This is a genomic window from Acidovorax sp. (assembly GCF_034519795.1).
In the GTDB taxonomy this organism is placed as follows: Bacteria; Pseudomonadota; Gammaproteobacteria; order Burkholderiales; family Burkholderiaceae_C; genus Acidovorax.
In genome coordinates this window covers 112902-168162 of sequence record NZ_JAXHOB010000027.1, presented here as the reverse complement: position 1 = coordinate 168162, position 55261 = coordinate 112902, and the positions used below count along the sequence as shown (strand labels likewise).

Sequence of the window (55261 nt, the reverse complement as noted above, 5' to 3'; positions counted from 1 at the left end):
GTTCATGCTCTTGATCTTGATGCGGCTTCGGATCAGTTCGTTGGTGGCGGCACGCCCCCACTCGCCGGCATTGCCGCCGTCGCCCTTGGCCAGGAACTCGAGGTTGTCGTCCAGCGCGCCCATCCAGGGGCCCATCTTCTCTTCTTCCGTGCCGGGCAGAAAGCCGATGTCCTCGCCCACGCTCACCGTGGCGCGGGTCATGATGATCTCGGTGTAGCGGCGGTCGTCCAGCACCTGGGTCAGGCCTGCGGCCAGGGCCAGCAGGGTCTTGCCGGTGCCGGCCGTGCCGGTCAGCGTCACGAAGTCGATCTCGGGGTCCATGAGCAGGTTCATGGCGTAGTTCTGCTCGCGGTTGCGCGTGGTCACGCCCCAGACGGCATGCTTGGCCGAGCCGTAGTCCTTGAGCGTCTGCAGCACCGCGGTCTTTTCGCGGATCTCGCTCACGCGCGCGAACAGGCTGGGCTCGCCGGGGGCCTCGAAGTACGCGAACTGGTTGATCATCAGCTGCGGCACGATGGGGCCGCCGATGCGGTAGTAAGTGTGTACTCCGCTCTGCCAGCTTTCCACGTTCTTGCCGCTCTTGACCCAGAAGTCCGGCGGCAGGGCCAGCACGCCCGAGTACAGCAGGTCGCCGTCTTCCAGCGTCTTGTCGTTCTGGTAGTCCTCGGCGTTCAGGCCCAGGGCGCGCGCCTTGACGCGCATGTTGATGTCCTTGGACACCAGCACCACCTCGCGCGGGGCGTGCAGCTTGCGCAGGGCTTCCACCACGCCCAGGATCTGGTTGTCCGCCTTGCCCTGGGGCAGGCTGGTGGGCAGGCTGTAGTCCAGCGGCGCGGTCTGGAAGAACAGGTGGCCGCCGGCGGCGCGCTGGCCCGTGGAGTCGAGCTTCAGGCCGTGGGCGATGTCGGCGCCGTGCACGCCGGCCAGGGCGTCCAGGGTGCGGCTGGTCTGGCGGCCGTTGCGGGCCACTTCGGTCATGCCCTTCTTGTGGCCGTCGAGCTCCTCCAGCACGATCATCGGCAGGAAGATGTCGTGCTCTTCGAAGCGGAACAGGCTGGTCGGGTCGTGCAGCAGCACGTTGGTGTCCAGCACGAACAGCTTGGACGGGCCGCTCGGGCGTGCGCGCTTGGTGCTGCCGCTGGTGCGGCTGGCGGGCGCCGCTGCAGGAGCGGGGGCGGCCGCCGTGCGGGCGGTCTTGCGGCCGGGCGTGGTGCTGCGGGCGGTGGCGGGGGCTGTGGGTGCAGGGGCTGCGGCCGGTTCGCTGCGGCTGCGGCCTGCAGGGCGTTGCTCGGCCGCCTGCAGCGTGGTGCTCGGCACGGCCTGCAGTGCAGCGCGGGGCGCGGTCTTGCGGGCGGGGGCGCGCGGGGCGGCGGATTCCACGGCTTCGGGGGCGTCGGGCTGCTGGGTGCGGCCGGGTCGGGCTACCACGTCATAGGCTTCGGGGGAGAGCAGGGCGGCGCGTCGGGCGGGAGCGGGAGGAAGGGGCATGGTAAGCAGGGCCTCGGGCAGTGGGGTATTCAGAAAACAAAAAGCCGCCTGGAGGCCAAGGCGGCTTTTTTGGGGGAGGGAAGCGTTGCAGTTTCCAGGGGCATTGAACCATTATGCCTATTCCCCGTGGCGCATCCCCGCAGCGCGGGGGTGGGGCCCGGGTGGCCGGGAATCAGGCGGCCTTCTTCAGGGCCTTGATGCCCTTGACGGCCTTGAGCACTTCGTCCACATGGCCGGGGACCTTCAGGCCGCGCCATTCCTGCACCAGCAGGCCGTCGGGGCCGATCAGGAAGGTGCTGCGCTCGATGCCCTTGACCTTCTTGCCGTACATGATCTTGTTCTTGACCACGCCGAACATGTGGCACATCTTCTCTTCGGTATCGGCGATCAGCTCGAACGGCAGTTCCAGCTTTTCCTTGAAGTCGTCGTGCGACTTCATGTTGTCGCGCGACACGCCGAACACGGCGGCGCCGGCCTTCACGAAGTCCTTGTACTTGTCGCGGAACTGCATGGCCTCCGTCGTGCAGCCCGGGGTGTTGTCCTTGGGATAGAAGTACAGAACCAGAATCTGGCCAAGGTGGGAGGTGTTGGAGACCTTGATTCCACCGGTTGCGTTGGCTTCAAATTCAGGGAGGGGTTTGTTGACAACGATCGCCATATCACTTCAATCTCTCAGGATGTAGTCGTTGATAAGCCAGGGGAGTGGGGGTGTTATTGCTTTTGGAAGGCCCCTGACCGCAACCGGAGATTTTACCCTGAAACGGACTCTTTCGCGAATCGCATTCTGTAACCAAAGTACACAGGCCGGAACCTGTTCGGTACCTGCGGGCCCTGTGGCGCGTGTATCCGGGCCCCGGCGTCAGGGCGTCGGCTCCAGCAGCAGCGCCGCAACCACGTTGCGCCCCTCGCCCGCCAGGATGTTGTAGGTGCGGCAGGCGGCAGCCGTGTCCATGGTTTCCAGGCCCAGGCGGCGCGCCATCAGCGGCTGCAGCCAGGCCGGCGGTGGAAAGCGGTTGCGCTGGCCGCTGCCGAAGATGACCAGCTCGGTCTCGAGCTTCGCCAGTTCGGCAAAGTGTTCGGCCGTGAGGTCCTCGAAGCGCGTGCAGGGCCAGGCCTGGCGCAGCCCGTCCGAGCCGACGATCACGCTGTGGGTGATCTTTTCGCCATCCACCCCGATCCAGCCCGGGCCGTAGCCCGTGACGGTTTGTGCGTTGGCTTTGTCCGGCTGGAATTTCATGGTGTGCGGTGGGTGCGCGCGCTGCGGGCCCCGGGCCCGCCTCGCTGGTGATCTGTGGTCAAATTATAGGTTTCGCCCACCGGACGGCCCCTTTGGCTGACCCTGGTGCGAACCGCACTTTTTCTCCACCGCACCCTCCAGCGCATGAAAACCGTCCAGAAATCCGCCAAGCTTGCCAACGTCTGCTACGACATCCGGGGCCCGATCATGGACGCGGCCAAGCAGATGGAGGAGGAGGGCCACAAGATCATCAAGCTGAACATCGGCAATCTCGCGGTGTTCGGCTTCGATGCGCCCGAAGAGATCCAGCAGGACATGATCCGCAACCTGCCCAATTCGGCCGGCTACTCGGACAGCAAGGGCATCTTCGCGGCGCGCAAGGCGGTGATGCACGAGACGCAAAAGCAGGGCATCAAGGGCGTGGCCCTGGACGACATCTACCTGGGCAACGGCGCCAGCGAGCTGATCGTGATGGCCACCAACGCCCTGCTGGACAATGGCGACGAGCTGCTGCTGCCCTCGCCCGACTACCCGCTGTGGACGGCGGCGGCCAGCCTCTCGGGCGGCACGCCCGTGCACTACCTGTGCGAAGAGGCCAATGGCTGGATGCCCGACCTGGACGACATCCGCGCCAAGATCACGCCGCGCACCAAGGGCATCGTGGTCATCAACCCGAACAACCCCACAGGCGCGCTGTACTCGGACGAACTGCTCAAGGGCATCGTGGCCATTGCGCGCGAGCATGGCCTGGTGATCTTTGCCGACGAGGTCTACGACAAGGTGCTGTACGACGGCGCCACGCACACCGCCATCGGTTCGCTCAGCGAGGATGTGCTCACGCTCACCTTCAACTCGCTGTCCAAGAGCTACCGCTCCTGCGGCTACCGTGCGGGCTGGCTGGTGGTCTCGGGCGACAAGAAACCGGCGCGCGATTACATCGAGGGCCTGAACATGCTCTCCAACATGCGCCTGTGCGCCAATGTGCCGGGGCAGTGGGCCATCCAGACCGCACTGGGCGGCCACCAGAGCATCAACGAGCTGGTGTGCGAGGGCGGGCGCCTGCGCAAGCAGCGCGACCTGGCCTACGAGCTGATCACGGCCATCCCGGGCGTCACCTGCGTGAAACCGCGCGCGGCGCTCTACATGTTCCCGCGCCTGGACCCGGCCATCTACCCCATCCAGGACGACCAGCAGTTCTTCCTGGAGCTGCTTCAGGAAACCAGGGTCATGCTGGTGCAGGGCACGGGCTTCAACTGGGCCGCGCCCGACCATTTCCGCATCGTGTTCCTGCCCCACGAGGACGACCTGCGCGACGCCATCGGCCGCGTGGCCCGCTTCCTGGAGCAGTACCGCAAGCGCCAGCAGACTGCGGCGGCCTGAGGCGGCCGGGCCCGCTGACCGACAGGAGACCTGCCCCATGCGCCACCGCCTTGCCGCCCGTGTCCTGGCAATGCTCGCCAGCCTGGCCGCGCCGGTGCTGCCGGTGCAGGCCGCCGACAAGGCGCCCGTAGGTTTCACGCACAAGGACTGGGGCCTGCAGTGCGACAACACCCGTGCCTGCCGGGCCGTGGGCTACCAGGCGGAAGCCGGGGATTCCGAACCCGTCTCCATCCGCCTGACGCGCGCAGCCGGGCCCGGCACGCCGGTGCTGGTGGATTTACAGGTGTCGACTGAGAAGGCCACACCGGCATCGCTGAACCTCCAGGTGGGCAAGCTCTCGCTGGCCGGCCTCGCGGGCGACATTCCCCGCGTTCCCGCAGGCCAGGTGGCGGCATTGCTGCAGGAGCTGCAGAAGAACGACGAGGCCATCGTCACGGCGGGCAAGGACCGGTGGGTGCTGTCGCTCGCCGGTGCCAACGCGGTGCTGCTCAAGATGGACGAGGCCCAGGGCCGCGTCGGCACGCCAGGCGCCCTGGTGCGGCGCGGTACCCAGGCCGAGTCGTCGGTGCCGGCCCCGGTGCCCGCGCCGACGGTCAACGCCGTGCGCCCCTTGCCCGCGCGCAAGGGCGATGCTGCACTCGCCAGGCCGCTGCTGGGCGCCATCGACGCCAAGCAAGTGGCCGGGCGCTGCAATGGCGACGCGCCCCAACCGGCCGACGTGCAGGTGCATCGCCTCACGGATGGCAAGGTACTGCTGTCCATCCCCTGTGCCATGGGCGCCTACAATTTCGGTGGACTGAACTGGCTGGCCAACGACCGCCCGCCCTACCAGCCGCAGCAACTCGACGCCGAAGGCGAATTCGATGCGGCAGACGGCTCGATCCGCTCCTCCATGAAGGGACGCGGCATCGGTGACTGCTGGTCCATCGAGGAATGGCATTTCGACGGCCGCAGCTTCGTGCGCACCGGCGAATCGGGCGACAGCATGTGCCGAGGCTTTGCCGGCGGCGCCTGGCAACTGCCCGCCTATACCGCCATGGTGGTCCTGCCCACCAACCCTGTTTCCAAGAAACCCTGATTTTTATGACCATGAAACCCATCCAAGTAGGCCTGCTGGGCATCGGCACCGTCGGCAGCGGCGTGTTCAACGTGCTGCAGCGCAACCAGGAAGAAATCCGCCGCCGCGCGGGCCGCGGCATCGAGATCACCATGGTGGCCGATCTGGACGTGGAGCGTGCCCGGGCCGCCGTGGGCGCTGGCATCCAGGTCGTCAACGATGCGCGCGCCATCATCGCCAACCCCGACATCGACATCGTCATCGAGCTCATCGGCGGCTACGGCATTGCGCGTGCGCTGGTGCTCGAAGCCATCGCTGCCGGCAAGCACGTGGTCACCGCCAACAAGGCGCTCTTGGCCGTGCACGGCACCGAGATCTTCGCGGCCGCATCGGCCAAGGGCGTGATGGTGGCCTTCGAGGCGGCCGTGGCTGGTGGCATCCCCATCATCAAGGCGCTGCGCGAAGGCCTCACGGCCAACCGCATCCAGTGGATCGCCGGCATCATCAACGGCACCACCAACTTCATCCTGTCCGAAATGCGCAGCAAGGGCCTGGATTTCGACGTGGTGCTCAAGGAAGCGCAGCGCCTGGGCTATGCCGAGGCCGACCCCACCTTCGACATCGAAGGCGTGGACGCCGCGCACAAGGTCACGCTGATGAGCGCGATTGCCTTCGGCATCCCGGTGCAGTTCGACAAGGCCTACGTCGAAGGCATCACCAAGCTCGGTGCGGCCGACATCAAGTACGCCGAGCAGCTGGGCTACCGGATCAAGCTGCTGGGTATCACCAAGCGCGCGGACAAGGGGATCGAGCTGCGCGTGCACCCGAGCCTGGTGCCTTCCAAGCGCCTGATCGCCAACGTCGAGGGCGCCATGAACGCCGTGGTGGTGCAGGGCGATGCCGTGGGCACCACGCTGTACTACGGCAAGGGCGCGGGCAGCGAGCCCACCGCCAGCGCCGTGATCGCCGATCTGGTGGATATCGCCCGCCTGCACACGGCCGACCCCGAGCACCGCGTGCCGCACCTGGCCTTCCAGGCCAACACGCTGACCGATGCCATGGGCACGCTGCCGCTCTTGCCCATGAGCGAAGTGGTCACCAGCTACTACCTGCGCCTGCGCGTGGCCGACCAGGCCGGCGTGCTGGCCAAGGTCACGGGCCTGCTGGCCGAAGCCGGCATCAGCATCGACGCCATGCTGCAGCGCGAAGCCGACGAGGTGGGTGGGGAAGGTTCCACGCAGACCGACCTCATCATCCTCACGCACGAGACGCGCGAAGGCACCATGGACACCGTGCTGGCCCAGATGCAAGCCCTGCCCACCGTGCTGGCGCCGATCACGCGCATCCGCAAGGAAGAGCTCAACTGAGGCCGGCACCCGCGCCCTGAACGCAGACTGAAATCCCCATGAAATACCTCAGCACCCGCGGCCATGCAGACCGCAAGCAGTTCTGCGACATCCTGCTCGAAGGCCTGGCCCCCGATGGCGGCCTGTACCTGCCCGAGCACTACCCGCAGGTCGACGACGCCATGCTCACGCGCCTGCGCAAGGCCTACCACGAGCAGGGCTATGCCGAGCTGGCCTTCCAGATCCTGTCGCTCTACATCGACGACATCCCAGCCGCCGACCTCAAGGCCCTGTGCGAGAAGACGTACACCGCCGAGGTCTTCGGCACCGGTGAGATCGTGCCCCTGCGCCACCTGGAAAACAGCCTGTGGCTCGAAGGCCTGTCCAACGGCCCCACGCTGGCCTTCAAGGACATGGCCATGCAGCTCCTGGGCAACCTGTTCGAATACGAACTGGGCCGGCGCGGCGAAGAGCTCAACATCCTCGGGGCCACCAGCGGCGACACCGGCAGCGCGGCCGAGTACGCCATGCGCGGCAAGAAGGGTGTGCGCGTCTTCATGACCAGCCCGCACGGCCGCATGAGCGCCTTCCAGCAGGCGCAGATGTTCAGCCTGCAGGACGAGAACATCCACAACATCGCCATTGAAGGCGTGTTCGACGACTGCCAGGACATCGTCAAGGCCGTGAGCAACGACCTGCCCTTCAAGCGCAAGTACAAGATTGGCACCGTCAACTCCATCAACTGGGCGCGCCTGCTGGCCCAGGTGGTCTACTACTTCGCCGGCTACGTGCAGGCCACCGAGCGCAACGACCAGCAGGTCAGCTTCACGGTACCGAGCGGCAACTTCGGCAACATCTGCGCGGGCCATGTGGCACGCTCCATGGGCCTACCGATTGCCAAGCTGGTGCTGGCCACCAACGAGAACGACGTGCTCGACGAGTTCTTCCGCACCGGCGTGTACCGCGTGCGCAGCAGTGCCGACACGCACGAAACCTCGAGCCCCTCGATGGACATCAGCAAGGCCAGCAACTTCGAGCGATTCGTTTTCGACCTGCTCGGCCGCGATGGTGCGCGCACCAAGGCCCTGTTCGGCGATGCGCTGGCCAAGGAGGGCCAATTCGACCTGAGCGCTGACCCGCATTTTGCCGAGGCGGCCACCCGCTACGGCTTCGCGAGCGGCAAGAGCACCCATGCCGACCGCCTGGCCACCATCCGCGACAACTTCCAGCGCCATGGCGTGACCATCGACACCCACACCGCCGACGGCGTGAAGGTGGCGCTGGAACACCACAGCGACCCGGTGGTGCCCATGATCGTGCTGGAGACGGCCCTGCCGATCAAGTTCGCCGAGACCATCGTCGAGGCCCTGGGCCAGGCGCCGGACCGGCCCGCGAAGTTCGCCGGCATCGAAGACCTGCCCAAGCGCGTGCAGGTGATGCCGGCCGACGTGCGCCAGGTGCAGGCCTACATCGAGCGCCACTGCCAGTGAGGTGCCGCCGGGCAGTGAGTGCCCGTCGTTCGGGATGCCCTGAGGCGTCCCTGTCGCTCTGTGACGGAGCTTGGTGGGCCATGCAAGCCATGGCCTTGTGCAGGAGCATGGAATGAAGGTGGTAGGTTTTGCAGGGTTCTCCGGCAGCGGCAAGACCACGCTGGTCGAGCAGCTCATTCCCGAGATGCGGCTGCGCGGACTTCGGGTCTCGGTGGTCAAGCACGCGCACCACAGTTTCGACATCGACCACGTGGGCAAGGACACCTGGCGCCACCGCGAGGCCGGTGCCTTCGAGGTGGTGGCCGCTTCCGACCGGCGCCTGGCACTGGTGCGCGAGTTCGAGCGGCCGGCCGAGCTCACCGTGCACCACCTGCTCGCCGAGCTCTACCAGGGCGTGGACTGGGTGCTGGTGGAAGGCTTCAAGGACAGCGACCTGCTCAAGGTCGAGGTCTGGCGCGCCCCCGAGGCCGGCCAGGACCCCAAACCCGTGCGCTACGCCGACGACGATTTCGTGGCCGCGGTGGCCACCGATGCCCCGCAGCAACTGCCGGTGCCCACAGGCCTGCCCCTGCTCGACCTGAACGACCCGGCCCAGGTCGTGGACTGGCTGCTGCTGTATGCAGATCGCTTCGAGTACGACTGGGATCTGCACCAATGAGACCTCTCACCGCTTTCAAACCCCTCAAGTCCCTGGCCGAGGCCCTGGCCGAGCTGCTGGAGCGTGCCACCCCGCTGGCAGGCACCGATACGGTCACCACCTTCGATGCCGACGGCCGCGTGCTGGCCCAGGACGCTGTTTCGTCGCTGCAGGTGCCGCCCAATGACAACAGCTCCATGGACGGCTACGCCGTGCGCCGCGCCGACGTGGCAGCGGCAGGCAGGGTGCTGCCCGTGTCGCAGCGCATTGCCGCCGGCAGCGCGGGGGATCCCCTGCAGCCGGGCACGGCCGCGCGCATCTTCACCGGGGCGCCCGTGCCTGAAGGGGCCGACGCGGTACTGATGCAGGAAGACTGCGAAGCCCTGGACGATGGCAGCAGCGTGCGCATCCACACCGTGCCAGCCGCCGGCCAATGGATACGCCGGGCTGGCGAAGACATCACGCGTGGCGCGGTGGTGCTGTCCGCCGGCACCCGCCTCACGCCCGCTGAGCTGGGCCTGGCGGCGAGCATCGGCCTGCACCAACTGCAGGTGGCGCGCCGCCCGCGCGTGGCGCTGTTTTCCACCGGCGATGAACTGGTCATGCCGGGGGATGTGCCACCCGAGCAGATGCGCCCGGGCGCCATCTACAACAGCAACCGCTTCTTCCTGCGCGCCATGCTGCTGCGCCTGGGCTGCGAGGTGACCGACCTGGGCATCGTGCCCGACCGGCGCGATGCGACCGTGCAGGCCCTGCAAAAGGCGAGCGAAGCCCACGACCTGATCCTCACCAGCGGCGGCGTATCGGTGGGTGAAGAAGACCACATCAAGCCCGCCGTGGAATCGCTGGGAACGCTGGACCTCTGGCAGATCGCCATGAAGCCGGGCAAACCGTTCGCCTACGGGCGCATCGGCAGCGCCCACTTCATGGGGCTGCCCGGCAACCCGGTGTCCAGCTTTCTGACCTTTGCGCTGCTGGTGCGGCCCTTCTTGTTGCGCCTGCAGGGCGTGCAGGCCGTGGCCCCGCGCGCGCTGCCGGGCACGGCGCATTTCGCCTGGCCCCGGGCCGACAAGCGCCGGGAGTTCCTGCGCGTGCGGCACAACGCGGCGGGTGGCCTCGATCTGTTTTCCAACCAGAGTTCGGGTGTGCTCACCTCGGCCGCCTGGGGTGATGGCGTGGTGGACAACCCTGCCGGCCAGACCATTGCGCCGGGCGATACGGTGCAGTTCATTGCTTTCGCGGAGCTGCTGGCATGAAGATCACCGTGCGCTATTTCGCCTCCATCCGCGAGGCCATCGGCCAGGGCAGCGAGGTGGTGGACACCGCTGCCGCGACCTTGGGCGAACTGCGCGATGAGTTGATCGCGCGCGGCGGCGCCCATGCCGGCAGCCTGGCAAGGGGCCGGGCCGTGCGCATGGCGCTGGGCCAGGTGATGAGCGGCGAGACCGCCGCCCTGCACGAGGGCGCCGAGGTGGCGTTCTTCCCGCCGGTCACGGGCGGCTGAACCACGCCGCAGCCCTTACACGGTCTGCAAGCGCTGCTCCAGGGCCGGTGATGCCGGCATCATCGGCGCGCGCAGTTCGTTGCGCATCCATCCCGCGCGGGCCAGCAAGGCCTTGAGCGGGGCCGGGTTGGGCTCGGCAAAGCACAGTGCGATCCAGGGCTGCAGCTCCTGCCAGGCCGCGCGTGCCTGGGCGAGCTGGCCGGCCTGCACCTGGGCGATCAATGCCGCGAAGCGGCCGGCCTGCCAGTGCGCGCTGGCGGCAATGGCGCCAGCGCCGCCCAGGGCCAGGGTGGTGAACATCTGCGCATCCTCTCCCGCGAGCACGGCCAGGCGACCATCGGCGATCAGCGCCTGGGTCTTGGCCGGGTCGCCACCGCAGTCCTTGATGGCCCGGATGTTCGGGTGCTGCGCCAGGGCCAGCAGGGTCTCGGTGTGCAGCCTGGCGCCCGTGCGGTAGGGTATGTCGTAGACGATGAGGGGCACATGGCTGGCGTCGGCGATGGCGCGGAACCAGTGCAGCAGGCCCTCCTGCGAGGGGCGGATGTAGTGCGGCGCAGGCACCAGCAGGCCCGCCAGCGGAAGCTGTGCCCATTGCTGCACCTGGGCCGTCACCTGGCCCAGGTGGTAGCCCGACAGGCCCATCACCACGGGCAGGCCGGCGGCGGCCTCCAGTACCGTCTGCAGCACCTGCAGCTGCTCCTCCTTGTCCAGGGCTGCGGCCTCGCCGGTGGAGCCGCAAGCCACGAAGCCTGCCACGCCGTCGGCGCGCAGGCGGGTGGTCAGCGCGTGCAGCGCGGCGTGGTCCACGTCGCCGTCCTTGAACGGCGTGACCAGCGGGATCCAGAGCCCGTGGAAGGGGCTGGCAAAAGAGGTGGGCGATGGCATGCGAAAACATCCTTTCAGGTTCGACCAGGGGAAGAACCGCCAGGCTGCGCGCGCGGAATACCGGGAGAGAAAGGAAAAAGGGGAAAAGGAGCTGTCTTTCTGCCAGGGGTTCCGTCGCTCATCCGGACGGAACCACAGCTCCGGTCAGATGAGCTCTGGTTTTTTGGCTTTGACCACGCATTGCACGGCTACCGCAGGTGCGGTGTTCATTGCCAGGGTGCAGCGGGTGGTCATGGCCGAAGTATAGCGGGGAGTGCGTCAGCCCTGCTCAGGGGCCGGTTCCACGGGGGCGATCAGCTCGGGGCACTGCCAGACCAGCAGCTCGGCCAGGCGCGTCACGATCCAGGTGGCCTCGGGCACGGAGACGCCGGACTCGCCCGTGCACAGCCCGGCATGGATGCGCCGCAGGATCTCGGTCTCGGAAGGGGCCTGCACATGGTAGAGGGTCTGCGCATGCTCCACCAGGTGCCCGGCCAGGTCCTCGCACAGTTCGTAGCGCGTGCGCACCACACTGGCCGGCTCGCGCAGGCGCTGGCGGGCGTCGCTGTACACGGCCATGAAGGACGGGGGAACGTGGATCTGGTTGTCGTCGTCGTGCATGGCGCAGGCAGTTCGAAATGGCAGTGGAAAGGTCAGGCCGTGGCGCTGTTTGGCACGCTGCTGCGGTTCTTGCTGCGAAAGCGCTTGCCGTATTCGATCATCGGCTGCTCCACGGTGTAGTACAGCCCGGTGGCCAGCAGCAGGGTGGCCGCCACGACAGCGAGGTGGGCGCCCACGCCCGACCACTGCAGCTGGACATAGACCACGAGCATCACCTTGGCGTGGACCAGGTACAGGGAGTACGAGATCTTGCCGATGTAGCGCACCAGCATGTCCTGGATCGGCGGCAGCTTGAGGAACAGGATGAACACGCAGGCCAGCCCCACGGCGGCCAGCGGCTGCGGCGCCATGCCCACGAGCACCTGCCACTGCGACCACAGCAGGATCAGCAGCAGCGCCACGGGCCACAGGACGCTGCTGGGAATGCGCGTGAGCACCTTCTCATAGCGGTAGATCACCGTGCCCAGCACGAAGAAGTACAGGTAGCCCACGATGTTGGACTTGATCAGCGCATGCTGCAGCACCGGCGAGAACTCGACGCCTGCGTTGCGTGCCTGGGTCAGGTACAGGAAGTCGAGCGCACCGGTGTTGGCCGTCTTGATCCAGGCGATGGACAGCAGCGTGGACAGGAGCAGCACCAGCAGCCAGAAATGCCGCCAGCGCACGCGGTGCGCCACCAGGGCCAGCACCAGCACGATGGCATACCAGAAGAGCTCCACCGTGAGCGTCCAGCCCACGTGCACGCGGTCGAAGAACAGGCTGCTGCGCACCGACAGCTGCTGCAGGTTGAGCAGGTTGAGCAGGAAATGCGGGTAGTCGTTGGCCACCAGTTGCCGGAACCCGGGAACCAGCGCCATCTCGACCAGCACGATGCCCACCAGGGCCACCCAGTACACCGGGAAGATGCGAAAGAAGCGCGCCTTGGCATAGTCGCCCAGGGTGTTGCGCTCGGCGCTCTGGATGATGAGGTAGCCCGAGATCAGGAAGAACAGCTGCACGCCGATGCCGCCGCCATCGGGGCCGAACAGCGGCACCGGAATGCCGGCGTAGACCGAGAGGTGGTGCAGGGCCACCGAGAGGATGGCGCAGGCGCGCAGGACGTCGATGTTGTTGTCGTGTTCTACCGAGCGCAGGCGCTGCGTGATGTCAGAAAATTTCATGGACAGGAGGTCGGTCCGCCCGGCATGGGCGGGTTGGTGTCCCTGGGGACGCCGTTGGCATCAAGTATTGGCGAAGGGCCTGGCGGCTCAGCCTCTCAGTCAGGGGTGAACAGCCGCTCGAACTTCACCCGGTCCGCGTCCAGCTCGAAGGTCACCACCTGGCCCATTTTCATGTCCGACAGCCGGCAGGCGGCAAACAGCGTGGTCTTGCCGGCCAGCTCCATGCTGTCGAGGTCCACAAGGGCATAGGGGTAGGGCACGAACACCTCGTGCGCGAAAATGTCCTTGCTGCGGTTGCGCGGCGACGGGTAGAGCTTGTATTTTTCGGTGGTGATGGTTTGTGTGGCCATGGGGGGTACAGTTCTGCCGGATGCTACAGACAATCGACTTCTTTTTTCAGAAAAAACAATTCCATGGCAAAACCCAAGAGTGAATGGCCCGCCAAGGTACTGGCGTTGATCCAATCAGGCAACCACCCTGCGGCCATCGCGCAGGTCAAAGTCGCCCCTACGGTGACGGACGTCACGCGTTTGCAGGCCCTGGTGGCCAAGCTGCCGCGCACGCCTGCGCTGGTGCAGCTGGAAAAGGTGCTGGAAGAGGAGCGGGCGCTTCTGGCGGCACCCCGCCTGCACCGCTCGCCTTGAACCAGCGGCCGTGAAGACAGAGGAATCCGCAGCCATGAGCACCCCCCCCGCATCCTGCATTTCCATCCAGACCGGCGACTTCGACCTGTCGGCCGAAGTCGCCGCGCTGCGCCACGGAGACCGCCGTGTGGGCGCGGTGTGCGCCTTCGTGGGCACGGTGCGCGACCGCAACGACGGAGACGACGTCGCTTCCCTGGAGCTGGAGCATTATCCGGGCATGACCGAAAAGTCCATCGCCGCGATGGTGGATGCGGCCTTCGAGCGCTTTGCGCTCTTTGGCGTGCGCGTGATCCACCGGGTGGGGCTGCTGCAGCCGCTCGACCAGATCGTGTTGGTGGCGGTGACCAGCGCCCACCGGGGCCAGAGTTTCGAGGCCTGCGAATTCCTGATGGACTACCTCAAGACCCAGGCGCCCTTCTGGAAGAAGGAGGTCACGCCTGCCGGCGCGCGCTGGGTCGATGCGCGCGTGAGCGACGACGCAGCGCTGACCCGCTGGGGCATCGCTGCGTCCAATGTCGATATGTAAGTGTTGGTAATTGCGCGCGCTGGGCCTCCAAAGCGGGCGCGCAAGAGCAGGGCTTGGCACTGTCCACCGGCCTGGCTGGGCCCGGGATGCTTGAAATGCGTGCCGAAAGTCCCCATGTGTGACGCAATTCGGAAGGACATTCACCCATGCGTCTCGACAAATTCACCACCAAGTTCCAGGAAGCCCTGAGCGACGCCCAGACCCTCGCGCTGGGCAATGACAACGCCTACATCGAGCCTGTGCACATGCTCGTGGCCATGCTGCGCCAGGAGGACGGTCCGCGCGCGCTGCTGCAGCGTGCCGGTGTCAACGTGCAGGGCCTGCTGGCCGCAGCGGAAAGCGCCGTCAAGCGCCTGCCGGCCGTGCACGGCCAGGACCAGGTGCAGGGCGGGCCCGAGCTGGGCCGCGTGCTGCAGGCCACCGAGAAGGAGGCCATCAAGCGCGGCGACCAGTTCATCGCCAGCGAGCTGTTCCTGCTCGCCTTGATCGACAGCAAGGGCGAGGCCGCCACCATCGCCAAGGACAACGGCCTCACGCGCAAGAGCCTGGAGGCGGCCATCGAGGCCGTGCGCGGCGGCCAGAAGATGGACAGCCCCGACGCCGAAGGACAGCGCGGCGCCTTGGCCAAGTACTGCATGGACCTGACCGAGCGCGCGCGCATGGGCAAGCTCGACCCGGTGATCGGCCGCGACGACGAGATCCGCCGCGCCATCCAGGTGCTGCAGCGGCGCACCAAGAACAACCCGGTGCTCATCGGCGAGCCCGGCGTGGGCAAGACCGCCATCGTGGAAGGCCTGGCCCAGCGCATCGTGGCCGGCGAGGTGCCCGAGTCGCTCAAGGGCAAGCGCGTGCTCAGCCTGGACATGGCGGCCCTCTTGGCCGGTGCCAAGTACCGCGGCGAGTTCGAGGAACGGCTGAAGGCCGTGCTCAACGAACTGGCCAAGGACGAGGGCCAGACCATCGTCTTCATCGACGAGCTGCACACCATGGTGGGTGCCGGCAAGGGCGAGGGCGCGATGGACGCGGGCAACATGCTCAAGCCGGCCCTGGCGCGCGGCGAGCTGCACTGCGTGGGCGCCACCACGCTCGACGAGTACCGCAAGTACATCGAGAAGGATGCGGCGCTGGAGCGCCGCTTCCAGAAGATCCTGGTGGGCGAGCCCACGGTGGAGGCGACCATTGCCATCCTGCGCGGCCTGCAGGAGAAGTACGAGGTGCACCATGGCGTGGACATCACCGACCCGGCCATCGTGGCCGCAGCCGAGCTGTCGCACCGCTACATCACCGACCGCTTTCTGCCCGACAAGGCGATCGACCTGATCGACGAGGCGGCGTCGAAGATCAAGATCGAGATGGACTCCAAGCCCGAGGTGATGGACAAGCTCGACCGCCGGCTGATCCAGCTGCAGATCGAGCGCGAAGCCGTGCGCCGCGAGAAGGACGAATCCTCGGTCAAGCGCTTCGGCCTGATCGAGGAGGAGATCGTGCGCCTGCAAAAGGAGATCGCCGACTACGACGAGATCTGGCAGTCCGAGAAGGCCCAGGCCCAGGGCAGCGCGCACGTGCGCGAAGCCATCGACAAGCTCAAGTTCCAGATCGAGGAGTTCACGCGCAAGGGCGACTTCAACAAGGTGGCCGAGCTGCAGTACGGCAAGCTGCCGGACCTGGAGCGCCAGCTCAAGGAAGCCCAGGCCAAGGAGGCCGGCAAGGATGGCGTGGCCAGCGCGCCGCGCCTGTTGCGCACGCAAGTGGGTGCCGAGGAGATCGCCGAGGTGGTGAGCCGTGCCACGGGCATCCCCGTGGCCAAGATGATGCAGGGCGAAAAGGACAAGCTCTTGCAGATGGAAGGCAAGCTGCACGAGCGCGTGGTCGGCCAGGAGGAAGCAATCACCGCCGTGGCCAATGCCATCCGCCGCTCGCGCTCGGGCCTGTCCGACCCGAACCGCCCCACGGGCTCCTTCCTGTTCCTGGGCCCCACCGGGGTGGGCAAAACCGAGCTGTGCAAGGCGCTGGCGGGCTTCCTGTTCGACAGCGAGGACCACCTGATCCGCATCGACATGAGCGAGTTCATGGAAAAGCATTCGGTGGCCCGCCTGATCGGCGCGCCCCCGGGCTACGTGGGCTACGAGGAGGGCGGCTACCTGACCGAGGCCGTGCGCCGCAAGCCCTACAGCGTGCTGCTGCTCGACGAGGTGGAAAAAGCCCACCCCGACGTGTTCAACGTGCTGCTGCAGGTGCTCGACGATGGCCGCCTGACCGATGGCCAGGGCCGTACCGTGGACTTCAAGAACACGGTGATCGTGATGACCAGCAACATCGGCTCGCACCTGATCCAGGCCATGGTCGGGCAGGACTCGGAGGACATCAAGGAAGCGGTGTGGGGGGAACTCAAGAACCATTTCCGACCCGAATTCCTCAACCGGATCGACGAGACGGTGGTGTTCCACGCGCTCGATGCGAAGAACATCGAGGCGATTGCACGCATCCAGCTGCAACTGCTCGAAGCGCGCCTGGCCAAGATGGACCTGCAGCTGCAGATCTCCGGCCCGGCGCTCGAAGAGCTGGCCAAGGTGGGGTTCGATCCGGTGTTCGGTGCCCGTCCGCTCAAGAGGGCCATCCAGCAGCGCATCGAAAATCCGCTGTCGAAGTTGTTGCTGGAGGGCCGGTTCCCGCCCAAGAGCGTGATCCCGGTGACGGTGGATCCGGTGCTGGATCCGGGTGTTTTCCAGTTCGGCGGGGCTTCCGAGTCCGCTTGAGGGGAAAGGGGCGGCTGTTTGAGGCTGCCCGTTGAAAGGAAAGGTGTCGTTTGAATAAACTTGTTTCGGGTCTGGTGCGTTTTGCCGTGCGTGCCCTTGTGCTGGCCATGGGGCTGGTGGTGTTCCTGAGCCTGCTGGCTGCAGCACTGGTGCTGGGCCTGGCGTGGGCAGCACGCGCGACCTGGGCCCGGCTCACGGGCCGGCCCATGACCCCCTGGGTCATGCGGGTCGACCCGCGCACCGGTTTCAGCGCTGCCATGCGCTCCAGGGCGCAATGGGGCGCTGCGCGCCAGCCCGATGCAGCCGCTGAACCGGCAGCGCCCTCGCGCCGCGGCGGGGTGCTGCCCGGGGCCGTGGAGGTGACCGACGTGGAGCCGCGCGAGCTGCGCTGAGGGCGGTCGCAATGCCGCAGAAAAGGGGCTCGAAGCGGTGCTCGGCATGCCCCTGTGGGCGCCCCGGCATGGTCCGGTGGCAGGGGCCGGGCGCTCTATCATGCGTTCCATGACTCCAGCCGATATCCACGCCCTTTTTGAAACCCAGCGGCAGGCCAGCCGCACGCAGGTCGAGGTGCCTTTGCTCGTGCGCCGCGAGCGCCTGCTGCGCATGCGCAAGCTGCTCGATGAAAATGGGCCCGTGCTGGCGGCGGCCGTGCAGGCCGATTTCGGCATGCGCTCGCCCCGGCTCACCGAGGTGGCGGATTTCTTCGTGCTGCGCACCCTGCTGTCGCACACCTTGAAGCACCTGGCGCGCTGGATGAAGCCGCAGAAGGTGCGCACCCCCCTGTACCTGCAACCTGCCAGCGCCCATGTGCAGCGCCAGCCGCTGGGCGTGGTGGGGGTGATATCGCCCTGGAACTACCCGGTCCAGCTGGCCCTGGGGCCGGCCATCACGGCCCTGGCTGCGGGCAACCGCGTGATGCTCAAGCCCAGCGAGCTCACGCCCCACACCTCGGCCCAGATGGCGCTGCTGGTGGCACAGTTCTTTGCGCCCGAGGAATTCTGCGTGGTGCAGGGCGATGCCAACCTGGCGGCCCTGTTTGCCTCGCTGCCGTTCGACCATCTGGTGTTCACCGGCTCGACGCCCGTGGGCCGCAAGGTGGCGCTGGCGGCCGCCCAGAACCTCACGCCCACCACGCTGGAGCTCGGTGGCAAGTCGCCCTGCATCATCGACGGCCACTGCGACATGCAGGATGCGGCGCTCAAGATCGCCCATGGCAAGCTGCTCAATGCCGGGCAGACCTGCATCGCGCCCGATTACGTGCTGGTGCCGCGCGGGCGCGAGACCGAGTTTGCCAACGCCTACCGGGCCGCCGTGGCGCGCCTGTTCCCGACCATCGAGGGCAATCCGGACTACGCGTCGATCATCACGCCGCGCCACCACGCGCGCCTGCGCACCATGCTGCAGCAGGCGCAGACGCAGGGCGCGCAGGTGCAGCCCATCGACCCTACTGCGGGCAAGCCGGTGGTGAACACGGTGGGCACGCTGGGCGATGGCGCCAGCCGCCAGATGCTGCCCACCCTGGTGTTCGGCGTCACCTCGGACATGCAGATCATGCAGGAGGAGATCTTCGGACCGGTCCTGCCCGTGATCTCGTACGAGCGCCTGGACGACGCCGTGGCGCACATCAATGCCGGCCCGCGGCCGCTGGCGCTGTACTGGTTCGGCCAGAGCGAGGCGGTGCGTGACGATGTGCTGCGCCGCACCGTCAGCGGTGGCGTGACCGTGAACGACACGCTGATGCACATCGCGCACGACAACCTGCCTTTTGGCGGGGTGGGCGACAGCGGCTGGGGTGCCTACCACGGGGAAGCGGGCTTTCTGCGCTTTTGCCACCAGAAGTCGGTGCTGGTGCAGTCGCGCTGGGCGATGGGCTCGCTGTTCTACCCGCCCTATGGCGCGCGCTTCGACCAGGTCATGGGGCTTCTTCGCCGCTGGCTGTAGCCAGGGCATCGGGCGACGGGGTCACGGGCACGGCGCCGCTGATCAGCTGCACGATGGCATCGCGCAGTTGCCCCGTGGACACCGGCTTGTGCAGCAGCAGGGCCGACGTGGTCTGCGCGTCGCGCAGGCGCTGGGGCGAGGTGTCGCCGGTCATGATGATGGCCGGCACCGCGACGCCCAGGTAGGCGCGCAGGGCCTGCAGCACCTGCTTGCCGGTTTCTTCGTGGCGCAGGCGGAAGTCGGTGATGATCAGGTCGGGCGTGCTGTCCTCGATGTGATCGAGGGCATCGGCGCTGGATTCGGCCGTGGTGCAGTGGCAGCCCCAGCTTTGCAGCAGGGCCTGCATGCCCAGGCGCACCGATTCGTCATCGTCGATGGCCAGCACCTGCAGGCCCGTGAGATCGAAGTGGTTGAACGAGGGCGGGGCTTCGTCCTCCAGAGCACCCTGCCAGGCGTCCAGCCAGAGCCGGAACACCGAGCCGCGCCCGGGGCGCGAACTCAGCTCCACCGAGGTGCCCATTTCGCGCACCAGGCGTTTCACGATGGCCAGGCCCAGCCCCAGGCCCTTGCGGCGGTCGCGCTCGGGGTTGCCCAGCTGGTGGAATTCCTGAAAGATGTTGTCCCACTGGCTTTGCGGTATGCCGGCCCCGGTGTCCCACACCTCCAGCGCGATGCGCCGCCCGCGGCGGCGGCAGGCGATGAGCACGCCGCCGCGTGCGGTGTAGCGCAGCGCGTTGGAGATGAAGTTGTGCATGACCAGCATGACCAGCGAGCGGTCGGCATAGGCTGCGGTGGAGGTCTCGTGCGTGCGGTACACCAGCCCTGCATTGTCGGCCTGCACGCCGAACTCCTGCTCCAGCGCGGTCAGCAGGGGTTGCACGGCGAAGGCGGCCGGCCGCATCTTGACGACGCCGGCCTCCAGCCGCGAGTAGTCGAGCAAGGTGGTGAGCATTTCCACGGCCGCGCTGGACGCGGCCTGCGCATGGCCCAGCACGGTCAGCTGGTGCGGGCTCATGGGGCTGCGCTGCAGGGTTTCCAGGAACAGGCCCATGGCATGCAGCGGCTGGCGAAGGTCGTGGCTGGCGGCCGCGAGAAAGCGCGATTTGTCGCGGTCGGCGCGCTCGGCTTCTTCCTGCGCGGCCAGGGCGCGCTGCGATTCGGCGCGCAGCTCGGCCACCAGCCGCTCATTGTCGAGCTTGAGGGCGATGCTGCGGCGGGTGGCCGTATCGCCCGTGCTGGCCTGCAGGCCGGCGAGCGCGTAGTACACCAGCACCAGGAACAGGGCAGGCCACATCGCGGGGCCACCGCTCAGGGCCACGGCGGCGAAGATGCCCCCGACAGCACAGCTGAGGTAGGTGATGTAGGCGCGGTACAGGGGCGCCCCCAGGCCCAGCGCGCCGGAGGAGACGGTGCTGACGATGCCGATGGCGTAGATGACGCTCTCGGCAGAACCCCAGTACAGCACCACGAAGCCCAGGCTGCCCCAGCTCAAGCCCATGGCGGCCATGCAGGCCATGAGCTTGCGTGCCGAGCGCAGCACCGGGTCGCTCTGCGGCGCCATGCCGCGCAGCGTGGCGTACACCCCGATGACCACGAGCGCATGCGAGACCAGCCAGATGCTGACCACCTGGGTGTCGGCCACGCGCGCCATCACCCACAGGGTGCCCAGGGCAGTGGCCAGGGAGGCCAGCAAGGTCATGGGAAAGTTCTGGCGCAGCAGCGTGACCTGCTCGCGCAGGACTTCATCGCGCTCCCAGCGTCGGCGTACCCAGGGCCAGCGCGGGATCAGCGGCAGGGCTTCAGACAACGTCATGGAGCGGCGGCATGGACAGGCCCAGGCGCTGCGCCGCCAGCAGCGCAGCGCTGCGGCTGTTGACGCCCAACTGCGCAAAAATGGCTGCCACGTGCACACGCACGGTGTTTTCGCTCAGGCCCAGGTGGCGCGCGATGACCTTGTTGGGCTTGCCTGTGCACAGCAGCGACAGCACTTCGAGCTGGCGCGCCGTGAGGCTGGGCGCGGTGGCTGCGCGCAGGGAGGCGGTATTTCCGCTGTTCGCGGGAAAGCAGGGCTGGCCGGAGAGCGCCACGCTGATCGCCTCCAGGATGTCCTCGCCGCTGGCCGATTTGGGCAGGAAGCCATCGGCGCCGCGCGAGCGGGCCTCGTACACTGCATCGGGTGCGATGCTGGCAGATACGAGCACGATGCGGGCGTTTGGGTGCGATTGCCGCAATAACCGCAGGCCATCGAGCCCGCTCATGCCCGGCAGCTGGATGTCCAGCAGCACCAGGTCCACCGGGGCTGGGGCCTGGGGCAGGGCACAGGCTTCGGCAATCGAGCCGGCTTCGGCAATCGAGCCGACGGAGGGGTGGTCCTGCACGATCAGGCGCAAGCCGGTTCGGAACAAGGTGTGGTCGTCAATGAGCAACAGGCTGGCGGGCATGCCATGAGTATTGCGCACAACACCGCACGAGGGAACGGGTACGAACTAGTCCATTTGTGCGATGGACGCGGGAGCAGGCGGTTTTTAGACTTTCCCCCATGCAGTGACCCTGGTACCGTAGGGACCAGCGAACTGTGGCGGTTGGCACGGCCCAACCTTCTTCCAACCACCAGGGGAATACAACATGGCTGCCAGCGCTCTTTCGAACCCAACGCCTTCATCGCCCGAGCACAAACCTTCCGCAGGCGTGGGGGTGGGCGGCAATTGCATCGCCCAGATCGTGCACGACAACTGCCCGGACCTGCTGGCCTCGGCGGGCGTGATCATCGAGCACCTGGATGCACAGGCCGGCAACTGGCAGTTTTCGATCGACAATGGCCTGACCTGGCGCAGCGCCCGCACCGACCTCATCAACCGCCCGGGCTGCATGGGACTGGCGCTGGACCGCGATGCCCGCCTGCGCGTGCTGCCGTTCAGCGGTCACCGGGTGAGCGGCGTGCGCATCGTGTTCCATACGGTGCAGCGCAGCCACGGCCAGGGCAGCGGCAGCTACCGCGCCTATGCCCCGGATGAGCGCGACGGGGGCTCGCGCAGCGTGACCCTGGTGGTGGGGCTGAACGCGGTCAACGGCATGCCGCCCGAGGTGAAAGTGCCTCGGCCCCGCAACAAGCGCGCACTCGCCCAGTCGGCCCGCGAACGTGCCGGCGATGGGCTCGCGGGCTCGCTGGCCCTGGCCTGACAAGGCGTTTGGGGCCGCTTTCGGGGGCAGGATCTGCAAGGGGCTGCAGGCCCGGGTACCCTACCGGCGAGGGGTGAAAAACCGTTTGCGGCGACAATGCCGGTCCTTTCGTTTTTTCACACCCTGTTTTCGTTCGGTTTTTTCATGTCCAGTATCCAGGTTCGTCCCGCTACGCTTCGCGATGCCAAAGCCATCGCCCAGATCCACACCGTCTCCGCCCAAGAGGCTTACAAAGGGCTGGTGCCAGACGAGCAATTGAAGTCCATGTCCTCCGTCGACAAGCGCCAGGCCTACTGGCGCGAAGCCATCGAGTATTGCGAGCCCCAGGTGCAGGTGGCCATCGATGGCGAGAAGATCGTCGGTTTTGTCGGCTATGACCGCTCGCGCGATGAGAAGTCCCGCCCCACCACAGGCGAAATCTGGGCCATCTACGCCGCTCCCACCCACTGGAACCAAGGCGTCGGCCTGGCCCTGTGGGATGCCGCCCGCGATGGTCTGCAGGAAGAAGGCTGCACCAATGTCACGGCCTGGGTGCCGCTGCGCAACGAGCGCGCCATCCGTTTCCACGAAATGGCCGGCTTCAAGCAAGAGCTCTCCACCGCCAAGACCAATGTCATCGGCGGCGTCAAGATCGAAGAAGTGCGCCTGAAGCGCCCCATCAACTAAGGCTTCGATGATCGAGTGGAACCACCTGGGCCAGGCCCACAGTGCCCAGTGGCGCTCCGAAAGCAGCGCCCCGGCCCCCCGCCGGGTGGTGACCGCCGACGACACCCTGCCTGCCGATACCGCCTACCGCCTGGCCTGCGAGGGCACGGGCCTGCTGTGGCAGGGCGACTTTCAGAACGCGCGCATGCTGCTGCAGGCGCTGATGCGCCGGGTGGACCGCAAGCCGGCCAAGGCGGCGGCCAAGGCCGCTGAGAAAGCCGCGGCCGCCACCCCAGCCCAGGCCTTTCACCTGCATCGCCAGGCGCAAGCCCAGCGCGCGCGGGTGCTCTCGTCGATCCTGATCCCCCTCGCGCCCGACTATGGCATCGACCTGCGCCGGGCGCCCGACTGGCGCCAGGCCTGCACCGAGGCCTGGGGCCCGGCCAGCGGCGAAAGCTCGGTGGCCACGCTGCGCGAGCTGCTCGGCCTGGTCGGTGCCTTCGAATGGCGCAAGAAGGGCGTGGACGTGCCTGCGCTGGGCGAAGGCCCGCACAACCGCATCCATCCCCACTATGGTGTGTTCTCGCCGGTGCGCGGCGAGTATGTGGACCTGGTGGCCAACACCTCGCTGCCCGCCACTGCGCTGGCGTTCGACATCGGCGTGGGCACGGGCGTGCTGTCGGCCGTGCTGGTGCGCCGCGGTGTGCAGCGCGTGGTGGCCACCGACCAGGATCCGCGCGCCATGGCTTGCGCGCGCGACAACCTCAAGCGCCTGGGTGTGCTCGACCGGGTGGAGCTGCTGCAGGCGGACCTGTTTCCGCCCGGGCAGGCGCCGCTGGTGGTGTGCAACCCTCCGTGGGTGCCTGCGCGCCCGAGTTCACCCATCGAGCATGCCGTGTACGACGAAGGCAGCCGCATGCTGCGCGGCTTCCTGGCGGGCCTGGCAGCCCACCTGGAGCCGGGTGGCGAAGGCTGGCTGATCCTGTCGGACCTGGCCGAGCACCTGGAACTGCGCCCGCGCGAGCAATTGCTGGGCTGGATCGCCGAGGGCGGGCTGCGTGTGCTGGGCCGCCATGACGTGCAGCCCCGGCACGCCAAGGTGGCCGACGCCGGAGACGCCCTGCACGCCGCCCGTGCTGCCGAGGTGACGTCTCTTTGGCGGTTGGCGGCCATCCACTGAGCCCTTGCCCCGCGAGCGCGGGGAAATTACGCGGGAGACGCCGTGCTGGCGGGTTCCTGGGGCAGCAACTGCTCCATGCGGTCGCGGATGGTCTGTGCGCGCTCGGGCCCTGCCATCTGCGCCACTTCCTCCAGCAGGGCTTCGCCCACATCGAGCATGCTGGCGCGGTCGCGTGCACCGCGCAGCGCCTCGTGGAACTGCCGCGCCAGTGCGGGGTCGCGGCGCGCGAACATGCGCTCGCAGATGTCGAACAGGTACATGCGCGTGCCGGCCAGCGAGCGCAGCGCGTCGCTGGGGTTTGCCGCTGTCGATGCCGTGGGGGGCTCGGAAACCACCAACGGGGCCGTGGCCGCCGCTGGTGTGGGCGCCGGCGCATCTGGCAGGGCGGCGGGGCCGGTGAGGTAGCCCTGGCGCATGAGGTTGTCCACGATCTGCGCGCCGATGCCGTTGTACATGGCCTGCAGGTCCGACAGCGACTTGCCATCGGCCAGCAGCAGCAAGGACCGTTCGCGCAGGCTCAGCGTACGGACGCCGGGCGACAGTTCCAGGCGGGCTTTTTCGGTTTTTTGGAGCAGCATGGTGGGGGCGCAGGCAGGCATGGGACGGGGTGCCTGCGATTGCAGCACCCTGGCATGACGCTGTGATGACCTGCCTGCCGCACAATGGCGGGTTGCCCGCTCCCCTGCGGGGCGGTTTTCCTCTGTGATTTTTTCTGTGCGATGACCCTGCTGCTGGCCCCGATGGAGGGGCTTCTCGATTTTGTGCTGCGTGACGTGCTCACCCGCGTGGGCGGCGTGGACCGCTGTGTGTCCGAGTTCATCCGCATCACGGGTACGCTGCTGCCGGACAAGGTGTTCCTGCGCTACCTGCCCGAACTGCGCAATGGCAGCCGCACGCTGGCCGGGGTGCCGGTGCGCGCCCAGTTGCTGGGCTCCGACCCGGTGAGCATGGCCGAGAATGCGGCGCGCCTGGCGGCGCTGGGCCCCGAGGGCATCGACCTGAACTTCGGCTGCCCGGCCAAGGTGGTGAACCGCCATGGCGGCGGTGCCGCCCTGCTGCAGGAGCCCGAGCGCATCGCCGTGGTGGTGGCCGCGGTGCGCCGCGCCGTGCCGGCGCACTTGCCGGTCTCAGCCAAGATGCGCCTGGGCTTCAACGACGCGGGCTTGATGCGCGAGTGCGCGCAGGCCATGGAGGCCGGTGGTGCCTGTGAGCTGGTGGTGCATGCCCGCACCAAGGCCGATGGCTACCGGCCCCCGGCGTATTGGGAGCAGATACCGGCCATCCGTGCTGCGGTGGGTCTGCCCGTGGTGGCCAATGGCGAGATCTGGACGGTGGACGATGCCCTGCGCTGCCGCGCGGTGTCGGGCTGCGATGCCTTGATGCTGGGGCGGGGCATGGTGGCCGACCCGGGGCTGGCACGGGCCATCCGCGCCACCGATGCAGGCGCACCGGGGACCGACACCGTGGAATGGGGCGACCTGCTGCCGCACATTGCCGCATTCTGGCAACTGGTGTGCAACGACCTGGAGCCGCGCCAGCGCGCGGGCCGCCTCAAGCAGTGGCTGAACCTGATGCGCCGGCGCTTCCCCGAAGGCGAGGTGGCGTACCAGCATGTGCGGACGATGACGGACCAGCGTGCCATCACGGCATGGGTGGACGCGTTGCAGGACCGCGTTGCCGCCTGAGTCAGAGCAGGTGGTCCGGGGCGAGCGGGCCGAGCAGTTGCAGCAGCAACCGCAACGGGGCGCTGGCATCGGGTTCCGTGGTGCTGTTTTGCAGGCCGCTGCCCTGTGGCGCATGCCACAGCAACTGGCCGCCCGGCTGCTGCAGTTCCACACGCCAGGCCAGTTCGCCCAGGGCTGGTTCCAACTGCGTGGTGATGCGCCGGGACAGTTCGGTGCTGCGGATCAGCAGTGCGATCTCGGTGTTCTGTTTTTGCGAGCGCATATCCAGGTTCATCGAGCCGATGGCGACCAGGCGGCCATCCATCACCAGCAGCTTGGAGTGCAGCATGGCGCGCGAGCTGCCCACCGAGCCGGTGGGCGAACCGCTGCGGCCCGAGGAGCCGCCCGGGCTGCCGAAGGCACTGCCCAGGCCGGTGAGCTCGCTGCGCATTTCGTACAGTTCCACCCCCATCGCCAGCAGCTCCGGCCGGTGCCGGGCATAGCCGGCGTGGGCGATGGGTGCATCGTTGGATGCCAGCGAGTTGGTGAGCACCCGCACCCGCACGCCGCGTTGCCGCGCCTGGGCAAAGGCCTGTTTCATGTCCGGCCCGGGCACGAAGTAGGGCGAGACGATGAGCAATTCGCGCCGGGCCTGGCCCATCAGGTGCAGCAGGCCGTCCACCACGGTGTCGCCTTCGCCGGCATCGTTGGGGTCCATGGAGGGGAGTGCCGCCGAGCCGCTGGCGGTTGCCGGGGCACTGGCCCCCGCGGAGGGCGCGATGCGCGCGGCTTGCCGGGTATTGGATCCGGTGGCAGGTGCCGAGGTCGGCGACGCTGTGCTGGCTGGGCCTTCGGCCGGGATCTTGGCGGGCTGGTCGACCAGCACCACAGCGGGCGCCCAGACGAAGGCGGCGCTGCCCAGGTCCATGGGATGGTAGTCCCAGATGCGGTTGTGCGAGGCTCCCGGGTGGGCGGGGTCATCCTGACCCTGGACTGGCACCTTGGCAGGCGGCTGCGATGCCTGGGGGTTGCTGTCCAGCGCCACCTGGCGCTCCCGCTCGGCAGCATCGGCCGCTTCGTACTGTTTGCGCATGGCGTCCAGCTCTTCGCGCGTGACCAGCGACTGCACGGGGTAGGCGCGTTGGTTGTTCCAGTAGTGGTCGAAGCTGCGCGAGAGGTCCTGCACGATGGGGCCGGCGGCCAGCACGTCCAGGTCCACGAAGTTGCCGGCATCGGCCGTGCCGAAGTAGGCGTCGCCCAGGTTGCGCCCGCCGGTGACGCCCATGGCGTTGTCTGCAATGAACAGCTTGTTGTGCATGCGCTGCTGGGCGCGCGAGAAATCCGTGGCGGCACCGAACAGGCGACCCAGCGTGGAGCCGCGCGCGCCGGTGAGCGGGTTGAACATGCGCATCTCGATGTTGGGCACGAAGGCCAGGCGCATGACCTGCGCATCGCGTCCCGCGCTGTGGAAGTCGTCGAGCAGAACCCTGACCCTCACCCCGCGCCTGGCGGCCGACACCACGCTTCGGAGCAGGCGCTCCGTGCTGGCGTCGGCGTGGATGGCGTAGTACTGCAGGTCCAGCGTCTTCGTTGCTGCGTCCACCAGTGCCAGGCGGCTGCTGTAGGCCGCCTGGGGGCCACCCAGCAGCAGAAAGCCCGAAGGGTAGCGCCCTGCCGCCTGGCGGTTGGCCTCTACCAATTGCCCCAGCGGCGTGCCGGCAGGGGAGGCGAGGGCGGTGGATTCGGGGCGGTCCACATCCTGGGGCAGCCCTGCGCAACCGGTGGCCACTGCCACGGTGAGCGTGGCGACCAGGGCCATCCAGCCATGGCGGGCGGTGGCTGCAAGGTCTTTGAGGGCGGCGATGGGGGTGGGCATGGAGGAGCGGGCCTTCTGGATACTACCGAAGGTATAGCCTGAGGCCCGGGTGCCCGCTGTCGGACGGCGCGCCGAAACGTAACGCCATGTGAACGGCGCTATCGCGCGGCAGCGCTTTACCAGCTCACTTCGCGGTCCGGCGTGGCGCTGATCTTGTGGATGGAGAGGTCGGCGCCGTCGAACTCCTCTTCCTGCGACAGCCGAAGGCCCACGGTGGCCTTGAGGGCGCCGTACACCACCAGCCCACCCAGGAGGGCCCAGAGCACGCCCAGGGTGGTGCCGATCAACTGGGCGCTGAAGGCCACCCCGCCCAGGCCGCCCAGGGCCTTGCTGCCGAAGATGCCGGCGGCCAGGCCGCCCCAGGTGCCGCACAGGCCGTGCAGGGGCCAGACGCCGAGCACATCATCGATCTTCCACCGGTTCTGCGTCAGCGTGAACAGCACGACGAAGATGGTGCCCGCCACCGCGCCCGTGACCAGGGCGCCCAGCGGGTGCATCAGGTCGGAGCCCGCGCACACGGCCACCAGGCCGGCCAGAGGGCCGTTGTGCACGAAGCCGGGGTCGTTCTTGCCCAGCACCAGGGCGGCCAGCGTGCCACCCACCATCGCCATCAGCGAGTTGACCGCGACCAGCCCCGAGAGCTTGTCCACGGTCTGCGCGCTCATCACGTTGAAGCCGAACCAGCCCACCACCAGGATCCAGGCCCCGAGGGCCAGGAAGGGGATGTTCGAAGGCGGATGGGCCGAGATGGCGCCATCCTTGCGGTAGCGGTTGGCGCGCGAGCCGAGCAGCACCACGGCAGGCAGGGCGATCCACCCGCCCACGGCATGCACCACGACCGAGCCGGCGAAGTCATGGAACTCTTCGCCGGTGAGCGACTTGATCCAGGCCTGCACGCCGAATTGCTGGTTCCAGGCGATGCCTTCGAAGAACGGGTAGACGAAGCCGACGATGATGGCGGTGGCGATCAGCTGAGGCCAGAATTTGGCGCGCTCGGCGATGCCGCCCGAGACGATGGCCGGAATGGCCGCCGCGAAGGTCAGGAGGAAGAAGAACTTGACCAGCGAATAGCCGCTCTGCTGGACCAGGGTCTCGGCCCCCACGAAGAAGTGGGTGCCATAGGCCACGCTGTAGCCCACCGCAAAGTACACCACCGTGGACACGGAGAAGTCCACGAGGATCTTGACCAGGGCATTCACCTGGTTCTTCTTGCGGACCGTGCCCAACTCCAGAAAGGCAAAGCCGGCATGCATGGCCAGCACCATGATTGCCCCGAGCAGAATGAACAAGGCATCCGTGCCCTGTTTGAGTGCTTCCATACCATCTCCACGCGTTTGTTTGGTCTGTTTTGGTGCGTTTCACTGCATCATGCAATGAGTGCACCAATTTCAAGCAAAAAATGCGCCAGCATGTGGCATGGTTCACCGCGGTGGTGCTGTGCTGTTTTGGTGCGTTTGTGTGCTGGTAGCGGGGTCAGAAGCGGTCACGCCCCTGTACCCGGGCGACGACGCGCAGATCGGGCCCGATCCGGTCCACGGAGACATACTCGAGCGCGGTCCCGTCCGCGAGCGCTTGCAGGGCCGCTGTCTGGGCCATGCCCAGGCCCGGCCCGAGCAGCCGGGGCGCCAGGTACAGCAGCAACTCGTCTACCACCCCTTCGCGCAGGAAGGAGCCATTGAGCTTGTGGCCCGCCTCCACGTGCAATTCGTTGATGGCGCGCCGGCCCAGGTCCTGGAGCATGGCGCCCAGGTCCACCTTGCCCTGGGGGTTGGGCAGATGGACCACGGTGGCGCCGCGGCCCTCCAGTGCCGCCGTCTTTTCCGGGTCGCCGCTGGCGGTATAGACCAGACAGGTGCGGTTCGGGATGGAGAACAGGCGTGCCTGCAGCGGGGTCTGCAACTGGCTGTCGACGATCACCAGGTGGGGCTGGCGCTGCGTGGCGACCTCGCGCACGTCCAGGCGCGGGTCGTCATCGAGCACCGTGCCGATGCCCGTGAGCACGGCGCAGGCGCGGGCGCGCCAGGCATGGCCATCGGCGCGGGCTGCGGGCGAGGTGATCCACTGGCTCTGCCCGTTGGACAGGGCGGTGGTGCCATCGAGGGAGGCGGCGGTCTTCAGGCGCACCCAGGGCGTGCCGCGCAGCATGCGGCTGAAGAAGCCGATATTGAGCTCGCGCGACTCCTCGGCCCCGGGCCCTACGACCACCTCGACGCCCGCTGCACGCAGGCGCGCAAAGCCCTGGCCCGAAACCAGGGGGTTGGGGTCGGCCAGAGAAGCCACCACCTTGCCGATCCCGGCACCGATCAGCGCATCGCAGCAGGGCCCCGTGCGGCCCTGGTGGGAGCAGGGCTCCAGCGTGACGAAGGCGGTCGCGCCATGCACCTCGTTGCCCCGGGCGGCCGCGTCGCGCAGTGCCATGACCTCGGCATGCGGGCCGCCGGCCTGCTGGGTGAAGCCCTGGCCGAGGAAGCGGCCATCTGGCGTAGTGATCACGCAGCCCACGCGGGGATTGGGGTTGGAAAGACAAAGCGCCTGAGTGGCTAGCTCAAGCGCTTGGGTGGTGTGTTGTTGTTCCGAAGAGGTCGCCATGGTGGCGTGCATGCTAGCGCATGCGGGGTCTGTCGGATGGGGGCGGGGTCACTTGTTCCAGCAGTCGGCCTGGGTGAGGGTGGCTGGGGTGTAGGTTCCCGCCGCCATGCCTCGCGTGCCGGTATTGGTCAACGTTAGATTGCCGCACTTGTCGGTCGCCTGCGCTGTCCCCGCCTTGCGTGTAGCCGTCAACGTGAAGGTGCTTGCCGTGCCGACAACCGCAATATCGTAGCGTTTGGTGGCATCTCCGGACCAGCTCAAGTTCGTTGGAAGCGTGTATCCCGCAACAGAAGTTGGGTACACGCCCGTCGCAGTGGCTGCCCGCTCAAAGTACTGTGCGGCCTGCAGCAAGCCAGCCCGGGCATCGGCACGGTGCCCGCGCCGGATGTACTCGCTGTAGCTGGGCAGGGCGATCGCCGTGAGAATCCCGACGATGGCCACCACCGTCATGAGCTCGATGAGTGTGAAGCCCCGTTGTCGCATGGATGTGTTGTGGTTCATTGTGTGCATCGTACAGTCCTCGGGCCCGATTAACGGATCTGGCGCCAGCTCGGACGCATGGATTCCTCCGGTGCAGCTGCATCGATTCTGGTGTTGCCTTTGGCATCGATGTCCAGGTTCAGCGACTTGTTCTTCTTGATGATGCTGTGCGGGCCCTTGGTCACCTGGATCCGGGAGACACCCTGGTCGGCCGCATCGTACTTCTTGTCGCCGTTCACATCCACGATCTGGAACGTGGGGCGCTTGCCGTCCATGATGTTCACGAAGGTACGGTACTGGCGCTCTCCATCCACCGAGGTCGATTCGCAGCTTTCGACATTGGGGTCCACGTTGGAGCCCTTGGCCGGCACTTGCGACCACACCGTCAGCAGGTTGGTGGCGTCGTAGAACTCCAGGGGCTTGAGCAGGCGCTCGCCCACGGCTGGCAGGTCCAGGTACCACCCGTTGTAGTTGCCCCAGGTTTCCAGCTTCAGTTCGTCCACGACATCGACCGTGGCGTTGTCACCGCTCACATCGGTGAATTTCTGCTGACCCAGCTTGGCCGTCGCGACGCCGGTGCCCAGGGCTGCGGGGGCGGGTACGCAATCGGCACCATTGGGGCAACTGCCGCCGCCGGGATGGACCTCCAGGCGCCTGCTTGCCCCGGTGCCCACGAAGCGGTAACGGGTGTTGTCCAGCACCGAGTACAGCGACTGCACATCCACACTCGCTGGGTCGTTGACATCCACATTGCGGCCTGTACCGAAGGCGACCATCATGCCGCCCACGCGCGAGGTTGTCGCCGTGGGCCCACTGCCGCTCTGCTTGTTGCGGTCGTTGGCGCGCACGGTGGGGGCCGTGGAAATCGGCTGGATCTTGGTGCGCGACGCGTTGCCCAGTGCGGCCGGCCCCTGGGCTGTGAAGAGCGGGCTGCCGTTGAAGGCGACCTTCCAGTCGCCAGGGGTGGCGCTGGTCAGGTCAAACTTCCACATGTTGCCCAGGTTGTCCCCGGCGTAGACCACATCGATGCGGGCATCGCCATCCAGGTCCACCACGCGTGGGGCACCCAGGCCGTTGTCGTTGGCATTGCCCGTGCCAGCCGCCTGGTTGGTGGTGGGGATGCGCAGCAGCTCACGCTGACCGTCCAAGTACTGGATCAGCAGCACCGGGCGCTGGTTGGTGCTGTTGTAGCCATTGCCCAGCACCACGGCCCAGCGGTTGTTGTTCATGCGCGTGATCTGCGTGGTGCGCATGGCGTCGTTGGCGTCGCGCACCGGCCGGGACGTGATGTGGCCGATGTCCTTGTCTTCTTCCACGATCTTTTCGCAGGTGGTCTTTTCAAGGCCGGTCATGGCGCCGCAAATGGGGGCGATTTCGCTGGAGCCGCGCGTGCGGTCGAGCTTGACCAGTGTCTGCGCATTGCCTTCGGTAAAACCAGGCACTCCGGATGGCGAAGCAGTGGCCGAGGGATTGGTCACGTCCAGCACAAAGTACCCCTTGCCGCCCTGGCCCAGGGTGCTCACCAGGTAGGTACGCCAGTCGGGCACAAAGGCCGCATAGGCGGGGTCGCTGGGGTCCTGTATGCCTCCATTGGCGTCTATGTCCCCGGTCATGGGGGACCCGTCGACGAAATAGCGGTGCTTGTTGTTGTACTGCGGGTCGGTCAGCAGGGTCAGGTTGGGAATCACGCCCCGGGGCACATAGGCCAGTTTTTCCTGGCCATCGGCCGCTGAAAACCCATGCAGCATGCCATCATTGCCGCCCACATAGATCATGGGTGCGCGTGATTTCTCGCTGCGCACGAAGCTCGCATAGCCCTTGAGCAACGAGTCCCCGGCAGGCGGGCCCAGGTACCATACATCGGAGTTGATGATGTCACCCTGGCGGCTCTTGCGTTCGCGGTAAGGCTTGGTTGTGGTGTAGCCGGTGTCGTCGGAGCCCTCCTTGTCGCGCTCGCCGCGGATGTATTCAAGCCGCTCCTGGCCCTTGGTGGCCCCCTCATCGGTACCACCGACATTCTTTTGCAGCCAGAGTTTCTGTGCCGTGCTGAGGTTGGCCTCGTCCGACGCCCACTTGAAAGGCACGCCGCCGCGGTATTTGCTGGCGTCCCACTTGTCGCTCCAGCTGAGCACCAGGCGCGTGCCGACGGTGGCCAGGGCATCGAGCTTGTCGGCAGTGTTCTTGCCGCCCCAGCCGGGGTCGCTGACGCTGGTGCCGTCGGGTTTTACGCGCTCGGCGGTCACGAAACCCTTCCAGCCGTTGGTGGGCTCATAGGCTGCCGTGTACTTGCCCACTTCGCTGCGCGAGATGTTGGAGCCGCTGGTGGCGCTGGCGCTCAGGTCGGGGTCGGTGGCGGTATTGATCTGGCCGAAGATTTCGCGGAAGGCCTTTTCCAGGTCTTCGCCCTTGGTCACGGCGTAGAAGCGGCCCCGGCCGTTCAGGGCGGCATGCCACAGGTCCAGCGAGCGCTTGTTCTCGTTGTCCATGGTGGGCCAGGTTTTGGTCCCCGTCACGAAATCGCGGAAGCTGCCGTCGTATCCAAAGGGGGTCTTTTCCGTGGGTGCGGCAATGTCGGAGGCCCCCGGCCAGGTGGTGGACACGGTGCTGAAGCCAATGGTGTAGGTCACCATGTGCGTCCAGGTGGCCGGGTTGTAGCGCGGGTTCCAGTAGCGCTCCAGGATCGCGTCCTTGTTGGCGCTGTCCTTGCCGAAGTTCTCGGTGGCGGGGGCCTTGCGGTAGTCTGCCGCCGGCTGCATGGTGCCGGTCAGGCCCGACGTCTGCATGGGCGTGGCCCAGCTGTAGAAGGCCCAGTCGGCCAGCGTGTTGTTGACCGTATCCCGGTAGAGCGCAGTCTTGGCGCGTTCCGTGGCGTTGCTGCCGCCATACACATTGCCATCGGGCAGCGACATATTGTTCGCGTTGTCGCGCTTCGAAGTGTCTGGAATGGCGTGGGCCGTGCCATTCCAGCGGCCGTCCGTCATCATGATGTGGTAAGAGCGGCGGCAGGCCAGGTAAGGCGCTCCTGTGGTGCCGGGGTCGGACGCCCAGGCACTGCTGGTGCCCAAGCCCCTGCGCATGTATTCGTCGGCCTGCTTGAACATCGTGTGCGAGGGCGTGCCGTTTCTCGCCTCCAGGTCGCTGATGAAGCTGATGAAGTTGTTGCGGTGGGTGGTGTTCAGCCGGCGCATGGAGTTGGTCTTCATGGTCGAACTGTTGACGTTGAGCGCGTCGGGCGAGTCACCGTTGTTCCACATGGATTGCCATGCAAGCCGGATCTTCTTGTCGGGCAGCAGCGTGGTGTCGCGGAAAATGCCGCCTGTTCCGCCACTGCCGACCATCGTGTACTTGAGCACGTTGATGCGCTTGGCCGTCGCCGGCCAGGTACCGTCGGGATTGGGGGTCGTCTGGTTGTTGCTCGTGCTGTTTTCGCTGTCCAGGCGAAACTCCATACTCCCGGAATCGTCAATCGAAATGATGACGTTGGGGGAGACGTAAGGCTCTACCGTGCCTGGCGGTGACTGCGCCAGGTCCAGGGCCCAGGCGCCATGCGGCGCCATCGCGGCGCTGGCCGCCAGGGCGATGAGGTGCTTGCGAAAACGGGGGGCAGCGGTGCGGTGCATGGCGCGCTCCTTAGGGAAGTTGGGTGGTGAAGACTTGTGCAGGGACCGGTCAGCCGAAGGTCCAAGCCGTTCTGCGGTATGGGGGGTGGTGGGTCCGTGTCAGTTCTTGCGGGGCTGCCGGGCGTAGGTCTGCTGGAGCACGGCCATCGTGTTGGGCTTGCGCCCGTAGGCCACGGCGGTGATGCGGTAGACCACGTTGGGTGAAAGGTTCAGCGCCAGTACGTCGGCCCTGCTGGGATCTATGATGACATCAGGGCCGCCCTCTCTGTCGTCGTACTTCAGCAATTCAATCCAGTACCAGCCACCCTGGTTGTTGGGTGTGGTGGCATCCCACTGCAAGATGGGGTTGGCCTGGGCTGTTGCGCTGCCCTGGGCCGCACCCGTGTACTGGCCATAGCGAGCGCCAACCGTGGGCTGGGTCATGTCTTCGAGCTTGACCTCTCCAGGTTTCAAATCGGGGGGTGGAGGATTCGTGGCACTCGTGTAGTTCCAGAAATCCTGCCGCCCCGTGCGCTTGGTGCACAGGCCCGAACGGCACTTGGTGGGTTGGCTGTCGAGGGTCGTCAGCAGGGGGGTCACCTCTGAGGGATCCGCCGGAATCTTGTCGGCGGCGCCAACCAAGTCGCGGCACGTGGCCGCAGTGCAGGGGTTGCCGTCCGGAAACTCGCGCCGGATATCGAGTTCAGCGTCCTGCAGCAGGGCCTGGGCGGCCTCGAAGGCGCGCTGGTAGTCGGCGTCGTTGCCCACCACCATTTCGTTGAACAGCGAGGTGCGCGATGCCCACAGTGCCAGCAGCATGGACAGCATGACGAACACGATGACGACAAACAGCGCCACGCCCCGCTGCTGCGGGCGCAGTGGCCGGTGGTTGGAAAGGGGGAGCCTTGGCATGGGGGTTTTTTCTCGTCAAGCGTTACATGGCGGCGGTCAGCCCCTGGCTGCGCATCTGGAAGACGTTTCGGAACACGGCGTGCATGCGGCGCGCGCGGGCGCCGGTCAGGGTGCTCATGTCCACGGCGGTGCCGTTGCAATCGGTGTAGTTGCTACCGGCGGGCAGGTCGATGGCCTCGACGCCATAGAGCACCAGGCACACCTCCACTGCCTGCACCCGACCCCAGTTGCTGCCTACCCCGGCCGCGTCAACGGGCGTTATCTTGGGGATGCCGAGTGTGCTCACGGTATCCTGCAGCATGTAGCGCACCTGGAAGTTGGCTACGTTTTGCGCAATGGACTGTGCTGCCGCGCCGTTGCCGCTGCACTGCAGATCGCTGCCGGTGAGTTGAAAGACGCTCTCCAGGCGCTGGTCTGGGTTGGCGCTGTCAGGGCCTCCGACGCAATTGCGCGCCAACGTCTGTTCGACCACGCTGCTGAACACGGGCTCCGTAAAGCGGCGGTAGCCCAGCGTGAGGGTGGGCGGTGCATCGGTGCCGGTGATGGTGTCGGTGGATGGATTGAATCCTTTGGCGCTGCCCGAGGCGGCGGCGGTGGCCTCGAAGCCTACTGGTGCGATGTAGAGGTCCTCCGCAACGAAGGAGTTGGGGTTCATGTTCAGGCGTATGGAGCCTGCCTGGCGCAGTTGCAGGCCAATGACACGCATGGCGTAGGCTGCCTGCTGCTGGATGCCGCTGGTGTCGGACACCGTGCCCGAGACGCCGCGCGAGACCATGAGCGCGCCCATCGCCACGGCAATGGTCAGCAGGCCGATGGTGATGCCCACCATCAATTCGATCAGCGTGAACCCGCGCTGGGAGTGGGAAGGCGTCAACAGGGCCTTGTGCCGGTGGTGGCCAGGACTGCGATGTGCCAGGCCTGTGGGAATGGGGCGATTTCTTGTCGACATGTCAAACCCCTGGGCAGTAATACGAGGGGGCGTTGCCGCCGGGGGCGTAGGGCGCGCACCGTGCAGCGACGGGGATGTACTGGAGGTGGCAGGTGAACGTGGCGGGGCAGGCAAAGCCAGCACCATCGCTCAAGGTGCCGTCAGCGGCCCGAACTTGGGTGGCGTCAATGTTGTCCTTGTAGATTTTCTTTTCGGCGGCATCGCCAATGTCGCGCTCATTCTCACGCCAGGCGATCATCACCCCCAGCTGGCGCCTTTGCCCGGCGGGCACGCCGGCTTCGGCCGGCGGCACAAAGATGCTGGCCTGGCCCAGAGGGAGATTGTCCCGGATGGCCTTTTTCCAGACGGCCAAGTCATACGTGGCCAATTGCGTGTGGTCGCAGCCCGTCGCACAACTGCCTACCGTCGGAGCGTCGGCGAACGCGGTGACATAGGTGCCGATGTCTGCCATGGCATTCGGGTTGATCTTCATGCGCTCGCCCAGGTCTTCGATCAGGCGAATGGCCTGCGCCCGGCGCAGGGTGGTCGAGGTGTCGGTGAGGGTGCGCATCTGGATGCCCAGGATACCCAGGATGCCCAGCGACATGACGACAATGGCGACCAGTGATTCGACAAGGCTGACGCCGCGCTGCGAACCATGGTGGTGAATGTGGGCGGGACGCATGGAGGGTTCTCTCTGGCCGGTGAGGGGGGTTCTTGGGGATTCAGGTGGCAGGATTGCTGTCAGCATGTCTCGCTCCCTTTTTTGCGGACAATGCGGCCCCCCATGCCAACACAAAGGCGTGCCGCGCTGGCGTCAGTCATGTCTTTGCCTTTGGGCATGACTTCAAAAAACATGTTGGCCGGGGCTCCCCCGCCATGTGACGCCATTCCCCAGCGGTCAACAACGATTTTTCCCGTGCTGCCTGCCAGATTGACGGTCATCCGGGTCATCTCAGGTGCGGTCTGGATGTCACATTCGTTCGGGATGGCTGCCGCGTTGCAGGGCAGGGTCTGATCGCCACTACCATTGGCGTCAAAGAACACCCGCCAGCCGCAACTCCAATCCGTCAGACCAGTGGTGGCGCAGGTGGATCCGAGGTAGTTGTCAGGGTTCTTGATGATGATGACGTTGCCGCTGCGCTTGATGGCTTCGGAGCGTGCCAGATACATGGTCGATGTCATGCCTTCCGCCGCATCACGCACCCGCCAGCGTTCGATCAGCGGCTGGAAGCTGGGTGCTGCCAGCGCAGTCAATATCGCCACGATGGCCACGACGACCATCAGCTCAATGGCCGTGAAGCCGGCGCTGGGGTGCGCGGCTCCGCCGGGTGTGTGGACTCCTGACCAACGGTGAAGGCTCGGTGCTTGCATGATTTTCATATTAGGTGACCGGATGTGACGTGACCATGGTGTGCTGACCAGTGGCATGGAAGCCGGGATGAGCGGGCAAACAGCGGTTTCTTCAGGGGGCAGCCCGGCACTAATGCCCGCAGGCGACAGGCGCGCCACCTGCCAGTTCGCGCTTCCTGTTGCATTTGAGGGTGCTTTGTCGCTTGCTTTTGCCCGGCCCATGAGGTGAAAGTCGGCCATGGACGCATTCTGGTCGCCCCCGTAGGCTTCGGCAAGCCCAAAAAGACCCATTTGCCAGGGTGCAGGTTATAATCCGATGGTTTTGCATGGTGCAAGACGCACGCCACCGGCCTTTCCAGCGGGTGGCGCAAGTAAAAACCGGGGTCTTCGGCGTTCTGCTGCAGCCCCCATCCAAGGAAAAAACCAAATGATCGCATCCTCCATCAAGGCCGAAGTCGTCAAGGCCAACGCCCGTGCTGCCAACGATACCGGTAGCCCAGAAGTGCAAGTGGCCCTGCTGACGGCCCGCATCAACGAACTGACCCCCCACTTCAAGACGCATGCCAAGGACCACCACGGTCGCCGCGGCCTGCTGCGCATGGTGAGTCGTCGTCGCAAGCTGCTGGACTACCTCAAGGCCAAGGACGCTGACCGCTACACCGCCCTGATCGCCAAGTTGGGTCTGCGCAAGTAATCCCGATTGCATGCCAAAACGCCTGGGTTAGTCCGCTAGCTCAGGCGTTTTTTACTTCGGAGCCGCAAAACAGAGCGAAGCTGTGTCATTCCAACGGGCCTGCCGCCACCGTGCGCAGGGGCAGGTCCGCTGGAATGGCATCGTGTTCTGAATTGCCCTCCACGCCAGGCTGGCACTGTGCTGCCAGCTACAACAAAAGGAGCTGAACATGAGCATTTTCAACAAAGTCACCAAGACCTTCCAATGGGGCGACAAGACCGTCATCATGGAAACGGGCGAAATCGCCCGCCAGGCCTCCGGCGCCGTTCTGGTGAACATCGATGACACCGTGGTGCTGGCCACCGTGGTGGCTTCCAAGTCGGCCAAGCCCGGCCAGGACTTCTTCCCCCTGACGGTGGACTACATCGAGAAGACCTACGCCGCGGGCAAGATCCCCGGCAGCTTCTTCAAGCGCGAAGCCAAGCCCAGCGAACACGAAACGCTGACCAGCCGCCTGATCGACCGCCCGATCCGCCCGCTGTTCCCCGAAGGCTTCTTCAACGAAGTGCACGTGGTGATCCACACCGTGTCGCTCAACCCTGAAGTCGACGCTGACATCGCCGCCCTGATCGCCACCAGCGCCGCCCTGGCCATCTCCGGCATCCCGTTCACCGGCCCCATCGGCGCCGCGCGCGTGGGCTACATCAACGGCGAATACGTGCTGAACCCCGGCCAGACCGCGCGCAAGAGCTCGCAGATGGACCTCGTGGTCGCGGGCACCGAAGCTGCCGTGCTGATGGTGGAATCCGAAGCCCAGCAGCTGTCCGAAGAAATCATGCTCGGCGCCGTGGTGTTCGGTCACCAGCAGGGCAATGTGGCCATCAACGCCATCCACGACCTGGTGCGTGACGCCGGCAAGCCCGCGTGGACCTGGCAGGCTCCTGCCAAGGACGAAGCCCTGATCGCCAAGGTCGGTGCCCTGGCCGACGACAAGCTCGCCGCCGCCTACCAGATCCGCAACAAGCAAAGCCGCACGCAAGCCTGCCGCGAAGCCTACGCCGCCGTGATGGCTGGCCTCAAGGCCGAAGGCGTGGAGTTCGACGCCGTCAAGGTCGAAGGCATGCTGTTCGACATCGAAGCGCGCCTGGTGCGCAGCCAGATCCTGGCCGGCGAGCCGCGCATCGATGGCCGCGACACGCGCACCGTGCGCCCCATCGAAATCCGCAACAGCGTGCTGCCCCGTGCCCACGGTTCGGCCCTGTTCACGCGCGGTGAAACCCAGGCCCTGGTCGTGACCACGCTGGGCACCGAGCGCGATGCCCAGCGCATCGACGCCCTGGCTGGCGAGTACGAAGACCGCTTCATGATGCACTACAACATGCCTCCCTTCGCCACCGGCGAAGTGGGCCGCATGGGCTCGACCAAGCGCCGCGAAATCGGCCACGGCCGCCTGGCCAAGCGGGCCCTGGTGGCCGTGCTGCCGACCAAGGAAGAGTTCCCCTACACCATGCGCGTGGTGTCGGAAATCACCGAATCCAACGGCTCCTCCTCCATGGCGTCGGTCTGCGGCGGCTGCCTGTCGATGATGGACGCCGGCGTGCCCATGAAGGCACATGTGGCCGGTATCGCCATGGGCCTGATCAAGGACGCCAACCGCTTTGCCGTGCTGACCGACATCCTGGGCGACGAAGATCACCTGGGCGACATGGACTTCAAGGTGGCGGGTACCACCGCCGGCATCACCGCGCTGCAGATGGACATCAAGATCCAGGGCATCACCAAGGAAATCATGCAGGTCGCCCTGGCGCAGGCCAAGGAGGCGCGCATCCACATCCTGGGCAAGATGCAGGAAGCCATGGGCGAAGCCAAGACCGAAGTGTCCAACTTCGCGCCCAAGCTGTACACGATGAAGATCAACCCCGAGAAGATCCGTGACGTGATCGGCAAGGGCGGTTCCGTGATCCGTGCGCTGACCGAAGAGACCGGCTGCCAGATCAACATCGAGGAAGACGGCACCATCACCATCGCCGCCACCGACAATGCCAAGGCCGACGAAGCCAAGCGCCGCATCGAGCAGATCACGGCCGAAGTCGAAATCGGCAAGGTCTACGAAGGCCCTGTGACCAAGATCCTGGACTTCGGTGCCCTGATCAACCTGCTGCCCGGCAAGGACGGCCTGCTGCACATCAGCCAGATCGCGCACGAGCGCGTCGAGCGCGTCGGCGACTACCTGACCGAAGGCCAGATCGTCAAGGTCAAGGTCATGGAAACCGACGAAAAGGGCCGCGTCAAGCTGTCCATGAAGGCCCTGGCCGACCGCCCAGCGGGTGGTGGTTTCAGCGACCGCCCAGCTCCCCAGGAGCGTGGCGACCGCGAACCCCGCCGCGACCATGGCCGCGATCGCCAGCCAGCCGATCAGCAACAGCAGCAGCAACAACAGTCGCTGCCGTCGGACGGCGCATCGGGCCAGGTGAACGGCTGATCTGCCGCCTTGTCTGTCGCCGTCGGGTGGGTCGCTTGCAGCGGCCTCCCGCAGGCGGCGGGCGAGACCAGTGATATCCATGCGATCAACCACGGACCATCCTATGCAAGCGGTGGAGATTTCCTCGTTCGGCGCGCCCGAGGTGTTGCGCCTCGGTGAGCGCCCCGTGCCCGTGCCGGCTGCGGGCGAGCTGCTGATCCGCGTGGGCGCCAGCGGCATCAACCGCCCCGACGTGCTGCAGCGCATGGGCCATTACGCGCCCCCGCCTGGCACCTCCGACCTCCCTGGTCTGGAGGTGGCCGGCGTGGTGGAGGCGGGTGATGCCGATGCGCTGGCCCGGTCGGGCCTGTCCATTGGCGATCGTGTCTGCGCGCTCGTGGCTGGTGGCGGCTATGCGCAATGGTGCGTGGCGCCGGCCGAGCAGTGCCTGCCGGTACCTGCCGGGTTCAGCGATATCGAGGCCGCCTCGCTGCCCGAGACCTTCTTCACGGTGTGGAGCAACGTCTTCGACCGTGGTCGCCTGCAGGCGGGTGAAACCCTGCTGGTGCAGGGCGGCACCAGCGGTATCGGCGTCACCGCCATTCAGCTGGCGCGCGCCTTCGGTGCCACGGTGATCGCCACGGCGGGCAGCGACGACAAGTGCCAGGCCTGCCTGGACCTGGGCGCGCACCATGCCATCAACTACAAGTCGCAGGACTTCGTGGTGGAGGCCAGGCGCATCACCGACGGCAAGGGTGTCGACGTGGTGCTGGACATGGTCGCGGGCAGCTATGTGGCGCGCGAAGTCGAATGCCTGGCAGAGGATGGCCGCCTGGTCATCATCGCCGTGCAGGGCGGGGTCAAGAGCGAGATCAATGCCGGCCTGGTGCTGCGCCGCAGGCTCAGCATCACCGGCTCCACCTTGCGCCCGCGCCCGGTGGCGTTCAAGGGTGCCATCGCCCGCGCATTGCGCGAGCGGGTGTGGCCCTTGCTGGCCGCCGGCACCGTGCGTCCGGTCATCCACAGTACGTTTGCCGCGGCCGACGCGGCCAAGGCGCATGCGCTGATGGAATCCAACCAGCACATTGGCAAGATTGTTTTGACGTGGTGAACATGAAAAAGAAGCTCATCGCAGGCAACTGGAAGATGAACGGCGGCCTGGCCGCCAACGAAGCGCTGCTCAAGGCATTGCGGGATGGCATGGCCTCGGCCGCGCCGCAGTGCGATGTGGCCGTGGCGGTGCCGGCGCCTTACCTGGCCCAGGTGCAGACCCTGGTTGCGGGCTCGGGCATCGCCCTGGCTGCGCAGGATGTGTCGGCGCACGAGCAGGGGGCCTACACCGGCGAGGTGTCGGCCGCCATGCTCAAGGAGTTCGGTGCGCGCTATGCACTGGTGGGTCATTCCGAGCGCCGCCAGTACCACGGCGAAACCGATGCCATCGTGGCCATCAAGGCGCAGCGCGCGCTGGCGCTGGGCATCACGCCCATCGTCTGCGTGGGCGAGACCCTGGCAGAGCGCGATGCCGGCGAGACCGAGGCTGTCGTCAAGCGCCAGCTGGCTGCGGTGATCCATCTCAATGGCCACTGCATCAGCGAAATCGTGGTGGCCTACGAGCCGGTCTGGGCCATCGGCACGGGCCGCACGGCATCGCCCGCGCAAGCCCAGGCGGTGCATGCCGTGCTGCGTGCGCAGTTGGCCCTGGCCAGCGAGCATGCTGACCGCATCCACCTGCTGTATGGCGGCAGCATGAATGCCACGAATGCGGCCGAGCTGCTGGCGCAGCCGGACATCGATGGCGGCCTGGTGGGCGGTGCCTCGCTCAAGGCGGGCGATTTCTTGCAGATCATTGGTGCGGCCCCTGCGGGCCGCGCTTGAAGCTATTCAAATCAGGAGTAAACAGAGAATGAATGTGATCGTGAACGTGGTTCTGGCGGTGCAGATGATCACCGCCCTGGTAATGATCGGGTTGATCCTGATCCAGCACGGCAAGGGTGCCGACATGGGTGCCGCTTTCGGCAGTGGCAGCTCGGGCAGCCTGTTCGGCGCCAGCGGCAGCGCCAACTTCCTGTCGCGCACCACGGCGGTGTTGGCGGCGGTGTTTTTCGCCGCCACGTTGGCTCTGGCATACTTCGGCAACGCGCGCCCCGCCAGTTCCGGCAGCGTGCTCGAAGCGCCTGCAGCGACTTCGCCCGCGCCCGCTTCTGCGGCATCGGGTGCGGCCCCTGCGGCGATTCCTGTGCCTGTGGTGCCGGCTTCCGGTGCAGCGCAGATCCCGACCAAATAATCTGCACTAATTTGGGCCCTGAACTGCAGAGCAGGGTTTTTACGGAGTAGAATCCGGGATTGTCTGGAAAGCCAAAACCGCAAGGTTCCTCATGCCATCCAGGCACATACATCCAGCCGTCGTGGTGAAATTGGTAGACACGCTATCTTGAGGGGGTAGTGGCGAAAGCTGTGCGAGTTCGAGTCTCGCCGACGGCACCAAAACAAAGGCCTCCCCGACATGACCCAGCAAGGGCCATGTCGGGCCAGGCTACAGCGGTGAGCACATCCTCAAGATGAACCTCGATCAGTACCTCCCCGTCCTTTTGTTCATCTTGGTCGGCATCGCCGTCGGCGTTGTCCCTCTTCTCATTGGATATGTCCTCGGTCCCAACCGCCCGGACGACGCCAAGAATTCCCCCTACGAGTGTGGCTTCGAAGCCTTCGAGGATGCGCGCATGAAGTTCGACGTGCGCTACTACCTCGTCGCCATTCTCTTCATCCTGTTCGACCTCGAAATCGCGTTTCTCTTCCCGTGGGCGGTCACGCTCCACGAGGTGGGTGCTGCCGGTTTCGTGGCTGTGGTGATCTTCCTGACGATCCTCGTCGTGGGCTTTGTCTACGAGTGGAAAAAGGGCGCCCTCGACTGGGAATGACAGCGGGCTTCAACAAGGACTGATGCAATGATTGAAGGCGTGATGAAGGAAGGCTTCATCACCACGAGCTATGACTCCGTGGTGAATTGGGCCAAGACCGGCTCGCTGTGGCCCATGACCTTTGGTCTGGCCTGCTGCGCTGTCGAGATGATGCACGCGGCGGCCGCGCGTTACGACATCGGCCGCTTCGGTGCCGAGGTGTTCCGTGCCAGCCCCCGCCAGTCCGATCTGATGATCGTGGCCGGCACGCTGTGCAACAAGATGGCACCAGCGCTGCGCAAGGTGTACGACCAGATGTCGGAGCCCCGCTGGGTGCTGTCGATGGGCTCGTGCGCCAACGGCGGTGGCTACTACCACTACAGCTATTCCGTGGTGCGCGGTTGCGACCGCATCGTGCCCGTGGACGTCTACGTGCCAGGCTGCCCGCCCACGGCCGAAGCGCTGATCTACGGCATCATCCAGCTGCAGCAGAAGATCCGCCGCACCAACACCATTGCGCGCGTCTGAGGGTTGACGATGACATCTGTTGCCATTCGCCCTGAAAAAATCAAGGACACCGTTGCCGCCGTGCTGGGCGACAAGGTCCGCAAGATCCACGTGTCCCTCGAAGAGGTCACCGTCGAGGTTTCCGCCCCCGACTACCTGGCTGCCATGCAGCAGCTGCGCGATGCGCCCGGCTGCCAGTTCGAGCAGCTGATCGACCTGTGCGGCGTCGACTACTCGGCCTACGCCGACGAGGTCAACGAAGGCGCGCGCTACTGCGTGGTGTCGCACCTGCTGTCCGTCAGCCTGAACCAGCGCCTGCGCGTCAAGGTGTTCTGCGCCGATGACGACTTCCCGGTCGTGGCCTCCGTTGCCGATCTGTGGAACTCGGCCAACTGGTACGAGCGCGAAGCGTTCGACCTGTTCGGCATCGTCTTCGACGGCCACAACGACCTGCGCCGCATCCTGACCGACTACGGCTTCATCGGCCACCCCTTCCGCAAGGACTTCCCGCTGTCCGGCCACGTCGAGATGCGCTACGACGCAGAGCAACGCCGTGTGGTCTACGAGCCCGTGTCGATCGAGCCGCGCGAGATCACGCCGCGCATCATCCGCGAAGACAAGTACGGAGGCCTGCACTAAGGCGCCTTGCGCCCCACGTGACCCACCATGGCTGAAATCAAGAACTATTCCCTGAACTTCGGACCGCAGCACCCTGCAGCGCACGGCGTGCTGCGCCTGGTGCTCGAGCTCGACGGCGAAGTCGTCCAGCGCGCCGACCCCCACATCGGCCTCCTGCACCGCGCCACCGAAAAGCTGGCCGAGCACAAGACCTACATCCAGTCGCTGCCCTACATGGATCGCCTGGACTACGTGTCCATGATGTGCAACGAGCACGCCTACTGCCTGGCCATCGAGAAGCTGCTGGGTCTGGAAGTGCCCGAGCGCGCGCAGTACATCCGCGTGATGTTCTCCGAGATCACGCGCCTGCTCAACCACCTGATGTGGCTGGGTTCGCACGGCAACGACTGCGGCAGCTCCACCATCCTGATCTACACCTTCCGCGAGCGCGAAGACCTGTTCGACATGTACGAGGCCGTCTCCGGCGCGCGCATGCACGCGGCGTACTTCCGTCCGGGCGGCGTCTACCGCGACCTGCCGGACTCCATGCCGCAGTACAAGGTCAGCAAGATCAAGAACGCCAAGGCCCTGGAGGCCATGAACCAGAACCGCCAGGGTTCGCTGCTCGACTTCATCGACGACTTCACCAAGCGCTTCCCCGGCTGCGTGGACGAGTACGAGACCCTGCTCACCGACAACCGCATCTGGAAGCAGCGCACCGTGGGCATCGGCGTGGTGCCACCCGAGCGCGCGCTGAACCTGGGCATGACCGGCCCCATGATCCGCGGCTCCGGCATCGCCTGGGACCTGCGCAAGACGCAGCCCTACGACGTCTACGACCGCATGGACTTCGACATTCCGGTGGGCAAGACGGGCGACTGCTATGACCGCTACCTCGTGCGTGTGCAGGAGATGCGCGAATCCAACCGCATCATCAAGCAGTGCGTGGACTGGCTGCGCGCCAACCCCGGTCCTGTCATTACCGACAACCACAAGGTGGCTGCGCCCGATCGTGAATCCATGAAGTCGAACATGGAGGAGCTGATCCACCATTTCAAGCTCTTCACCGAAGGTTTCCACGTGCCCGAGGGCGAGGCCTATGCCGCCGTGGAGCACCCCAAGGGCGAGTTCGGCATCTACCTGGTCAGCGATGGCGCCAACAAGCCCTACCGCCTGAAGATCCGTGCGCCCGGCTTTGCGCACCTGGCCACGCTCGATGAAATGGCCCGCGGCCACATGATCGCCGACGCCGTGGCCATCATCGGCACCATGGATATCGTGTTCGGGGAGATCGACCGATGAACAGCAGCAATACCAAGATCACCGAAGCCACGCTGGCGCGCTTTGCGCGCGAAGTGGCCAAGTACCCGCCCGAGCAGAAACAGTCGGCCGTGATGGCCTGCCTGTCCATCGTGCAGCAGGAGCAGGGCTGGGTCAGCGCCGAGAGCGAGGCCGTGATCGCCGACTACCTGGGCATGGCCCAGATCGCGGTGCACGAAGTCACCACGTTCTACAACATGTACAACCAGCAGCCGACGGGCAAGTACAAGCTCAACGTCTGCACCAACCTGCCGTGCCAGTTGCGCGACGGCCAGAAGGCGCTGCACCACCTCGAGAAGAAGCTCGGCGTGACCATGGGCGAGACCACGCCGGACGGCCTGTTCACGCTGCAGCAGTGCGAATGCCTGGGCGCCTGCGCCGATGCGCCCGTGATGCTGGTCAACGACCGCACCATGTGCAGCTTCATGGACAACGACAAGCTCGACCAGCTCGTGGACGGCCTCAAGGCTGCAGAGGGGCAAGCATGACCACCGCCGCACAGATCCTCTCGCAGTTCCAGGCCACGGGCGTCCAGACCTGCTTCCACGACCGCCATATCAACCCGCAGATCTATGCGGGCCTGGACGGCACCAACTGGGGCATCAAGGACTACGAGGCGCGCGGCGGCTACCAGGCCCTGCGCAAGATCCTGGCCCAGGGCGAAGGCGCAGGCCTGACCCAGGACCAGGTGATCGCCACCGTCAAGGAATCGGGCCTGCGTGGCCGCGGCGGTGCGGGCTTCCCCACCGGCCTCAAGTGGAGCTTCATGCCCCGCTCGTTCCCCGGCCAGAAGTACCTGGTGTGCAACTCCGACGAAGGCGAGCCGGGCACCTGCAAGGACCGCGACATCCTGCAGTTCAACCCGCACATCGTCATCGAAGGCATGATCATCGCGGCCTACGCGATGGGCATCTCGGTGGGCTACAACTACATCCACGGCGAAATCTTCCAGACCTACGACCGCTTCGAAGAAGCGCTCGAAGAGGCGCGCGCCGCCGGCTACCTGGGCGACAAGATCCTGGGCAGCAACTTCAGCTTCCAGCTGCATGCGGCGCACGGTTTCGGCGCCTACATCTGCGGCGAAGAGACCGCGCTGCTCGAATCGCTCGAAGGCAAGAAGGGCCAGCCGCGCTTCAAGCCGCCGTTCCCGGCCAGCTTCGGCCTGTACGGCAAGCCCACCACCATCAACAACACCGAGACCTTCGCGGCCGTGCCGTGGATCATCCGCAATGGTGGCCAGGCCTACCTCGAATGCGGCAAGCCCAACAACGGCGGCACCAAGATCTTCTCGGTCTCGGGCGATGTGGAAAAGCCCGGCAACTACGAAGTGCCCATGGGCACGCCGTTCGCCAGGCTGCTCGAACTTGCCGGTGGCGTGCGCAAGGGCCGCCAGCTCAAGGCCGTGATCCCCGGTGGCTCGTCCTCCCCGGTGCTGCCGGCTTCCATCATCATGGAATGCACGCTGGACTACGACTCCATCGCCAAGGCCGGCTCGATGCTGGGCTCGGGCGCCGTCATCGTGATGGACGACTCCCGCAGCATGGTCGAGAGCCTGCTGCGCCTGTCCTATTTCTACTCGCACGAGTCCTGCGGCCAGTGCACGCCGTGCCGCGAAGGCACGGGCTGGATGTGGCGCGTGATCGACCGGATCCAGCATGGCCAGGGGCGCGAAGGCGACCTGAATCTGCTCAGTTCGGTGGCAGACAACATCCAGGGGCGCACCATCTGCGCCCTGGGTGACGCAGCGGCCATGCCGGTGCGCGCCATGATCAAGCACTTCCGTCCGGAATTCGAAGCGCTGATCCGCCAAGAGAAGACCCCGCAGGCTTCCGCCTCCGCCTGATCGCGAGAAACGCATATGGTTGAAATCGAACTCGACGGGCAGAAGGTAGAAGTCGCCGAAGGCTGCATGGTGATGCATGCAGCCGAAAAGGCCGGCACCTACATTCCCCATTTCTGTTACCACAAGAAGCTGTCCATTGCCGCCAACTGCCGCATGTGCCTGGTGGACGTGGAAAAGGCACCCAAGCCCATGCCCGCCTGCGCCACGCCGGTGACGCAGGGCATGATCGTGCGCACCAAGAGCGACAAGGCCATCAAGGCCCAGCAGTCGGTCATGGAATTCCTGCTGATCAACCACCCGCTGGATTGCCCCATCTGCGACCAGGGCGGCGAGTGCCAGTTGCAGGACCTGGCCGTGGGCTATGGCGGCTCCTCCTCGCGCTACGAGGAAGAAAAGCGCGTGGTCTTCCACAAGGACGTGGGCCCGCTGATCTCCATGGAGGAGATGAGCCGCTGCATCCACTGCACCCGCTGCGTGCGCTTCGGCCAGGAAGTGGCCGGCGTGATGGAGCTGGGCATGATCCACCGCGGGGAGCACTCCGAGATCACCACCGTGGTGGGCGATACCGTGGACTCCGAGCTGTCGGGCAACATGATCGACATCTGCCCCGTGGGCGCGCTCACGAGCAAGCCGTTCCGCTACAGCGCCCGCACCTGGGAACTGTCGCGCCGCCGCTCCGTCAGCCCGCACGACTCCACCGGTGCCAACCTCATCGTGCAGGTCAAGAACCACAAGGTCATGCGCGTGGTGCCGTTCGAGAACGAGGCCGTCAACGAATGCTGGATCGCCGACCGCGACCGCTTCTCGTACGAATCGCTCAACAGCGACGAACGCTTGACAGAGCCCATGCTCAAGCAGGGCGGTGTCTGGAAGACCGTCGACTGGCAGACCGCGCTCGAGTACGTGGCCAATGGCCTCAAGAACATCAAGGCCGACCACGGTGCCAACAGCATCGGCGCCCTGGTCAGCCCGCACAGCACGCTCGAAGAGCTGTACCTGGCCTCCGCACTGGTGCGCGGCCTGGGCAGCGACAGCATCGACTACCGCCTGCGCAACGCCGAATTCGCGGCGCCCGAAGGCATCCGCTGGCTCGGCACGTCCATCGCCTCCCTGTCCACGCTGCAACGCGTGCTGGTGGTGGGCTCCAACCTGCGCAAGGACCATCCGCTGTTCGCCCTGCGCGTGCGCCATGCCGTGCGCCACGGCGCCCAGCTGAGCGTGGTCGATTCCTCCGTCGGCGACTGGGCCATGCCCATCAAGCACCAACTGCTGCAGAACGCCAGCCAGTGGGTGCAAGCCCTTGGATCCATCGCCTCGGCCATTGCCCAGGAAAAGAATGTCGCTGCCCCCCAGGGTGCAGCCGAAGCCTCCGAGGCCAGCCTGGCCATCGCCCGCTCGCTGCTGGGTGGTGAACGCAAGGCCGTGCTGCTGGGCAACGCTGCTGCGCACCACGGCCAGGCCACAGCGCTGCTGGCCCTGGCCAACTGGATCGGCGAGCAGACCGGTGCCACCGTCGGCTACCTCACCGAAGCCGCCAACACCGTGGGTGCCCAGTTCGCTGGCGCCCACCCCGTGGGCAGCGGCCTGAACGCCGGCCAGATGCTGGCGGGTGGCCTCAAGGCCGTGCTGCTGCTGAACACCGAGCCGGCCTTCGACGCCGCCAACGGTGCGCAAGCCGCTGCGGCCATCGGCCAGGCGCAGATGGTCGTGACCCTGAGCCCCTTCAAGGCCAACATGGACATCAGCGACGTGCTGCTGCCCATCGCACCGTTCACCGAAACCTCGGGCAGCTTCGTCAACGCCGAAGGGCGCCTGCAGAGCTTCCACGCGGTGGTGCGCCCGCTGGGCGACACGCGCCCCGCCTGGAAGGTGCTGCGCGTGCTGGCCAACGTGCTCGGAGTGCCAGGCTTCGACTTCGAGACCTCGCAGGACGTGCTGGCCCGTGCCACCAACGCCCCCGCGGGCAAGCTGGCCATGCTGCCGGCCGAGCAGCTGTCCAATGCCGTGGCCCACGTGCCGCAAGCTGTGGCACCCGTGGGTGAGCCCGCGGTGGCCTCCATCTACCAACTCGATGGCCTGGTGCGCCGCGCCACCTCGCTGCAATTGACGGCCGATGCCCGCATGGCGGCCGGTGAAGGAGTGGCGGCATGATCGACGCGCTGTACAACGGCGGGCTGAACCTCCTGCCCTTCGCCTGGTGGACCGGCGCGGCCTGGCCCGTGCTCTGGATCCTGCTCAAGATCGTCGTGATCGTCGCGCCCCTGATGGGCGCGGTGGCCTACCTCACGCTGTGGGAGCGCAAGCTGCTCGGCTTCATGCAGGTGCGCCATGGCCCCAACCGGGTCGGCCCCATGGGCCTGCTGCAGCCGCTGGCCGACGGCCTCAAGCTGATGACCAAGGAAATCATCCAGCCTGCGGCGGCCAGCAAGGGCCTGTTCGTGCTGGGCCCGCTGATGGCCATCATGCCCGCGCTTGCCGCCTGGGTGGCGATCCCCTTCGGTCCCGACGTGGCCCTGGCCAATGTCAATGCCGGCCTGCTGCTGGTGATGGCGATTACCTCCATCGAAGTCTATGGCGTGATCATCGCCGGCTGGGCATCGAACTCCAAGTACGCCTTCCTGGGCGCGCTGCGCGCCTCGGCACAGATGGTGAGCTATGAAATCGCCATGGGCTTTTGCTTCCTGGTGGTGATCATGGTCTCGGGCAGCATGAACCTGACCGAGATCGTGATGTCCCAGTCCCGCGGCATGGCCGCGAACATGGGCCTGACCTTCCTGTCCTGGAACTGGCTGCCGCTGCTGCCAATCTTCCTGGTGTACCTGATCTCCGGCGTGGCCGAAACCAACCGCCACCCCTTCGACGTGGTCGAGGGCGAAGCCGAAATCGTGGCCGGCCACATGGTCGAGTACTCGGGCATGGGCTTTGCCGTGTTCTTCCTGGCCGAATACGCCAGCATGTGGCTGGTGTCCATCCTGGCGGCGCTGATGTTCCTGGGCGGCTGGCTGTCGCCCATCGACAGCGTGCTGTTCAACTGGGTGCCCGGCTGGATCTGGCTCGGTATCAAGACCTTCGTCGTGGTGTCCATGTTCATCTGGATCCGCGCCACCTTCCCGCGCTTTCGCTATGACCAGATCATGCGTTTGGGCTGGAAAATCTTCATCCCGGTCACCCTGGTGTGGCTGCTCATCGTCGGCGGGTGGTTGCTCTCGCCGTGGAACATCTGGAAATAAGCGGGGACACACATGACTGCTGTTGCTGCTGCTGCACCTTTCTCGTTCAAGGATTTCTTCAAGAGCTTCATGCTCGTGGAGCTGCTCAAGGGCATGGCCCTGACGGGCCGCTACGCGTTTCGCCGCAAGGTGACCGTGCAGTTCCCTGAAGAGAAGACACCTCTGTCGCCGCGCTTTCGCGGCCTGCACGCCCTGCGCCGTTACGACAACGGCGAAGAGCGCTGCATTGCCTGCAAGCTGTGCGAGGCCGTGTGCCCCGCCATGGCGATCACCATCGAATCCGATGTGCGTGACGACGGCTCGCGCCGCACCACGCGCTACGACATCGACCTGACCAAGTGCATCTTCTGCGGCTTCTGCGAAGAAAGCTGCCCGGTCGATTCGATCGTCGAGACGCACATCTTCGAATACCACGGCGAAAAGCGTGGCGACCTGTACTTCACCAAGGACATGCTTTTGGCCGTCGGTGACCGGTACGAGGGTGAGATTGCCGCAGCCAAGGCTGCGGACGCCAAGTACCGCTGAGCGGTCGCGATCCCATCCATCCCGTCGCCAGACTTTCTATAAAGACCTGATTCATGGACGCCAAGACTGGTTTCTTCTACCTCTTCTCGGTCGTGCTGCTGTTTGCAGCCTTCCGGGTGATCACCGCACGCAACCCCGTGCATGCGGTGCTGTACCTCATCCTGGCTTTCTCGCAAGCGGCGGCCGTGTGGCTGCTGCTCAAGGCCGAGTTCCTGGCCATCGCTCTGGTGCTGGTGTACCTGGGCGCGGTGATGGTGCTGTTCCTGTTCGTGGTGATGATGCTGGACATCCACATCGATTCCGTGCGCAAGGGCTTCTGGAAGCACTTCCCGCTCGCCGCCTTCGTGGGCGCGCTGATCGCCCTGGAAATGGCCGCTGTGCTGATGGGGGGCTTTCGCGGCATGGAAGAGCCCAAGGCCGCCGCAGTGGTGCTCGACGCTGCCGGCAAGGTCGTGCAGTACTCCAACACCAAGGAACTGGGCAAGCTGCTGTACACCCAGTACCTGTACCCCGTGGAAATCGCGGCCGTGATCCTGCTGGTGGCCATGATCGCCGCCATCGCCCTGACCCTGCGCCAGCGCAAGGACAGCAAGGCCATCAACCCGTCGCAGCAGATCCGCGTGCGCGCTGCCGACCGCCTGGAAGTGGTGAAGGTCGCCGCCACGCAAAAGCCCGCACCCGAAGTGCCGGCCGAGTCCGCCGCCGAGGAGAAGAAGCCATGACATTGACCCTGGGACATTTTCTTTCGCTGGGCGCGATGCTGTTCGCGCTGGCGGTGATCGGCATCTTCCTGAACCGCAAGAACCTGATCGTGCTGCTCATGGCTATCGAGCTGATGCTGCTGGCGGTCAACATGAACTTCGTGGCGTTCTCGCACTACCTGGGTGACATGCACGGGCAGGTCTTCGTGTTCTTCATCCTGACGGTGGCCGCGGCCGAGTCGGCCATCGGCCTGGCCATTCTGGTGCTGCTGTTCCGCAACAAGTCCAGCATCAACGCGGAAGACCTCAACACCCTCAAGGGTTGATGAGCCACCCGTATTCCCAAGGTTCTCAAGAATGAGTCAAACCCTCTCTGCTTCGACGCTCCTGGCCGTGCCGCTGGCACCGCTGGCGGGCGCACTGCTGGCCGGCATCTTCGGCACGACCTTCGGCGGCAACTGGATCGGCCGCCGGCTGAGCCACACGCTGACCATCCTGGGCGTGCTGGTGGCGTTCATCCTGTCGGCCATGACGCTCAAGAGCGTGGCGGTCGATGGCGCGCGCTTCAACGAGACGCTCTACACCTGGATGGTGGTGGGCGGCCTGAAGATGGAGGTGGGCTTCCTGGTGGACAGCCTCACGGCCATGATGATGGTGGTGGTGACCTTCGTGTCGCTGATGGTGCACATCTACACCATCGGCTACATGGAAGAGGACGAGGGCTACAACCGCTTCTTCTCCTACATCTCGCTGTTCACGTTCTCCATGCTCATGCTGGTCATGAGCAACAACCTGCTGCAGCTGTTCTTCGGCTGGGAAGCCGTGGGCCTGGTGTCCTACCTGCTGATCGGCTTCTGGTTCAACAAGCCCACGGCCATCTTCGCCAACATGAAGGCCTTCCTGGTCAACCGCGTGGGCGACTTCGGCTTCATCCTGGGCATCGGCCTGATCGCCGCCTACACCGGCACGCTCAACTACAGCGAGATCTTCGCCAAGTCGGGTGAGCTCGGCGGCATGGTCTTCCCCGGCACCGAGTGGCTGCTGGTCACCGTGATCTGCATCTGCCTGTTCATCGGCGCCATGGGCAAGTCGGCCCAGTTCCCGCTGCACGTCTGGCTGCCCGACTCGATGGAAGGCCCGACCCCCATCTCGGCACTGATCCACGCGGCCACCATGGTGACCGCCGGCATCTTCATGGTGTCGCGCATGTCGCCGCTGTTCGAGCTGTCGGACACCGCGCTCAACTTCATCCTGGTCATCGGCTCCATCACGGCGCTGTTCATGGGTTTCCTGGGCATCATCCAGAACGACATCAAGCGCGTGGTGGCCTACTCCACGCTGTCGCAGCTCGGTTACATGACGGTGGCCCTGGGTGCATCGGCCTATTCGGTGGCCGTGTTCCACCTGATGACGCACGCCTTCTTCAAGGCACTGCTGTTCCTCGGCGCCGGCTCGGTCATCATGGGCATGCACCACAACCAGGACATCCGATGGATGGGCGGCGTGCGCAAGTACATGCCCATCACCTGGATCACCTCGCTGCTCGGTTCGTTGGCGCTGATCGGCACGCCCCTGTTCGCGGGCTTTTACTCCAAGGACAGCATCATCGAGGCGGTGCATTTCAGCCAGCTGCCGGCCGCGCAATTTGCCCACTTCGCCGTGTTGGCCGGTGTGTTCGTCACCGCGTTCTACTCGTTCCGCATGTACTTCCTGGTCTTCCATGGCAAGGAACGCTACGACCAGAACCCCGACGCACACCACGGTGCGCACCACGACGACCATGGCCACGGCCATGACGACCACCACCATGATCCGCACGAGTCCCCCTGGGTGGTGACGGTGCCGCTGGTGCTGCTGGCGATTCCTTCGGTGGTGGTGGGCTTCCTGTTCATCCAGCCCATGCTGTTCGGCGACTTCTTCAAGGACGTGATCTTTGTCGATGCGGTTAAGCACCCCGCCATGGCCAAGCTGGCCGAGATCTTCCACGGCCCCGTGGCCATGGCCGTGCACGGCCTGCAGACGGCGCCGTTCTGGCTGGCCGTGGCCGGCGTGGCCCTGTCGTACTACATGTACATGGTGAACCCGGCCCTGCCGGCGGCCATCAAGCGCATGTGCATGCCGATCTACACGCTGTTCGAGAACAAGTACTACCTCGACTGGATCAACGAGAACATCCTGGCGCGCGGTGCGCGGGCCCTGGGTACCGGCCTGTGGAAGGGCGGCGACCAGGCCATCATCGACGGTGCGCTGGTCAATGGCTCCTGGAAGCTGGTGCGCGGCGTCTCCGGCGTGGTGCGCTGGGTGCAGACGGGCTTCATCTTCCACTATGCCCTGGTGATGATCCTGGGCGTGTTTGCCCTGATGACGTGGTTCGTCTGGGGCGATTTCTTCATGCAGCTCATCAAGAAATAAGGAAAAGAACAAAATGGGTCTGTTGAGTCTTGCAATCTGGGTGCCGATTGCCTTCGGCGCGCTGCTGCTCGCGGTTGGCCGCGATGAGCATGCCCCCGCCGTGCGCTGGTTGGCCCTGCTCGGGTCGGTGATCGGTTTCCTGGTCACCATTCCTCTGTACCAGGGCTTCGAGCTCGGTACGGCGGCCATGCAGTTCGTCGAAAAAGCCGAGTGGATCGAGCGCTTCAACGTGCACTACCACCTGGGCGTGGACGGCATCTCCTTCTGGTTCGTGCCGCTCACGGCCTTCATCACGGTGATCGTGGTGATCGCCTCGTGGGAGGCCATCACCGAGCGCGTGAACCAGTACATGGGCGCGTTCCTGATCCTTTCGGGCCTGATGATCGGCGTGTTCAGCGCGCTGGACGGCATCCTGTTCTACGTGTTCTTCGAAGCCACGCTGATCCCGATGTACCTGATCATCGGTATCTGGGGCGGCCCCAACAAGATCTACGCGGCGTTCAAGTTCTTCCTGTACACGCTGCTCGGCTCGCTGTTGATGCTGATCGCGCTGATCTTCCTGTACAACCAGTCCGGCGGCAGCTTCGACATCGCCACCTGGCACCAGCTGCCCCTGAGCTCCACAGCCCAGACGATGCTGTTCTTCGCCTTCTTCGCCGCGTTCGCGGTGAAGGTGCCGATGTTCCCGTTCCACACCTGGCTGCCCGACGTGCACGTGGAAGCGCCTACCGGTGGCTCCGCCGTGCTGGCGGCCATCATGCTCAAGCTGGGTGCCTACGGTTTCCTGCGCTTCTCGATGCCCATCGCCCCCGATGCTGCACGCGAGTGGGCCTGGTTGATGATCACGCTGTCGCTGATCGCCGTGATCTACGTCGGCCTGGTGGCCATGGTCCAGAAGGACATGAAGAAACTGGTGGCCTACTCGTCCGTGGCGCACATGGGCTTCGTGACCCTGGGCTTCTTCATCTTCAATGACCTGGGTGTCTCCGGCGGCCTGGTGCAGATGATCGCCCACGG

53 protein-coding genes and 1 tRNA gene (2 of these 54 only partly in view) are annotated in these 55261 nt (G+C 66.0%); 35 read left to right on the top strand and 19 right to left on the bottom strand.

Annotation, left to right across the window (positions count from 1 at the left end; all coding sequences use genetic code 11):
* The 3 genes from U5N23_RS28415 to U5N23_RS28405 form a co-directional block, all read right to left on the bottom strand.
* Positions 1-1488, bottom strand: the 5' portion of a protein-coding gene (locus U5N23_RS28415; RefSeq protein WP_322596053.1) for a PhoH family protein. The gene continues 282 nt to the left of window position 1, outside the view; 1488 of the gene's 1770 nt are visible here — the first part of the coding sequence; the start codon lies at positions 1486-1488; the stop codon falls past the left edge of the window.
* Between the two features lie 172 nt (positions 1489-1660).
* The gene (locus U5N23_RS28410; RefSeq protein ID WP_322596052.1) at positions 1661-2146 is read right to left on the bottom strand and encodes a peroxiredoxin; all 486 of its coding nucleotides are present in this window, start codon (positions 2144-2146) and stop codon (positions 1661-1663) included.
* Positions 2147-2347: 201 nt separating this feature from the next.
* Positions 2348-2725, bottom strand: coding sequence for an Mth938-like domain-containing protein (locus tag U5N23_RS28405; RefSeq protein WP_322596051.1), 378 nt, complete (start codon positions 2723-2725; stop codon positions 2348-2350).
* A 144-nt stretch (positions 2726-2869) separates the two neighbouring features.
* Between U5N23_RS28405 and U5N23_RS28400 the strand changes: the two genes are divergently transcribed.
* From U5N23_RS28400 to U5N23_RS28370, 7 genes are all read left to right on the top strand, one after another.
* Positions 2870-4105, top strand: coding sequence for a pyridoxal phosphate-dependent aminotransferase (locus U5N23_RS28400; protein WP_322596050.1), 1236 nt, complete (start codon positions 2870-2872; stop codon positions 4103-4105).
* A gap of 37 nt (positions 4106-4142) precedes the next feature.
* A complete protein-coding gene (locus U5N23_RS28395) occupies positions 4143-5183 on the top strand; it encodes a DUF1176 domain-containing protein (protein WP_322596049.1) in 1041 nt (346 codons plus the stop codon).
* A gap of 11 nt (positions 5184-5194) precedes the next feature.
* A complete protein-coding gene (locus U5N23_RS28390; protein WP_322596048.1) occupies positions 5195-6529 on the top strand; it encodes a homoserine dehydrogenase in 1335 nt (444 codons plus the stop codon).
* Positions 6530-6567: 38 nt separating this feature from the next.
* Positions 6568-7998 carry a threonine synthase gene (gene thrC, locus U5N23_RS28385; RefSeq protein ID WP_322596047.1) on the top strand — a complete coding sequence of 477 codons (1431 nt, stop codon included), beginning with the start codon at positions 6568-6570 and terminating at the stop codon, positions 7996-7998.
* Between the two features lie 112 nt (positions 7999-8110).
* Positions 8111-8656 carry a molybdopterin-guanine dinucleotide biosynthesis protein B gene (gene mobB, locus U5N23_RS28380; protein WP_322596046.1) on the top strand — a complete coding sequence of 182 codons (546 nt, stop codon included), beginning with the start codon at positions 8111-8113 and terminating at the stop codon, positions 8654-8656.
* A complete protein-coding gene (gene glp, locus U5N23_RS28375) occupies positions 8653-9891 on the top strand; it encodes a gephyrin-like molybdotransferase Glp (protein WP_322596045.1) in 1239 nt (412 codons plus the stop codon). Before mobB ends, glp begins: the two co-directional genes overlap by 4 nt.
* Complete coding sequence (locus tag U5N23_RS28370) at positions 9888-10139, top strand: MoaD/ThiS family protein (protein ID WP_322596044.1); 252 nt, start codon at positions 9888-9890, stop codon at positions 10137-10139. The genes glp and U5N23_RS28370 overlap by 4 nt, the downstream gene beginning before the upstream one ends.
* A gap of 15 nt (positions 10140-10154) precedes the next feature.
* Here U5N23_RS28370 and dapA read toward each other — a convergent pair whose 3' ends face one another.
* From dapA to U5N23_RS28350, 4 genes are all read right to left on the bottom strand, one after another.
* Positions 10155-11024 carry a 4-hydroxy-tetrahydrodipicolinate synthase gene (gene dapA, locus U5N23_RS28365; protein WP_322596043.1) on the bottom strand — a complete coding sequence of 290 codons (870 nt, stop codon included), beginning with the start codon at positions 11022-11024 and terminating at the stop codon, positions 10155-10157.
* A gap of 258 nt (positions 11025-11282) precedes the next feature.
* Complete coding sequence (locus U5N23_RS28360) at positions 11283-11624, bottom strand: hypothetical protein (protein ID WP_322596042.1); 342 nt, start codon at positions 11622-11624, stop codon at positions 11283-11285.
* Positions 11625-11656: 32 nt separating this feature from the next.
* Positions 11657-12784 (bottom strand): acyltransferase, encoded by a 1128-nt coding sequence (locus U5N23_RS28355; RefSeq protein ID WP_322596041.1) that lies wholly within the window; start codon positions 12782-12784, stop codon positions 11657-11659.
* Between the two features lie 95 nt (positions 12785-12879).
* A complete protein-coding gene (locus tag U5N23_RS28350; protein ID WP_322596040.1) occupies positions 12880-13134 on the bottom strand; it encodes a hypothetical protein in 255 nt (84 codons plus the stop codon).
* A gap of 63 nt (positions 13135-13197) precedes the next feature.
* On the opposite strand from U5N23_RS28350, the gene U5N23_RS28345 reads away from it, so the two are divergent.
* The 5 genes from U5N23_RS28345 (at position 13198) to U5N23_RS28325 (ending at position 18651) form a co-directional block, all read left to right on the top strand.
* A complete protein-coding gene (locus U5N23_RS28345) occupies positions 13198-13428 on the top strand; it encodes a hypothetical protein (RefSeq protein ID WP_179681553.1) in 231 nt (76 codons plus the stop codon).
* 34 nt (positions 13429-13462) lie between these two features.
* On the top strand, positions 13463-13954 hold the full coding sequence (locus U5N23_RS28340; RefSeq protein WP_322596039.1) for a molybdenum cofactor biosynthesis protein MoaE: 492 nt from the start codon (positions 13463-13465) through the stop codon (positions 13952-13954).
* A 146-nt stretch (positions 13955-14100) separates the two neighbouring features.
* Positions 14101-16710: an ATP-dependent chaperone ClpB gene (gene clpB, locus U5N23_RS28335; RefSeq protein ID WP_322596038.1), complete on the top strand. Its 2610-nt coding sequence runs from the start codon at positions 14101-14103 to the stop codon at positions 16708-16710.
* Positions 16711-16760: 50 nt separating this feature from the next.
* Positions 16761-17102, top strand: a complete 342-nt coding sequence (locus U5N23_RS28330; RefSeq protein ID WP_322596037.1) for a hypothetical protein — start codon at positions 16761-16763, stop codon at positions 17100-17102.
* A gap of 109 nt (positions 17103-17211) precedes the next feature.
* Positions 17212-18651 carry a coniferyl aldehyde dehydrogenase gene (locus U5N23_RS28325; RefSeq protein ID WP_322596036.1) on the top strand — a complete coding sequence of 480 codons (1440 nt, stop codon included), beginning with the start codon at positions 17212-17214 and terminating at the stop codon, positions 18649-18651.
* On the opposite strand, the gene U5N23_RS28320 is transcribed toward U5N23_RS28325, so the two are convergent.
* Complete coding sequence (locus tag U5N23_RS28320; RefSeq protein WP_322596035.1) at positions 18623-20464, bottom strand: hybrid sensor histidine kinase/response regulator; 1842 nt, start codon at positions 20462-20464, stop codon at positions 18623-18625. The two genes, U5N23_RS28325 and U5N23_RS28320, sit on opposite strands and share 29 nt — an antisense overlap.
* Positions 20451-21092, bottom strand: coding sequence for a response regulator transcription factor (locus U5N23_RS28315; RefSeq protein ID WP_322596034.1), 642 nt, complete (start codon positions 21090-21092; stop codon positions 20451-20453). The genes U5N23_RS28320 and U5N23_RS28315 overlap by 14 nt, the downstream gene beginning before the upstream one ends.
* A 184-nt stretch (positions 21093-21276) precedes the next feature.
* Between U5N23_RS28315 and U5N23_RS28310 the strand changes: the two genes are divergently transcribed.
* The 3 genes from U5N23_RS28310 (at position 21277) to U5N23_RS28300 (ending at position 23656) form a co-directional block, all read left to right on the top strand.
* Positions 21277-21831, top strand: coding sequence for a hypothetical protein (locus U5N23_RS28310; RefSeq protein ID WP_322596033.1), 555 nt, complete (start codon positions 21277-21279; stop codon positions 21829-21831).
* 144 nt (positions 21832-21975) lie between these two features.
* Positions 21976-22497: a GNAT family N-acetyltransferase gene (locus tag U5N23_RS28305; RefSeq protein ID WP_035202087.1), complete on the top strand. Its 522-nt coding sequence runs from the start codon at positions 21976-21978 to the stop codon at positions 22495-22497.
* A 7-nt stretch (positions 22498-22504) separates the two neighbouring features.
* A complete protein-coding gene (locus U5N23_RS28300; RefSeq protein ID WP_322596032.1) occupies positions 22505-23656 on the top strand; it encodes a class I SAM-dependent methyltransferase in 1152 nt (383 codons plus the stop codon).
* 26 nt (positions 23657-23682) lie between these two features.
* On the opposite strand, the gene U5N23_RS28295 is transcribed toward U5N23_RS28300, so the two are convergent.
* The gene (locus U5N23_RS28295; protein WP_322596031.1) at positions 23683-24234 is read right to left on the bottom strand and encodes a hypothetical protein; all 552 of its coding nucleotides are present in this window, start codon (positions 24232-24234) and stop codon (positions 23683-23685) included.
* Between the two features lie 141 nt (positions 24235-24375).
* Between U5N23_RS28295 and U5N23_RS28290 the strand changes: the two genes are divergently transcribed.
* Complete coding sequence (locus tag U5N23_RS28290) at positions 24376-25341, top strand: tRNA dihydrouridine synthase (RefSeq protein ID WP_322596030.1); 966 nt, start codon at positions 24376-24378, stop codon at positions 25339-25341.
* A gap of 1 nt (position 25342) precedes the next feature.
* Here U5N23_RS28290 and U5N23_RS28285 read toward each other — a convergent pair whose 3' ends face one another.
* From U5N23_RS28285 to U5N23_RS28245, 9 genes are all read right to left on the bottom strand, one after another.
* On the bottom strand, positions 25343-27196 hold the full coding sequence (locus tag U5N23_RS28285; protein WP_416208680.1) for a phospholipase D family protein: 1854 nt from the start codon (positions 27194-27196) through the stop codon (positions 25343-25345).
* Positions 27197-27312: 116 nt separating this feature from the next.
* A complete protein-coding gene (locus tag U5N23_RS28280) occupies positions 27313-28515 on the bottom strand; it encodes an ammonium transporter (RefSeq protein WP_322596029.1) in 1203 nt (400 codons plus the stop codon).
* A 154-nt stretch (positions 28516-28669) separates the two neighbouring features.
* A complete protein-coding gene (gene ribD / locus U5N23_RS28275) occupies positions 28670-29797 on the bottom strand; it encodes a bifunctional diaminohydroxyphosphoribosylaminopyrimidine deaminase/5-amino-6-(5-phosphoribosylamino)uracil reductase RibD (protein WP_322596028.1) in 1128 nt (375 codons plus the stop codon).
* A 36-nt stretch (positions 29798-29833) separates the two neighbouring features.
* The gene (locus tag U5N23_RS28270; protein WP_322596027.1) at positions 29834-30286 is read right to left on the bottom strand and encodes a type IV pilin protein; all 453 of its coding nucleotides are present in this window, start codon (positions 30284-30286) and stop codon (positions 29834-29836) included.
* A gap of 29 nt (positions 30287-30315) precedes the next feature.
* Positions 30316-33885, bottom strand: coding sequence for a pilus assembly protein (locus U5N23_RS28265; protein WP_322596026.1), 3570 nt, complete (start codon positions 33883-33885; stop codon positions 30316-30318).
* Positions 33886-33984: 99 nt separating this feature from the next.
* Positions 33985-34776 carry a pilus assembly PilX family protein gene (locus U5N23_RS28260; protein WP_322596025.1) on the bottom strand — a complete coding sequence of 264 codons (792 nt, stop codon included), beginning with the start codon at positions 34774-34776 and terminating at the stop codon, positions 33985-33987.
* Positions 34777-34798: 22 nt separating this feature from the next.
* Positions 34799-35650 (bottom strand): PilW family protein, encoded by an 852-nt coding sequence (locus U5N23_RS28255; protein WP_322596024.1) that lies wholly within the window; start codon positions 35648-35650, stop codon positions 34799-34801.
* A gap of 76 nt (positions 35651-35726) precedes the next feature.
* On the bottom strand, positions 35727-36389 hold the full coding sequence (pilV, locus tag U5N23_RS28250; protein ID WP_322596023.1) for a type IV pilus modification protein PilV: 663 nt from the start codon (positions 36387-36389) through the stop codon (positions 35727-35729).
* A gap of 59 nt (positions 36390-36448) precedes the next feature.
* Positions 36449-37297 (bottom strand): GspH/FimT family pseudopilin, encoded by an 849-nt coding sequence (locus U5N23_RS28245; protein WP_322596022.1) that lies wholly within the window; start codon positions 37295-37297, stop codon positions 36449-36451.
* Between the two features lie 187 nt (positions 37298-37484).
* On the opposite strand from U5N23_RS28245, the gene rpsO reads away from it, so the two are divergent.
* The 19 genes from rpsO to U5N23_RS28150 all read left to right on the top strand — a co-directional run.
* Positions 37485-37751 (top strand): 30S ribosomal protein S15, encoded by a 267-nt coding sequence (gene rpsO / locus U5N23_RS28240; RefSeq protein WP_005793232.1) that lies wholly within the window; start codon positions 37485-37487, stop codon positions 37749-37751.
* 208 nt (positions 37752-37959) lie between these two features.
* Complete coding sequence (gene pnp, locus U5N23_RS28235; RefSeq protein ID WP_322596021.1) at positions 37960-40212, top strand: polyribonucleotide nucleotidyltransferase; 2253 nt, start codon at positions 37960-37962, stop codon at positions 40210-40212.
* A 103-nt stretch (positions 40213-40315) separates the two neighbouring features.
* Entirely contained in the window at positions 40316-41302 is a 987-nt protein-coding gene (locus U5N23_RS28230; protein ID WP_322596020.1) for an NAD(P)H-quinone oxidoreductase, read from the top strand.
* A 2-nt stretch (positions 41303-41304) separates the two neighbouring features.
* Positions 41305-42066 (top strand): triose-phosphate isomerase, encoded by a 762-nt coding sequence (gene tpiA, locus U5N23_RS28225; protein ID WP_322596019.1) that lies wholly within the window; start codon positions 41305-41307, stop codon positions 42064-42066.
* A 28-nt stretch (positions 42067-42094) separates the two neighbouring features.
* Positions 42095-42475: a preprotein translocase subunit SecG gene (gene secG / locus U5N23_RS28220; protein ID WP_322596018.1), complete on the top strand. Its 381-nt coding sequence runs from the start codon at positions 42095-42097 to the stop codon at positions 42473-42475.
* A 115-nt stretch (positions 42476-42590) separates the two neighbouring features.
* Positions 42591-42675 (top strand) — tRNA-Leu (locus tag U5N23_RS28215).
* Between the two features lie 74 nt (positions 42676-42749).
* Positions 42750-43109, top strand: coding sequence for an NADH-quinone oxidoreductase subunit A (locus tag U5N23_RS28210; protein ID WP_322596017.1), 360 nt, complete (start codon positions 42750-42752; stop codon positions 43107-43109).
* Positions 43110-43136: 27 nt separating this feature from the next.
* Positions 43137-43616 carry a NuoB/complex I 20 kDa subunit family protein gene (locus U5N23_RS28205; RefSeq protein ID WP_007849129.1) on the top strand — a complete coding sequence of 160 codons (480 nt, stop codon included), beginning with the start codon at positions 43137-43139 and terminating at the stop codon, positions 43614-43616.
* 9 nt (positions 43617-43625) lie between these two features.
* A complete protein-coding gene (locus U5N23_RS28200) occupies positions 43626-44234 on the top strand; it encodes an NADH-quinone oxidoreductase subunit C (protein ID WP_322596016.1) in 609 nt (202 codons plus the stop codon).
* Positions 44235-44261: 27 nt separating this feature from the next.
* On the top strand, positions 44262-45515 hold the full coding sequence (locus tag U5N23_RS28195) for an NADH-quinone oxidoreductase subunit D (protein WP_322596015.1): 1254 nt from the start codon (positions 44262-44264) through the stop codon (positions 45513-45515).
* Positions 45512-46021: an NADH-quinone oxidoreductase subunit NuoE gene (nuoE, locus tag U5N23_RS28190; RefSeq protein ID WP_322596014.1), complete on the top strand. Its 510-nt coding sequence runs from the start codon at positions 45512-45514 to the stop codon at positions 46019-46021. The genes U5N23_RS28195 and nuoE overlap by 4 nt, the downstream gene beginning before the upstream one ends.
* On the top strand, positions 46018-47376 hold the full coding sequence (gene nuoF, locus U5N23_RS28185; protein WP_322596013.1) for an NADH-quinone oxidoreductase subunit NuoF: 1359 nt from the start codon (positions 46018-46020) through the stop codon (positions 47374-47376). Before nuoE ends, nuoF begins: the two co-directional genes overlap by 4 nt.
* 15 nt (positions 47377-47391) lie before the next feature.
* Positions 47392-49527: an NADH-quinone oxidoreductase subunit NuoG gene (nuoG, locus tag U5N23_RS28180; RefSeq protein ID WP_322596012.1), complete on the top strand. Its 2136-nt coding sequence runs from the start codon at positions 47392-47394 to the stop codon at positions 49525-49527.
* Entirely contained in the window at positions 49524-50606 is a 1083-nt protein-coding gene (gene nuoH, locus U5N23_RS28175) for an NADH-quinone oxidoreductase subunit NuoH (RefSeq protein ID WP_322596011.1), read from the top strand. Before nuoG ends, nuoH begins: the two co-directional genes overlap by 4 nt.
* Before the next feature lie 12 nt (positions 50607-50618).
* Positions 50619-51131 carry an NADH-quinone oxidoreductase subunit NuoI gene (gene nuoI, locus U5N23_RS28170; protein WP_121453038.1) on the top strand — a complete coding sequence of 171 codons (513 nt, stop codon included), beginning with the start codon at positions 50619-50621 and terminating at the stop codon, positions 51129-51131.
* Between the two features lie 53 nt (positions 51132-51184).
* Positions 51185-51853 (top strand): NADH-quinone oxidoreductase subunit J, encoded by a 669-nt coding sequence (locus U5N23_RS28165; protein ID WP_322596010.1) that lies wholly within the window; start codon positions 51185-51187, stop codon positions 51851-51853.
* The gene (gene nuoK / locus U5N23_RS28160; RefSeq protein ID WP_005793248.1) at positions 51850-52158 is read left to right on the top strand and encodes an NADH-quinone oxidoreductase subunit NuoK; all 309 of its coding nucleotides are present in this window, start codon (positions 51850-51852) and stop codon (positions 52156-52158) included. Before U5N23_RS28165 ends, nuoK begins: the two co-directional genes overlap by 4 nt.
* 31 nt (positions 52159-52189) lie before the next feature.
* A complete protein-coding gene (nuoL, locus tag U5N23_RS28155) occupies positions 52190-54244 on the top strand; it encodes an NADH-quinone oxidoreductase subunit L (protein ID WP_322596009.1) in 2055 nt (684 codons plus the stop codon).
* A gap of 13 nt (positions 54245-54257) precedes the next feature.
* Positions 54258-55261: the 5' portion of an NADH-quinone oxidoreductase subunit M gene (locus tag U5N23_RS28150; protein ID WP_322596008.1), read on the top strand. The gene runs 472 nt beyond the window's last position; 1004 of the gene's 1476 nt are visible here — the first part of the coding sequence; its start codon is at positions 54258-54260; its stop codon lies off the right edge, out of view.

What these genes read in the sequence shown, in the direction of transcription:
- nuoK (WP_005793248.1), top strand. Translation starts at nt 51,850, where the DNA reads ATGACATTGACCCTGGGACATTTTCTTTCGCTGGGCGCGATGCTGTTC.
- U5N23_RS28165 (WP_322596010.1), top strand. Translation starts at nt 51,185, where the DNA reads ATGGACGCCAAGACTGGTTTCTTCTACCTCTTCTCGGTCGTGCTGCTG.
- U5N23_RS28295 (WP_322596031.1), bottom strand. Translation starts at nt 24,234, where the DNA reads ATGCTGCTCCAAAAAACCGAAAAAGCCCGCCTGGAACTGTCGCCCGGC.
- nuoI (WP_121453038.1), top strand. Translation starts at nt 50,619, where the DNA reads ATGACTGCTGTTGCTGCTGCTGCACCTTTCTCGTTCAAGGATTTCTTC.
- U5N23_RS28405 (WP_322596051.1), bottom strand. Translation starts at nt 2,725, where the DNA reads ATGAAATTCCAGCCGGACAAAGCCAACGCACAAACCGTCACGGGCTAC.
- U5N23_RS28300 (WP_322596032.1), top strand. Translation starts at nt 22,505, where the DNA reads ATGATCGAGTGGAACCACCTGGGCCAGGCCCACAGTGCCCAGTGGCGC.
- U5N23_RS28350 (WP_322596040.1), bottom strand. Translation starts at nt 13,134, where the DNA reads ATGGCCACACAAACCATCACCACCGAAAAATACAAGCTCTACCCGTCG.
- nuoL (WP_322596009.1), top strand. Translation starts at nt 52,190, where the DNA reads ATGAGTCAAACCCTCTCTGCTTCGACGCTCCTGGCCGTGCCGCTGGCA.
- dapA (WP_322596043.1), bottom strand. Translation starts at nt 11,024, where the DNA reads ATGCCATCGCCCACCTCTTTTGCCAGCCCCTTCCACGGGCTCTGGATC.
- U5N23_RS28195 (WP_322596015.1), top strand. Translation starts at nt 44,262, where the DNA reads ATGGCTGAAATCAAGAACTATTCCCTGAACTTCGGACCGCAGCACCCT.
- U5N23_RS28400 (WP_322596050.1), top strand. Translation starts at nt 2,870, where the DNA reads ATGAAAACCGTCCAGAAATCCGCCAAGCTTGCCAACGTCTGCTACGAC.
- glp (WP_322596045.1), top strand. Translation starts at nt 8,653, where the DNA reads ATGAGACCTCTCACCGCTTTCAAACCCCTCAAGTCCCTGGCCGAGGCC.
- U5N23_RS28345 (WP_179681553.1), top strand. Translation starts at nt 13,198, where the DNA reads ATGGCAAAACCCAAGAGTGAATGGCCCGCCAAGGTACTGGCGTTGATC.
- U5N23_RS28210 (WP_322596017.1), top strand. Translation starts at nt 42,750, where the DNA reads ATGAACCTCGATCAGTACCTCCCCGTCCTTTTGTTCATCTTGGTCGGC.
- U5N23_RS28305 (WP_035202087.1), top strand. Translation starts at nt 21,976, where the DNA reads ATGTCCAGTATCCAGGTTCGTCCCGCTACGCTTCGCGATGCCAAAGCC.
- U5N23_RS28325 (WP_322596036.1), top strand. Translation starts at nt 17,212, where the DNA reads ATGACTCCAGCCGATATCCACGCCCTTTTTGAAACCCAGCGGCAGGCC.
- U5N23_RS28270 (WP_322596027.1), bottom strand. Translation starts at nt 30,286, where the DNA reads ATGAACCACAACACATCCATGCGACAACGGGGCTTCACACTCATCGAG.
- thrC (WP_322596047.1), top strand. Translation starts at nt 6,568, where the DNA reads ATGAAATACCTCAGCACCCGCGGCCATGCAGACCGCAAGCAGTTCTGC.
- mobB (WP_322596046.1), top strand. Translation starts at nt 8,111, where the DNA reads ATGAAGGTGGTAGGTTTTGCAGGGTTCTCCGGCAGCGGCAAGACCACG.
- U5N23_RS28370 (WP_322596044.1), top strand. Translation starts at nt 9,888, where the DNA reads ATGAAGATCACCGTGCGCTATTTCGCCTCCATCCGCGAGGCCATCGGC.
- U5N23_RS28265 (WP_322596026.1), bottom strand. Translation starts at nt 33,885, where the DNA reads ATGCACCGCACCGCTGCCCCCCGTTTTCGCAAGCACCTCATCGCCCTG.
- U5N23_RS28315 (WP_322596034.1), bottom strand. Translation starts at nt 21,092, where the DNA reads ATGCCCGCCAGCCTGTTGCTCATTGACGACCACACCTTGTTCCGAACC.
- nuoF (WP_322596013.1), top strand. Translation starts at nt 46,018, where the DNA reads ATGACCACCGCCGCACAGATCCTCTCGCAGTTCCAGGCCACGGGCGTC.
- ribD (WP_322596028.1), bottom strand. Translation starts at nt 29,797, where the DNA reads ATGCACGCCACCATGGCGACCTCTTCGGAACAACAACACACCACCCAA.
- U5N23_RS28290 (WP_322596030.1), top strand. Translation starts at nt 24,376, where the DNA reads ATGACCCTGCTGCTGGCCCCGATGGAGGGGCTTCTCGATTTTGTGCTG.
- nuoE (WP_322596014.1), top strand. Translation starts at nt 45,512, where the DNA reads ATGAACAGCAGCAATACCAAGATCACCGAAGCCACGCTGGCGCGCTTT.
- U5N23_RS28355 (WP_322596041.1), bottom strand. Translation starts at nt 12,784, where the DNA reads ATGAAATTTTCTGACATCACGCAGCGCCTGCGCTCGGTAGAACACGAC.
- U5N23_RS28410 (WP_322596052.1), bottom strand. Translation starts at nt 2,146, where the DNA reads ATGGCGATCGTTGTCAACAAACCCCTCCCTGAATTTGAAGCCAACGCA.
- rpsO (WP_005793232.1), top strand. Translation starts at nt 37,485, where the DNA reads ATGATCGCATCCTCCATCAAGGCCGAAGTCGTCAAGGCCAACGCCCGT.
- U5N23_RS28245 (WP_322596022.1), bottom strand. Translation starts at nt 37,297, where the DNA reads ATGGCCGACTTTCACCTCATGGGCCGGGCAAAAGCAAGCGACAAAGCA.
- U5N23_RS28200 (WP_322596016.1), top strand. Translation starts at nt 43,626, where the DNA reads ATGACATCTGTTGCCATTCGCCCTGAAAAAATCAAGGACACCGTTGCC.
- secG (WP_322596018.1), top strand. Translation starts at nt 42,095, where the DNA reads ATGAATGTGATCGTGAACGTGGTTCTGGCGGTGCAGATGATCACCGCC.
- nuoG (WP_322596012.1), top strand. Translation starts at nt 47,392, where the DNA reads ATGGTTGAAATCGAACTCGACGGGCAGAAGGTAGAAGTCGCCGAAGGC.
- U5N23_RS28360 (WP_322596042.1), bottom strand. Translation starts at nt 11,624, where the DNA reads ATGCACGACGACGACAACCAGATCCACGTTCCCCCGTCCTTCATGGCC.
- U5N23_RS28205 (WP_007849129.1), top strand. Translation starts at nt 43,137, where the DNA reads ATGATTGAAGGCGTGATGAAGGAAGGCTTCATCACCACGAGCTATGAC.
- nuoH (WP_322596011.1), top strand. Translation starts at nt 49,524, where the DNA reads ATGATCGACGCGCTGTACAACGGCGGGCTGAACCTCCTGCCCTTCGCC.
- U5N23_RS28395 (WP_322596049.1), top strand. Translation starts at nt 4,143, where the DNA reads ATGCGCCACCGCCTTGCCGCCCGTGTCCTGGCAATGCTCGCCAGCCTG.
- pilV (WP_322596023.1), bottom strand. Translation starts at nt 36,389, where the DNA reads ATGCGTCCCGCCCACATTCACCACCATGGTTCGCAGCGCGGCGTCAGC.
- clpB (WP_322596038.1), top strand. Translation starts at nt 14,101, where the DNA reads ATGCGTCTCGACAAATTCACCACCAAGTTCCAGGAAGCCCTGAGCGAC.
- tpiA (WP_322596019.1), top strand. Translation starts at nt 41,305, where the DNA reads ATGAAAAAGAAGCTCATCGCAGGCAACTGGAAGATGAACGGCGGCCTG.
- U5N23_RS28260 (WP_322596025.1), bottom strand. Translation starts at nt 34,776, where the DNA reads ATGCCAAGGCTCCCCCTTTCCAACCACCGGCCACTGCGCCCGCAGCAG.
- U5N23_RS28340 (WP_322596039.1), top strand. Translation starts at nt 13,463, where the DNA reads ATGAGCACCCCCCCCGCATCCTGCATTTCCATCCAGACCGGCGACTTC.
- U5N23_RS28320 (WP_322596035.1), bottom strand. Translation starts at nt 20,464, where the DNA reads ATGACGTTGTCTGAAGCCCTGCCGCTGATCCCGCGCTGGCCCTGGGTA.
- U5N23_RS28285 (WP_416208680.1), bottom strand. Translation starts at nt 27,196, where the DNA reads ATGCCCACCCCCATCGCCGCCCTCAAAGACCTTGCAGCCACCGCCCGC.
- U5N23_RS28310 (WP_322596033.1), top strand. Translation starts at nt 21,277, where the DNA reads ATGGCTGCCAGCGCTCTTTCGAACCCAACGCCTTCATCGCCCGAGCAC.
- U5N23_RS28280 (WP_322596029.1), bottom strand. Translation starts at nt 28,515, where the DNA reads ATGGAAGCACTCAAACAGGGCACGGATGCCTTGTTCATTCTGCTCGGG.
- U5N23_RS28230 (WP_322596020.1), top strand. Translation starts at nt 40,316, where the DNA reads ATGCAAGCGGTGGAGATTTCCTCGTTCGGCGCGCCCGAGGTGTTGCGC.
- pnp (WP_322596021.1), top strand. Translation starts at nt 37,960, where the DNA reads ATGAGCATTTTCAACAAAGTCACCAAGACCTTCCAATGGGGCGACAAG.
- U5N23_RS28390 (WP_322596048.1), top strand. Translation starts at nt 5,195, where the DNA reads ATGAAACCCATCCAAGTAGGCCTGCTGGGCATCGGCACCGTCGGCAGC.